The 45,488-nt window shown below is 40.4% G+C and carries 41 protein-coding genes, 1 pseudogene and 1 other annotated feature; of the genes and pseudogenes, 8 read left to right on the top strand and 34 right to left on the bottom strand.

The window, feature by feature from the left end:
• Window positions 1-163: 163 nt before the first annotated feature.
• Window positions 164-2,101: a GbpC/Spa domain-containing protein gene (locus H7T99_RS07335; RefSeq protein WP_037601900.1), complete on the bottom strand. Its 1,938-nt coding sequence runs from the start codon at window positions 2,099-2,101 to the stop codon at window positions 164-166.
• A gap of 410 nt (window positions 2,102-2,511) precedes the next feature.
• Here H7T99_RS07335 and H7T99_RS07330 point away from each other — a divergent pair, with 410 nt between their 5' ends.
• The 3 genes from H7T99_RS07330 to H7T99_RS07320 all read left to right on the top strand — a co-directional run bounded on the left by H7T99_RS07330 (window position 2,512) and on the right by H7T99_RS07320 (window position 5,244).
• Window positions 2,512-3,252, top strand: coding sequence for a CPBP family intramembrane glutamic endopeptidase (locus tag H7T99_RS07330; RefSeq protein WP_037601898.1), 741 nt, complete (start codon window positions 2,512-2,514; stop codon window positions 3,250-3,252).
• Between the two features lie 239 nt (window positions 3,253-3,491).
• Window positions 3,492-4,388: a LysR family transcriptional regulator gene (locus H7T99_RS07325; RefSeq protein ID WP_002885507.1), complete on the top strand. Its 897-nt coding sequence runs from the start codon at window positions 3,492-3,494 to the stop codon at window positions 4,386-4,388.
• 10 nt (window positions 4,389-4,398) lie between these two features.
• Window positions 4,399-5,244 (top strand): aldo/keto reductase, encoded by an 846-nt coding sequence (locus H7T99_RS07320; protein ID WP_037601896.1) that lies wholly within the window; start codon window positions 4,399-4,401, stop codon window positions 5,242-5,244.
• 234 nt (window positions 5,245-5,478) lie between these two features.
• On the opposite strand, the gene metG is transcribed toward H7T99_RS07320, so the two are convergent.
• The 20 genes from metG to gdhA form a co-directional block, all read right to left on the bottom strand.
• Window positions 5,479-7,482 (bottom strand): methionine--tRNA ligase, encoded by a 2,004-nt coding sequence (gene metG / locus H7T99_RS07315; protein WP_037601895.1) that lies wholly within the window; start codon window positions 7,480-7,482, stop codon window positions 5,479-5,481.
• A 109-nt stretch (window positions 7,483-7,591) separates the two neighbouring features.
• Window positions 7,592-8,470: a hypothetical protein gene (locus H7T99_RS07310; protein ID WP_037601893.1), complete on the bottom strand. Its 879-nt coding sequence runs from the start codon at window positions 8,468-8,470 to the stop codon at window positions 7,592-7,594.
• 130 nt (window positions 8,471-8,600) lie between these two features.
• The gene (locus tag H7T99_RS07305; protein WP_037601891.1) at window positions 8,601-9,647 is read right to left on the bottom strand and encodes a hypothetical protein; all 1,047 of its coding nucleotides are present in this window, start codon (window positions 9,645-9,647) and stop codon (window positions 8,601-8,603) included.
• A 152-nt stretch (window positions 9,648-9,799) separates the two neighbouring features.
• The gene (locus tag H7T99_RS07300; protein ID WP_037601889.1) at window positions 9,800-10,498 is read right to left on the bottom strand and encodes a hypothetical protein; all 699 of its coding nucleotides are present in this window, start codon (window positions 10,496-10,498) and stop codon (window positions 9,800-9,802) included.
• A 126-nt stretch (window positions 10,499-10,624) separates the two neighbouring features.
• Window positions 10,625-11,689 (bottom strand): PhoH family protein, encoded by a 1,065-nt coding sequence (locus tag H7T99_RS07295; RefSeq protein WP_037601886.1) that lies wholly within the window; start codon window positions 11,687-11,689, stop codon window positions 10,625-10,627.
• Window positions 11,690-11,768: 79 nt separating this feature from the next.
• Window positions 11,769-13,037, bottom strand: a complete 1,269-nt coding sequence (locus H7T99_RS07290) for a LysM peptidoglycan-binding domain-containing protein (RefSeq protein ID WP_037601884.1) — start codon at window positions 13,035-13,037, stop codon at window positions 11,769-11,771.
• A 239-nt stretch (window positions 13,038-13,276) separates the two neighbouring features.
• Window positions 13,277-13,492, bottom strand: a complete 216-nt coding sequence (locus tag H7T99_RS07285; protein ID WP_002885591.1) for a YozE family protein — start codon at window positions 13,490-13,492, stop codon at window positions 13,277-13,279.
• An 8-nt stretch (window positions 13,493-13,500) separates the two neighbouring features.
• On the bottom strand, window positions 13,501-14,358 hold the full coding sequence (gene cvfB / locus H7T99_RS07280; RefSeq protein ID WP_037601882.1) for an RNA-binding virulence regulatory protein CvfB: 858 nt from the start codon (window positions 14,356-14,358) through the stop codon (window positions 13,501-13,503).
• A gap of 90 nt (window positions 14,359-14,448) precedes the next feature.
• On the bottom strand, window positions 14,449-15,006 hold the full coding sequence (frr, locus tag H7T99_RS07275; protein WP_002885567.1) for a ribosome recycling factor: 558 nt from the start codon (window positions 15,004-15,006) through the stop codon (window positions 14,449-14,451).
• A 14-nt stretch (window positions 15,007-15,020) separates the two neighbouring features.
• The gene (pyrH, locus tag H7T99_RS07270; protein ID WP_002885551.1) at window positions 15,021-15,758 is read right to left on the bottom strand and encodes a UMP kinase; all 738 of its coding nucleotides are present in this window, start codon (window positions 15,756-15,758) and stop codon (window positions 15,021-15,023) included.
• A gap of 236 nt (window positions 15,759-15,994) precedes the next feature.
• Window positions 15,995-17,218: a sensor histidine kinase gene (locus tag H7T99_RS07265; RefSeq protein WP_037601880.1), complete on the bottom strand. Its 1,224-nt coding sequence runs from the start codon at window positions 17,216-17,218 to the stop codon at window positions 15,995-15,997.
• A 13-nt stretch (window positions 17,219-17,231) separates the two neighbouring features.
• Entirely contained in the window at window positions 17,232-17,909 is a 678-nt protein-coding gene (locus H7T99_RS07260) for a response regulator transcription factor (protein WP_037601879.1), read from the bottom strand.
• A gap of 1 nt (window position 17,910) precedes the next feature.
• A complete protein-coding gene (locus H7T99_RS07255; RefSeq protein WP_037601877.1) occupies window positions 17,911-18,534 on the bottom strand; it encodes a GTP pyrophosphokinase family protein in 624 nt (207 codons plus the stop codon).
• A gap of 149 nt (window positions 18,535-18,683) precedes the next feature.
• Complete coding sequence (locus H7T99_RS07250) at window positions 18,684-19,307, bottom strand: GNAT family N-acetyltransferase (protein ID WP_037601875.1); 624 nt, start codon at window positions 19,305-19,307, stop codon at window positions 18,684-18,686.
• Between the two features lie 107 nt (window positions 19,308-19,414).
• Entirely contained in the window at window positions 19,415-21,193 is a 1,779-nt protein-coding gene (locus H7T99_RS07245; RefSeq protein ID WP_037601873.1) for an ABC transporter ATP-binding protein, read from the bottom strand.
• Complete coding sequence (locus tag H7T99_RS07240) at window positions 21,183-22,997, bottom strand: ABC transporter ATP-binding protein (protein WP_037601871.1); 1,815 nt, start codon at window positions 22,995-22,997, stop codon at window positions 21,183-21,185. Before H7T99_RS07240 ends, H7T99_RS07245 begins: the two co-directional genes overlap by 11 nt.
• 3 nt (window positions 22,998-23,000) lie before the next feature.
• Window positions 23,001-23,444 carry a MarR family winged helix-turn-helix transcriptional regulator gene (locus H7T99_RS07235; protein WP_037601869.1) on the bottom strand — a complete coding sequence of 148 codons (444 nt, stop codon included), beginning with the start codon at window positions 23,442-23,444 and terminating at the stop codon, window positions 23,001-23,003.
• Between the two features lie 188 nt (window positions 23,445-23,632).
• On the bottom strand, window positions 23,633-24,043 hold the full coding sequence (locus tag H7T99_RS07230) for a peptide deformylase (RefSeq protein WP_037601867.1): 411 nt from the start codon (window positions 24,041-24,043) through the stop codon (window positions 23,633-23,635).
• Window positions 24,044-24,201: 158 nt separating this feature from the next.
• Window positions 24,202-25,743, bottom strand: coding sequence for a hypothetical protein (locus tag H7T99_RS07225; protein ID WP_080702577.1), 1,542 nt, complete (start codon window positions 25,741-25,743; stop codon window positions 24,202-24,204).
• A gap of 286 nt (window positions 25,744-26,029) precedes the next feature.
• A complete protein-coding gene (gene gdhA / locus H7T99_RS07220; RefSeq protein ID WP_037597452.1) occupies window positions 26,030-27,382 on the bottom strand; it encodes an NADP-specific glutamate dehydrogenase in 1,353 nt (450 codons plus the stop codon).
• A 358-nt stretch (window positions 27,383-27,740) separates the two neighbouring features.
• On the opposite strand from gdhA, the gene H7T99_RS07215 reads away from it, so the two are divergent.
• The 3 genes from H7T99_RS07215 (at window position 27,741) to H7T99_RS07205 (ending at window position 30,239) form a co-directional block, all read left to right on the top strand.
• Window positions 27,741-28,847: an AAA family ATPase gene (locus tag H7T99_RS07215; protein ID WP_037601863.1), complete on the top strand. Its 1,107-nt coding sequence runs from the start codon at window positions 27,741-27,743 to the stop codon at window positions 28,845-28,847.
• Window positions 28,848-28,905: 58 nt separating this feature from the next.
• Complete coding sequence (locus H7T99_RS07210; protein ID WP_037601861.1) at window positions 28,906-29,667, top strand: NUDIX domain-containing protein; 762 nt, start codon at window positions 28,906-28,908, stop codon at window positions 29,665-29,667.
• Between the two features lie 68 nt (window positions 29,668-29,735).
• Entirely contained in the window at window positions 29,736-30,239 is a 504-nt protein-coding gene (locus H7T99_RS07205; protein ID WP_002886681.1) for an HdeD family acid-resistance protein, read from the top strand.
• 85 nt (window positions 30,240-30,324) lie between these two features.
• On the opposite strand, the gene H7T99_RS07200 is transcribed toward H7T99_RS07205, so the two are convergent.
• The 13 genes and pseudogenes from H7T99_RS07200 to H7T99_RS07140 all read right to left on the bottom strand — a co-directional run bounded on the left by H7T99_RS07200 (window position 30,325) and on the right by H7T99_RS07140 (window position 43,248).
• Complete coding sequence (locus H7T99_RS07200; protein ID WP_037601859.1) at window positions 30,325-32,205, bottom strand: ABC-F family ATP-binding cassette domain-containing protein; 1,881 nt, start codon at window positions 32,203-32,205, stop codon at window positions 30,325-30,327.
• Window positions 32,206-32,288: 83 nt separating this feature from the next.
• Complete coding sequence (locus H7T99_RS07195) at window positions 32,289-33,491, bottom strand: CCA tRNA nucleotidyltransferase (protein WP_037601857.1); 1,203 nt, start codon at window positions 33,489-33,491, stop codon at window positions 32,289-32,291.
• Window positions 33,488-34,255, bottom strand: a complete 768-nt coding sequence (dapB, locus tag H7T99_RS07190; RefSeq protein ID WP_037601855.1) for a 4-hydroxy-tetrahydrodipicolinate reductase — start codon at window positions 34,253-34,255, stop codon at window positions 33,488-33,490. The genes H7T99_RS07195 and dapB overlap by 4 nt, the downstream gene beginning before the upstream one ends.
• Before the next feature lie 60 nt (window positions 34,256-34,315).
• A pseudogene (locus H7T99_RS07185) lies at window positions 34,316-35,158 on the bottom strand (DegV family protein).
• 1 nt (window position 35,159) lies between these two features.
• The gene (locus tag H7T99_RS07180) at window positions 35,160-35,534 is read right to left on the bottom strand and encodes a DUF1149 family protein (RefSeq protein WP_002885550.1); all 375 of its coding nucleotides are present in this window, start codon (window positions 35,532-35,534) and stop codon (window positions 35,160-35,162) included.
• 199 nt (window positions 35,535-35,733) lie between these two features.
• On the bottom strand, window positions 35,734-36,429 hold the full coding sequence (locus tag H7T99_RS07175) for a GNAT family N-acetyltransferase (protein WP_021144638.1): 696 nt from the start codon (window positions 36,427-36,429) through the stop codon (window positions 35,734-35,736).
• A 57-nt stretch (window positions 36,430-36,486) separates the two neighbouring features.
• The gene (rpmA, locus tag H7T99_RS07170; RefSeq protein ID WP_002885483.1) at window positions 36,487-36,777 is read right to left on the bottom strand and encodes a 50S ribosomal protein L27; all 291 of its coding nucleotides are present in this window, start codon (window positions 36,775-36,777) and stop codon (window positions 36,487-36,489) included.
• Between the two features lie 35 nt (window positions 36,778-36,812).
• Window positions 36,813-37,127: a 50S ribosomal protein L21 gene (rplU, locus tag H7T99_RS07165; protein WP_002885597.1), complete on the bottom strand. Its 315-nt coding sequence runs from the start codon at window positions 37,125-37,127 to the stop codon at window positions 36,813-36,815.
• A 40-nt stretch (window positions 37,128-37,167) separates the two neighbouring features.
• Window positions 37,168-37,242: a sequence feature (ribosomal protein L21 leader region), on the bottom strand.
• 112 nt (window positions 37,243-37,354) lie between these two features.
• The gene (locus H7T99_RS07160) at window positions 37,355-37,891 is read right to left on the bottom strand and encodes a GNAT family N-acetyltransferase (RefSeq protein WP_037601905.1); all 537 of its coding nucleotides are present in this window, start codon (window positions 37,889-37,891) and stop codon (window positions 37,355-37,357) included.
• Between the two features lie 4 nt (window positions 37,892-37,895).
• Window positions 37,896-39,215, bottom strand: a complete 1,320-nt coding sequence (gtfB, locus tag H7T99_RS07155; RefSeq protein ID WP_002890082.1) for an accessory Sec system glycosylation chaperone GtfB — start codon at window positions 39,213-39,215, stop codon at window positions 37,896-37,898.
• A complete protein-coding gene (gene gtfA, locus H7T99_RS07150; protein ID WP_037601853.1) occupies window positions 39,208-40,719 on the bottom strand; it encodes an accessory Sec system glycosyltransferase GtfA in 1,512 nt (503 codons plus the stop codon). Before gtfA ends, gtfB begins: the two co-directional genes overlap by 8 nt.
• A gap of 105 nt (window positions 40,720-40,824) precedes the next feature.
• A complete protein-coding gene (gene thiI, locus H7T99_RS07145; RefSeq protein WP_037601851.1) occupies window positions 40,825-42,048 on the bottom strand; it encodes a tRNA uracil 4-sulfurtransferase ThiI in 1,224 nt (407 codons plus the stop codon).
• Between the two features lie 54 nt (window positions 42,049-42,102).
• Window positions 42,103-43,248 (bottom strand): cysteine desulfurase family protein, encoded by a 1,146-nt coding sequence (locus H7T99_RS07140; RefSeq protein ID WP_037601849.1) that lies wholly within the window; start codon window positions 43,246-43,248, stop codon window positions 42,103-42,105.
• Window positions 43,249-43,356: 108 nt separating this feature from the next.
• Here H7T99_RS07140 and H7T99_RS07135 point away from each other — a divergent pair, with 108 nt between their 5' ends.
• Window positions 43,357-43,818, top strand: a complete 462-nt coding sequence (locus H7T99_RS07135; RefSeq protein WP_002890074.1) for a DUF6556 family protein — start codon at window positions 43,357-43,359, stop codon at window positions 43,816-43,818.
• 44 nt (window positions 43,819-43,862) lie between these two features.
• Window positions 43,863-45,119, top strand: a complete 1,257-nt coding sequence (locus tag H7T99_RS07130) for a bifunctional folylpolyglutamate synthase/dihydrofolate synthase (protein ID WP_037601847.1) — start codon at window positions 43,863-43,865, stop codon at window positions 45,117-45,119.
• The last annotated feature ends 369 nt before the right edge of the window (window positions 45,120-45,488 follow it).

Here is a 45,488-nt window from a genome sequence, read left to right as displayed (position 1 = left end):
TATATTGTAACTCGTTTGGAGTTTTTTTGTTATGACGGTATAACCTTCGATGCGCACCCGCATAGCGGGTGGTTTATCTGTTTCGCACCTTCGGAGCGAAACGGACTTAAAGTCACATAACTAAAAAAGCTAGGAAAATTTCCTAGCTTTTTTATGTATTATCTTAGTGTTTACGTTTGTAAGTTGAGATACCGAACAAGGCCAAAGCTGATGTCACCATAGCTGCACCTGCTGCTGCAGAAGCTGCTGTTGATTTTTCACCAGTAGCTGGGAGAGCTGGAACTTCTTCTTTTACAGGTACTGATGTTGGTGTTACAGGTTTACCTGGTGTAGGTTCTGTTGGAGTTGTTGGTACTTGAGGTTTTGGTTTCTCAGTTGTTTCTTCAACAGACACAAAGTTTTTGTGGTAAGTAACTGATGCTGAAACAGTATTTGGAAGAACTGGTTTATTTGGTTCTTCTGGCAATTCAGGAACAACTACTGTTGAGTTAGTTGCGAACCAGTAAGCAGTTGGAACGTTAAGGTTATTTCCGCTTACGATGAAGTCCATTGGTTCACCCTTGAAGATTGTTGCAGCAGCACCATAGTAGGCATTCTTCGTACGAGGTGTTCCATCTGGGTTAATCGCATCCCAACCTTCATCTGTGACTTCACCAGTTGTTGGGTCTACTGTTGAGTCACTGTTAAAGCGTGAACCGTTAGCCACAAATTCGTTATCGTTTGTTGCATAAGCATAACCATCCTCATGCAAAGTGATAGATGAACCAGGAATTTGAACGTATTCATTACCATTCAAACCAACTTTTTCAATGTGGTTCCCAAGCTCAGTATTCCAGTGGTTAAGTGATGAGATACTCAAAACTGATCCATTCTTAGACAAATCAAGTGGTGTCACTGATGATTCAGTTTCAAAGAAATTCAAGTTCATCTTAACATGAAGTTTTTTGTTAGTGTCGTCAGTTTGTGAACCAATGAAAAGTGTCTTCGTTGGATCGTGGTACAACTTAACAATGGCTGAACCATCTGTACTTGGTGTTTCTACCAAAGTGTAAGTTGCAACGATTTTCTTAACTGGAGTACCATTGAATGATGTTCCGTTTAGATTGTTGTATGTTACAGTCAACGTTTGACCTGTAGCCATCTTCAACCATACATCTTCAGTATATTCACCATCAGCATTGATAGTGTACTGTGTACCGTTAGCTGCACTGAAGTCACTTGGAATGTAACGAGATGTGTTGAATTGTTCAAGGATTTCATCTACTGAGTGACCTGATTGGATTGTTTTATCCAAGTAGTCAACTGAACCTGCTGAGTTTTCAACAGTCATAGTAGCATTAGATTCTGTTTTATAAATCAAGCCAGTGGCATTTTCAGCCAAGCCCTTTGTCAAAAGACGAGCTGTTGTTCCACCAGTATATTCCTTGTATGATTTTTCCCAAGCAGCATAAGCAAGAACGTCTTGGTAGTATTTGTCCAATTGTGTTTTGTAATCTGCAAGTTTTTGATTATATTCTGAAACCGCAGTTGTCAAAGCTGTTGTTTGAACTTTGTTGTCATTGTTAGCAGCTTCGACGCTAGTGTGTTTCACACCTGCTTCTTCTGTAGCTGTGAATCCTCCTGTTGCAACAACATTTGCTTTAGCAGATGTAAGAGCTGCATCAGCTTCTTCACGAGTCAATTTATTTTCAGAAACAACTGTATTTGAAGCTTCTTGAGCATCTTTAGCTGCTTGATCTTGAACAGCTTTAACATCAGCAGAATCTTTTGATGCTGCTGCAGTCGTTGTTGCAGCTTCAACAGCGTTATCGAAGTCAGGATTTGAAACTTCAGCAATAGCTTTAGTTGTTGTTTTTACAGTAGTATCTGTTTCAGTAGTAGTTTTTTCTTCTGTTCCAGGTACTGTAGTGACAACCGCTGCATCACCTGTTGTTTTAACAAGATTAGCACTTGATTCTGCAGTCGTATTTGATACGGTTGCATCAGTATCAGTAGTTGCTGTTACATCTTTAGCTTCATCCGCAGCTGCTACGCTTGTAGCCGCGAGTCCTGCAAGCAATACGCTTGAATACAATGTTGTTTTAAATGGATTGACTTTCATTTACACTTTCTCCTTCTTGGTTAACATTTTATTAACCTATTTTCTTCACCGTTTAATATACTACCGTGATTTTCAAAATTTGGCAATAGTTTTCTGAAAAAAATATTATATATTTGCTACATGTTTTTAAAATTTGACACACTTTTGTTATAATTCAATCATTTCTTTACAATTAATTGTAATTCGTAAGGGAATCACAGAGTTTTCACTTATTACTTTCTTATAGCCGTTCATTTTTTTCTCATAAAGGACTGTTTCTAAGATAACATATGTTTTCTACTATATTCGGGTTATCATGAAGTGACCTCTTCATTACTAAAAACACATAAAAAACACCTTCAAGACCTTGACTTTAAGCGTTTTTCGTAGTACGCTTGAAAAAAATGTTAAGAAAGTTGGGGGACTTTTCAATGACAAAAAAAGAAATGAGATTGCTGATTCTTCTTGGGGTTAGTTTTATATTAGCAAACCTTGTACTTCGTTTGCTTCTTAAGCCTTTGCCTGAGAATATAGCTTATCTCATTAAAACGCTTGGCCTTATGTGTCTATACTATTTCCTCGTACAGAGACGCCTTGGATTAAAGATCAAATCGACTAAAAAGATAAGTTGGTCTGAAACCTTAGGGGTTTGTTGGTTTCTTCTTTTGGCAGATTTCTTCTATGTTTCTGCGGTTGCTTTTGGGATCAGTAAAGCACCTCACATGATAGGAACTGCCTTGGTTATTGCCTTAGGAGCCGGTTTTTTTGAGGAATATTTTTTTCGTGGACTTTTCCTTAAACTCGCCTTCCAAGCTGGTATTAGATCTTCAAAACAGGTTTTAGGAGTCGTTTTCTTATCTGCCATAATTTTTGGACTAGCCCATCTTGGAAACCTCACTCACCAGCCCTTGAACGCTACCTTGTTCCAGGTTTATTATGCGACAGCTATAGGCATATTCTTTGCTGCTATTTACCTACGTACTGGTAGCCTCTGGTGGACTATTATTCTGCACTGTTTGGTTGATTTTGCCAGTGTCCTTCTCTCGCAATCAACACAGGCTGCACCAGCTACAAGTATCTGGCATTTCATTTTCTGGCTACCTTTAATTGCCTTAGGACTCTTCCTTATTCGTCCTAAAAAATTGAAAGCCATTAGATATCTTAATGACTAATATTTCAAACTGCATCCCACAAGTTAGATTTTTGGTGTCTAACCTGGGGATGCAGTTTTTCATTTATCAGCACCACATTCTTACAACTTATCTCAATTTCCATTATTACTCCTAAAACGATTTAATCATAGAAATTTCATATCAGGTCTTCATCTATTCCTATCAGAATTTTGCTGATTTTAGACTTCTCATTTTGTTATAATATGACCTACAATCATATTTTTTTAAAGGGGATGCTTATGAATTTTCAACAATGTCGCTATGTTCAGACTATCGCTGAAACAGGGTCTTTTAGTAAGGCTGCTAAAAAACTCTTTTTGACTCAACCTAATCTCTCAGCATCCATCCGTGATTTAGAAGAAGAACTTGGAGTCCAACTCTTTGAACGTTCCAATACAGGAGCTAAACTAACTGATGACGGTCATGATTTTCTCAAATACGCCAAACGTATTCTTGGAGAGCTAGATCTACTAGAAGGACGCTATCGAAAATCCTTTAAGAAATCATTCACTGTTGCCAGTCACCACTACGATTTCTTGTCACTTCCCATGGCTCACATTGCCCAACGTTTTCGTAGTGATTATCAAGAATTTCAACTGATTGAAACAACAACTAGGAAGATTCTCAAAAGCGTTGAAAGCTTCGAAAGTGATCTGGGGATTATTTATCTAGATGAAGATAACGACCATATCTTAGAACGCAGTTTCCAACACATGGATCTGACTTTCACCCCACTCGGAGAGTTTGAAACCAAGATTTTCTTAGGTCGCCAACATCCCCTAGCTCACAAAAAATCCCTCAATCTCAAAGATTTAGAGGGATACCCACAGGTCCGCTTTCGTCAAGAAAGCTCTGGAATTCATTTTGACGAAGATCCTCTCGAGGTTCTGCCTGACCAACAAGTGATTTACAGTAATGACCGAGGCAGTGTCATGAATTTGCTCTGTGCCTCAGATAGTTACGCTTCTGGCCTCGGTATTGTTAATAGTTTCATTAAAGACCAAATTGTTTTACTTCCACTGAAGAACAGTCCAAAGCATACCTTGGGGTTTGTGACAAATAATAAACAGAAACAATCCGCAATTATTCAAGCATTTATCGAGGAAATTCAGGATAGCTTACTACCCCACCACTAAGGAGAAGAAAATGGAATTTCAAACACTTAACAATGGCATCAAAATACCCGTGCTTGGTTTTGGTGTCTGGCAAATTTTCGATCAAAAGGAATGTCAAAAAGCCGTTGAAGACGCTCTTTCTGTAGGCTATCGATTAATTGATACTGCTAGTCTTTATCGAAATGAGGAAGCCGTGGGACGTGCTATTAAGGCATCTGGTATCCCTCGCGAGGATATTTTCTTGACTAGTAAAGCCTGGATTAGCCAGCTCGGCTACGAAGATACCAAATTAGCCCTAAAAGAAACACTTCGCAAACTAGATACTGACTATCTTGATTTATATTTGATTCATCAACCTTTTGGCGACTTACATGGTGCCTGGCGTGCTATGATTGAGCTTCAGCATGAAGGACTTATTAGAGCCATTGGGGTTTCTAACTTCTCAACAGGACGTTTGGCAGATTTTGCCTTGCAAACACCTGTTATTCCAGCAGTCAATCAAATCGAGTTGCATCCCTATAAACAACACAAACTTATCCAGAAAGCTGATAAGGAATTTGGTACCCTAACACAAGCCTGGGCTCCTTTTCACAGAGGAGAGGATGGTATTTTTCAGGACTCAACTCTGACTGCTATCGCTGAAAAACATGGCAAGACAGTCGCTCAGGTCATCCTCAGATGGCAAACCCAACAAGGCATTCTGACCATTCCTAAAAGTACCCATATCAAACGAATGAAGGAAAACTTTGATAGCTTTGACTTCCACCTAGACCAAGCAGACCTTGATGCTATCAGTAAACTAGACCGATACCCAAATGCTTATGGTCCTGATGAAAGTGTAGAACGCATTAAGCATTTAGTGAAATATAGTGTATAAGAAAAACGAGTTCAACTGAACTCGTTTTTCTTATACACCAGCTCCTCTTGGGACTTTCTTTAAGTAGTTACAGACCTTAGAGGATATTCTTCAATAGATAATTTTCAGTTTTAAGGAATCAGAACTCCTAAGTGCTAGACTTAGATGTCTTTCAAGCGCTTTACTCACAACCGAAGTTTAGTAAAAAACAGTTTAGCAATTCTATGAATTGGAAAACTGTTTTTATATGATATTTTACCCAATCACACTTCCGTTTGGAACAGATGAATCTACTGTCAAGACAGTGAGTTTGCCGTCATGTTCTGCGGAAAGAATCATACCTTGGCTGACATATTTTTTCATCATCTTACGTGGTTTGAGATTAGCCACGACTTGAAGTTTCTTACCGACCAATTCTTGTTCATCTGGATAGAATTTAGCGATACCTGAGAGAATTTGGCGGTCTTCCCCATCGCCAGCGTCAAGACGGAAGCGAAGCAATTTGTCTGAACCTTCGACTTTTTCCACTTCTTTAACTTCAGCGACACGGATTTCAACCTTGTCAAAGTCGTCAAATTTGATTTGGTCTTTTTCAGACTTAAGTTCGACCTCTTCTGGGTTCCATTCCTTCTCTTGAGGTTTGCCTGCATTCATTTGAGATTGGATGTAGGCAATTTCTTCGTCCATGTCAAGACGTGGGAAGATTGGAGTTCCTTTTGAAACGACTGTCACATTTTCTGGGAAGCCTGAAAGTTCAAGATTTTCAAGGTCAAATGCTACTGGCAATCCAAGTTGTTCCATAATGGCATTTGAAGTTGTCATCATGAATGGTTGGATGAGGTGGGCTACCACACGAAGGCTAGCCGCCAAGTGAGCCATAACCGCTGCCAATTGTTCCTTGTCACCATCCTCTTTGGCAAGTACCCAAGGAGCTGTTTCATCAATATACTTATTGGTACGTGAAATGATGTTCCAAACGGCGTCCAAGGCACGTGGGAAATCTACAGCATTCATTTGTTTATGGAATTCTTCAATATTTTCAGCCACAACCTTAGCCAAATCAGCATCAAAGTCTGTAACGTTCTCAGCATAGGCAGGCACTTGACCACCGAAATACTTGTTAATCATAGCAACTGTACGGTTGAGGAGGTTCCCCAGGTCATTAGCCAACTCGTAGTTGATACGGGCCACATAGTCTTCTGGTGTGAAGGTACCATCTGAACCGACTGGCAAACTACGCATGAGGTAGTAACGGAGTGGATCAAGACCAAAACGCTCTACCAACATTTCTGGATAGATCACGTTTCCTTTAGACTTAGACATCTTACCGTCTTTCATGACGAACCAACCGTGGGCAACAAGACGTGTAGGCAATGGCAAATCAAGAGCCATAAGGATGATTGGCCAGTAGATTGAGTGGAAACGAAGAATATCCTTACCAATCATGTGAATAATTTCGTGGTTTTCATCATTTTGCCAGAACAAATCAAAGTTACCATGCTCATCCTGACCATAACCAAGGGCAGTAATATAGTTGATAAGAGCATCAATCCACACATAAACCACGTGTTTTGGATCTGACGGTACTTTTACTCCCCAAGTGAAGGTTGTACGTGACACAGCCAAATCTTCCAAGCCTGGCTCGATGAAGTTTTTAAGCATTTCATTCATACGACCATCAGGTTGGATAAATTCTGGGTGTTCTTTAAAGAAGGCAGTCAAACGGTCTGCGTAGTTGCTGAGTTTAAAGAAATATGATTCTTCAGAAACCAACTCTACTTCATGCCCTGATGGGGCTACCCCACCAATGACATTACCTTGCTCATCACGGTAAACTTCTTCCAACTGACTTTCAGTGAAGAATTCTTCGTCTGAAACTGAGTACCAACCTGAGTATTCACCAAGATAGATATCTCCTTGTTCCAAGAGACGCTCGAAAACTTGAGCAACAACTTTTTCATGGTAATCATCAGTCGTACGGATGAATTTATCGTATGAGATATCCAAAAGTTGCCAGAGGTCCTTAACACCAACAGCCATACCATCCACATACTCTTGTGGTGTGATTCCTGCTTCTTCAGCCTTTTGTTGAATCTTTTGGCCGTGTTCATCAAGCCCAGTAAGGTAGAAGACATCGTAGTTCATCATACGTTTGTAACGTGCCAAAACGTCACAAGCAATGGTTGTATAGGCAGAACCAATATGTAATTTACCAGATGGGTAGTAGATAGGTGTTGTGATGTAGAATGTTTTTGTCATTTTAATTTCCTTTCATGTGTTAACAAATGGGCTAACACTGATGATATAACATCTTATTATAGCACGTTTTGGACACTAAAAAAACCAGACTAGCTGGTTTTAAACATTACTAGTTTTGAAAGCGCTTTTTATCAGCTCTAACATCACGTTCATAGTCATAATCTAATTTCTTCACGTCATCCTCTGATAGGCGTTTGAAGCTTCTTTCTTCTGTAAGTTTACCTTTCTTATTATAAGTTGTGACGATTAATTTATCACCCTTAACCTTGTATCGAACGGTTTCTTCGAGAGATTCTTTGTAGGATTTAACGTAAATCTTTTTACTTTCATCGTTATCAGCCTTAGTTCGATATTCACTTATTTTGTATTGATTATCTACTGCCTGGTCAATGACTTTCGTATATTCAGATAGTGACATGTTTGGTTTAAGCGTTCTAGACCAAGCATCTGGACGGTATGCTTCGTCAGTATCATAGTCTGTAAAGTCAACCAGATTGTTCCCGCCAGCTAAGGTATAAAAATAAAATTTAACATTGTTCCCTTTGACTTTAACAAAATCATGAGCCTCTAGGCCACTTTCCTTGAAAGATTCCATACCATCAACCATTTTCTTCTTATCTTTATGGTAAAAGCGATAAGTTTCAAGTAGATAGGTTCCTTCAGGTATTTTACCACCTTGCAGGTGCATAAACGCATAGCCACCAAATGAAAGTGCCACTAGGACAATCGCTCCCACCACAGAAGCAATAATAATTTTAGCTTTCTTAGACAAGCCTGTCTTAGCAGGAGCAACTTGTGAAACGGCTTGTGTCACTTGATCACTCAACTGAGATTGTTGAGGATTAACACCCTCGTCCTTAGACTCTTGAGAAATAAATTCCCCATTAGCTTTTGCTTGTTGGATTTCTTCCTCTGTCGGCTTACGATTATTGATTGTTTCGAAATAATCTAACCACTCTTTTTCGTTCATAAAAGTCCCCTTTTTCATTGATATTTCCATTCTACCAGAAAAAAGACTCCAAAGCTATTTGACTATTTTCATAAAAAGAAAAGCGGTACCAAGATGGAGTTTTAGCTCTCCTTCTTGTACCACTTTGCTCATTTACATCATTGGCTGATTAAATTTTATCAATGCCTCTTTTGCTGCTTTTACTATCGTCAGAGCCTGATTTAGAACCACTACCATAGTCATCGCTGTAACCATAACCGTAGTCACCTCCATAACCATAATTAAAGTAATCCTTATACTCGTCGTACTGATCACTATAAGTCTTCAATTCTTTCTTATAATCTTTAATTGCATCCTTATAATCATCCCAACGCTCTTCAGCATCCCCCTTACTCATACGCTTAAAAGTAACACGGGATTGAAGCTCTCCATCCTTGTCATAAGTAGATAGCGTATACTCGTTACCTTTTTTGACGTAAGTTCGTTTTTCTTTGAGAGATTTCTTGTAAGATTTTACAGATTCTTTAACGGCTTCTTTTGTAGCGTCTTTAGTGTAAAAAGAATAATCCTTAGACATATCTTTCATGAAGTCTTTGACTGTAGATTCAAGCTCTTCAACTGTTAAAACTTCTGTCTGAGTTTTATTCCATGGATCGAACTGCTGAGGGATTTCATGTTCATACTCTAACAAGCTAACATAAGGTGATTTATTGTCCTCGAGATAAGAATAGTATCTAGATCTATTATTTTTTACTTCTACAAAGGAGTAGACATCATCAAATTCATCGAAAGCATTTACCATCTTATCTTTATCTTCATCACGATAAGAATAGGCCACTACCTCATATGTTCCATCCGCAATCTTACCTGATTGGTAGCGCCATAGTGAATAGCCTCCAACGATAAGTAAAATCGCTGCCAAGGAACCTAAGACTGATGCCAAAATAATCTTAGTTTTCTTAGACATACCTTTTTTAGGGGGTACTACTTGTTGGAAGGTTGCTGTTGCTTGGGCAAACTGAGGCTGTTGCGTCATAGCAATTACAGGTTCAGCTGGTTTAATCGGTCTTTGCTCCGTCACTTGTCCATTTGAGCTAAAAATATTAGGTCGTTCAAGGATAAACTCGCCTGCTGCTTGAGCTTGAGATAACTCTTCGGGAGTTGGTTTACGACCGTTGACTAATTCAAAGTACTCAATCCACTCTTGCTGGTTCATAATAATCTCCTTTTTTATTGGTCTACTGTTCTATTGTACCAAAATAAATGGTGAAATAGTATTTGACAATTATCATAAAGACTGTAAGTTTTTTTAATAAAACATTTGGCTATGATTCTCGATAGTAAAGAGGTACTTGGTCGGTAAGTAGTTCAACGCCAGATGAGATAATCCCCATCATGCCTTGAATAATTATAATACTTCAAGGAATACTCATAATCCCAATCATAACCACTTTTGACCTCTTTGGCTTCCTCTGAGCTCAATCGTTTAAAAGTTCTACGCGACTCAATATGTCCATCATCAGCATAAACAGTCAGAACGAGACCATTAGGTCGCTTTTCATAAGTTCTTTTTTGCTTCAACATTTTTTTATAATCGTCTACACACCTTTGGACAGATACTTCTTTTACTCTTGAATACTCCTCTCCCTTTTTAGAAATCTTATCTATATGAGAAATCACTAGAGCTTCATATTCAGAGACTGTTAGATCCTGTTTCAAAGTCCCTGTACGTGGGTCAAAAGTCTGTGGGAGCTTTTCATCATGCTCAAATGGTGAGACAAAAGGTTCCCCATCCCCCACAAAAACATAATAAAATTGAGATTTCATATTCTCAACAACTATAAAATCCTCATATAAGCTATCATTATTCTCTCCTCGCTCAGTCCAATTTATCAATTCATTGGAATATGCCGATTTAGCCTCGTATTTTAGCATCTGATAAGTGCCGTCTGGAATATAGTTCTGTTGATACTTCCAAAATCTTCCCTCTCCTATGGCTATCAAGACTGTCGCAACAAGTCCAAGCAATACAATGATAGCAATCTTCCATTTTTTTGCTTTAGTCATGGCTCTCCCCTCCATATCAGCCTATTATTCAATACTATTTTACCAGAAATAGGGGAAAAGCTAATGACATGACTGTAAAGGAAAAAGAGGTTGAGAACACATACTCTCAAACCTCTTTTCATCAATTTACTTTTTTACATCCTCAGCACCAATTACTGGGTATTCAGTCAATCCTGATGCTGTTTCTTCTTCAAGCTTGTTTGTTTCCTCTGATTTTTCCTCAAAGTCAACCTTAGGTGCATCTTTTTCATAAGCATTAATGATATCAGCTACAACTGGGTGACGTACGACATCGCTAGCAGAGAAGTGAACAAAATCAATAGCCTTAATTCCCTTCAATTTCTCCATAGCATCGACAAGGCCTGATTTAACACGACGTGGCAAGTCGATCTGACTCATGTCCCCATTGACAATCATCTTAGAATTAAAACCAAGACGGGTCAAGAACATCTTCATTTGCATGATGGTTGTATTTTGTGCCTCATCAAGGATAACAAAGGCATCCTCTAGGGTACGACCACGCATATAAGCGAGGGGTGCAATCTCAATAATTTCACGTTCCATGAGGCGGGTCGTTTGCTCCTTACCAAGAATTTGATAAAGGGCATCATAGACAGGGCGAAGGTAAGGATCCACCTTTTCCTTGAGATCACCAGGCAAGAAACCAAGGCTTTCACCCGCCTCAACTGCTGGACGTGTCAAAACTATACGTTTAACTTGACCACGTTTAAGAGCTGTAACCGCAAGGGTAACCGCCAAAAAGGTCTTCCCTGTACCAGCTGGACCAATCCCAAAGACCACATCATGGTTTTTAATGCTATCAACATAAACCTTTTGCCCCAAGGTCTTCACTCGGATTGGTTTGCCACTATTGTCCTTAATAATTTCTTCTTCGTAAAGGGCAACAAATTTGTCAATCGAACCATCTTGAGCCATGGTTAAGGCTGCAACAACATCTGAGGTGTTGACTAGCATCCCACGCTCCACTAAAACAAGGAGTGCTTGAATGGTCAAACGGGCCAATTCAACACTTTCCTCGTCATCTCCAAGGATCTGCACACGCTCTGTTCGAGCATGAATAATAACATTTAGGTTTTCCTCGATAAGTTTTAAATGGCGCTCATTGGTCCCAAAAAGTGACAAGACATCATCTGGGTGATTTAGGGTAATTTCAACAGAATACTCTTGCAAATAGAGTTCCTCTTTCTTTCGTATTTTTCTCCATTATATCAAAAAAATCACGCCAGGCGTGACTTTTTATTATTCTGACTTATTCATTAAATGACACGTGAACGTGGTCATAGTGGTTTTCAGTAACGCTACCACGGTCTGGCATTTGGTTCCATGTGTTAGCTGGTCCGTAGATATTATCTACTGGTGCGTAGAATTGTTGTCTGTAGATAACATATGAGATACCTGCATTTGAGATATTGTCTACAGCATATTGAGCGACTTGATTACCAACTTCTGAACCAACTGGTACCATAACGTCAACGGCAAGTCCTTTACCATGGTCTTGTGGGTCACCTTCACGGTAACCACCGATGTCAGTAAGACCGAATTGTGCTGCTACATCTTGACGGAAAGCTTCAGCTTGTGGTTGAAGGTGTGGATCCGTTGGAAGTGTATTTGTTGATGCAGGTTGTGCTGCTGGTGCCTCTGAAGCTACTGGTGCTTCTGAGGCCACTTCTGATGTTGCTGCTGGTTCTACCGCTGGTTGTTCTGCTGGAGCTTCTGAAGCAGCTGGTGCCTCTGAAACAGCTTCTGATGTTGCTGCTGGTTGCTCTGCTGGCGCTTCAGAAGTCGCTGGTGCTTCTGAAGACGCTTCTGATGTTGCTGCTGGTTGCTCTGCCGCTGGAGCTTTTTCTTTTACTTCAGGCTGTGCTGGTGTTTCAGCAGCTGGAGTAGTTTCTGCTTCAGGTGTAGCTTCTGCTGACGCAGTGACATGATCAATAGCATCAGCAACTGGTTGTTCAGTTTCTGCGTATGCTGGTGCTTCTGATGCTGATGCGATAGCTTCTGTTACTTCTGAAACAGCTTGAGTTGATTCTTCTGTAGCAGGTGCTTGAGTAGCTGTTGTGCTTACTGTTTCAACTGGAGCTGTCAAGTCCGCTGCAACTACAGATTGACCATTTACAGTCACTTCGTTAGTTGTCAAATTAGCTTCTGCAACTACAGGTGTAGTTGATGTTTCTGAAGCTGGAGTTCCAACTTTAACAGAGATAGCTTGATTATCAGCATTGTAAGTTGCTGTCAAGACTGTTCCAGGGGAAATCAAATCAATGTTTGTGATTTGATTGATGTTAGCCAAAACATTCACATCGATACCCATTGCTTCAGCGATACTTCCCAAAGTATCACCGTATTGAACTGTATAAGTTTGTTGGTTATCACTTACAGCGATATCTGCTTTGATTTGATCTACTGAACGTGCTGCCCAGTTTGAAGTTTCATCGGCATGTACGTGACTTGCAGCAAAAAGTGAAAGTGCTGCGGTCGAGTAAAGAAGTGCCTTTGTTGTTTTAGATTTTGATAACATGTATAATTCATTCCTTTTTTAACAATTTTAACATCTACAATAATACCACACTTTTTGTCAAAAAAGGGGTGATTTACTGCACTTTAAAGCAATTACTAACTAGTTGTAACAAGCCTAATTTATTGAAAAACAGCTGAGATATTTGTAAAAAATTGTAACAATTCATACCAATTCAAATGGTAATTACTTTTTAAAGAAAATGCTAAAAGTCATTATGCTTATCGTAGACTTAGTCGCTATTAATGAGCCAGATAATCTTCCCAAATCTGGTCAAACTGCCCCAGATTAAAGGAAAAACTAGCTTGATCTTCCAAATAACGACTGACTTCTTCGAAGTCATCAGTATGCTTCGGGAAGGTTGAATCTTCAAAAGCCAAATCAGCCAAGATTGCTACTGGTTCATTGGATTTGGGATTACGCTGGGCCATCAGCCAAGTATAAAAGGATTTTCTCATGCCTTCTCCTAACCGATTAATTCTGTTCCAAACTGATCTTGTTTGATTTTTTTGGCCTTCATCAGACCACCTAGAGACTTCTTAAATTGACCCTTAGAAATACCGAAGGTAGCCTTGATATCTGCTGGTGATGACTTGTCATTAAGTGTCATAAAACCACCATTGCTCTCTAAATAGGTCAAAATCATCTGAGCATCATTTTCGAGCATTTCAAAAGAACGTGGCTTAAGAGAAAGATTAAGGGTCCGGTCAACTTCTCTGAACCCAATCACACGTGCTTCAAGGACCTGACCTAAACGTGGCTCCGAATAACGTTCTGATGGATGGATGAAACCAAGCATGTTATTCTCTGGCAAATAAACAAAAGTTCCTGACAATTTGAGACGGTAGGCAATGGCTGGCCATTTTTGGTTTTGCATATTATCGTAAGCAGGTCCAGCCATACGTTGAAAGACCTCAGGTTCGGCAGGAAGTCCCCAAATACGGTCTTTTTTGTCAACATCGAGTTTGATGTAGAGTTTATCCCCCTTCTTAGGCCAAAGCTCTTTGAGTTCTGGCAAAACATCGAGAGAGACAACAATCTCCTTATCTGGAATTCCTACGTCTACAAAGACACCCAAATCCTTACGAACTTCAGTGACCTCTCCCCAATCATAAGAATCGCGAGTTGCCTTGATTTCCTTTTGAGTCAGACGTGATTTTTGCTTGCTATCTGTATAGGCGAAGCCTGTCACCATGTCACCAATAGCGTATTTCCCTTCTTCTTTAGACAAGGCAAAAGTCACACCGTCCTTTTGTACAAAGTAAAATTTATCATTTTCATCAGTTACTAGGGCAGTAATGATCGTTCCAAGTAATGTATTCATCTTTTTTCCTCTAAAAAGAGAGTCGGACAAGGAAGCTAACATAGTCCATGCTCTTTTGCTTCTGTCCCACTCTCCTTATTTTTCTATTGATTAAACAGTAAGGAGTTCTTTTTCCTTTTCTGCTGTCATGCTGTCAATCTTCTTAACAGCGTCATCAGTTGCTTTTTGGATATCTTTTTCCAAAGCTTTCAATTGATCTTCTGTGATTTCTTTGTCTTTTTCTTGCTTCTTAGCTTCATCCATAGCATCACGACGGATGTTACGGATAGCGATTTTAGCATTTTCGCCGACTTTTTTCACTTCTTTAGCCAACTCTTTACGTGTTTCTTCTGTAAGTGCTGGGATAACCAAGCGCACCACAGAACCATCATTAGCTGGGTTGATTCCAAGGTCAGATTCATTGATAGCACGTTCGATATCAGCAATTGAACCTTTATCAAATGGTGAAATCAAAAGGACACGTGCTTCAGGAACCGTGATTGAAGCCAATTGGTTAAGTGGTGTTGGAGCACCATAGTATTCTACAGTGATGCGGTCAAGAAGTGAGGCATTGGCACGGCCTGCACGGATAGAGCCAAATTCACGGGCCAATGACTCGTGTGAGTGGGCGAAACGTTCTTTTGCTTTTTCAATAATTGCGTTTGTCATAAATTCTCTCTTTCTTACTTGTGTGATTCTGCTTTGTTAGATACAGTTGTCCCAATTTGCTCACCAAAGATAACACGTTTGATGTTTCCTGGTTCGTTCATGTTGAAGACAACAAGGTCAATGTCATTATCCATTGAAAGGGTAGAAGCTGTGGCATCCATAATTTTCAAACCACGTTTGATAACTTCCACGTGTGTCAATTCATCAAATTTTACAGCATCAGCGTTTTTACGAGGGTCGTCATTGTAGACACCATCAACGCCGTTTTTGGCCATAAGAATAGCATCAGCTTCAATTTCAGCTGCACGGAGAGCCGCTGTTGTATCTGTTGAGAAGTACGGTGAACCAATACCTGCTGCAAAGATAACAATACGACCTTTTTCAAGGTGACGAAGGGCACGACCACGGATATAAGGCTCTGCCACAGATTTCATATCAATCGCTGTCTGAACACGTGTATCAACACCGAGTTGTTTCAAACTATCTGCCATAACAAGGGCATTCATAGTTGTTCCAAGCATTCCAGTATAGTCCGCTTGAACACGATCCATTCCTGCTTCAGCTGCAGGTTCCCCACGCCAAAGGTTACCACCACCGATAACTAGAGCAATTTGAATACCTGAATCCGCTACCTCAGCAATTTCTTTAGCCATAGCTTGGACAGTTGGAAGATCAATCCCAACACCTCGTTCACCGGCTAGAGCTTCACCTGAAAGCTTAATGAGGACACGTTTGTATTTTGGTTCTGCCATGATTTCTCCCTATTAACTATTTTGTTTTATGATTTAATTCTTAGCTGAGATTCATCTTTCCTAAGTCGTCAATTACCATCCTTTTAAGGTGGTTAAGGGGCTTATTCGAGCAACTCCTTTTTATGATTAGGATAGGAAAATGTTTTCTTTTTTTGCAAAGAAAACACTAAATCTTCATCCTTACTATTTTATCATAAATTAGGGTTTTCACCTAGTCAAATATTTAAAAAATATCCTTACAAGATAACTGTAAAGGTGATGGTGTCATTTTTATAAGAGGCAAAGATACGCCCCTTAAATAATTTGACCATACTTTGAGCCATGGACAGGCCAATGCCAAAACCTTTATGTTCTTTGTTATTATGGGATTCTTCAATACGATAAAAACGCTCAAAAAACTTGCTATAGTCAACAGCCTTACCTTCTTTATAGGTGTTTGACACTTCTAAACGAGCCCGTTTTCGCGTTCTTCCAATCTGACGAAGTCTTACCGTAACTGTCCCTTCTGGATCACAATACTTGTTAGCATTATCCACAAGGAGAGTCACAAGTTCAAAGAGAGACTTCTCCTCTGCCTTTACATGAATATCCGGTGTGATGTCCATGACAAAAGATTTACCGTCTCGAACGACAGGTCCCTTAAAGTCCTCTGCTGCATCCTCAGTAATATAGGAAAAATCGACATCTTGAAGAACAATATCCGGCTGCTCCTCCAGACGAGATAGGGCTACCAGAGAATTGATTAGAGTGGTCAAGCGTGCCACCTGGTCATTCGTTGACTTGGTCCATTCGTTCTCTCCAGTCATGAGTTCCTGTAGCTCCGTATTGGCAGAAATAATGGCCAATGGTGTCTTTAATTCATGACCTGCATTGGTAATAAAACGTCGCTGCTTTTCGTAGTTTCGAATGAAGGGACGAATGACAATTCCTGATAAGGCACTAACAATGACAACAAAAAAGATAAAGCCAAACATTGATAAAAGGATAGAAAGATTTAACAAGGCTTGGGAAGAATTATAATAAGAGGTCGTGTCCAGAAAGACCACAAGGATCTTATTTTTGCTAACTTTACTAACCTGATAACTGAGATTAATATTTTTTTCTCTAATGGTTCCAAGAGTACTCGTCATTCGGCTAGCTGCTCGGGCATAAGTAGCGGCCTCTTCATCATTTATCAAGGAAGTATGACTGGTGTCCTGACTGACCACTTCATCACCAGACAAGGTCACGCTGAAAAAACGAAAACTATCTGATGGAATTTCACGCCCTTGATTGGTCTCAATTTTTTTCGTTTTTCCGAAACTACCATTATTTTCTGTAAGTGTGTTGAGAACCTTACTAATTTCCTGCTCCGTCTGAAAGGACCTCACAGTATTGATGATTCCCACAGTAGAGACCAAGATAAAGAGGATAGCCAAGGAAGCAATCGTAATAAATTGAAGTCGTAAACGTCTAAACATGAGCTACTCCTCTCTAATTGGCGAGAAGGCAAAAGTCGCCTCCTTTTTCACCAAGAATGCTGATGTCAGCCTGGATGGCTTGCAATTTCTGACGCAGATAGGAAATATAGACCCAGACAATAGACTCGTCCACATCTTCCTCATCCTCCCAGATAGTCTTGAAAAGGTGCTCAGTCGTTAATTTCTTGGCAGGATTGAGCATGAAGTGGGCCAGTAACTTGGTCTCTCTGCTTGAAAGTCGAATGGCGTTCCCAGCTACCAACTCCTGCTCTTCTTGGTCCAAACGAACAGAACCAAGAGTCAAAATTTTGGCAGTGAAGCTCTCACTCACACGACGTTCTAATGAACGCAGACGAGCCAAAAGTTCTTTAAGGGAGATTGGCTTGGTCAAGTAATCGTCTGCCCCAGCATCAAGCCCGGTCACGCGATCATCAATTTCAGCCATAGCTGTCAACATAATGACATGCGTCCTGTCCCCAGAGGAGCGAATCTCTTTTAGGGCCTCAATACCTGTTTTAATGGGCATCATAATATCCATAATCATCACTTGATAGGCATTCTGTGCAGCTAAGTCTACTGCCTCTTGCCCATTGAATGCTTGATCCACCTCATAACCCTGATGCTCTAGGGCTGCCTTGTAGACTCGAGATAAGGCCTCCTCATCCTCAGCTAGTAGAATTTTCAAAGCCATTCTAGTCCCCTCCTTCTTGAATTAAGTTACGGATGGTCTGCATGGTCAAATCGCATGAAGCTAATTCATCCGCACAGCGCTTAAGCTCACGGGTAATCATTTCTGGATTCTTGATATCGTGCTTGTACTTCATCTGATGCTCCAAACTGGCCCACGAATCCTGAGCGATGGTCCGAAGCTGAACCTCGACAAAATAGGTTCCCTTCTCATTTCCTAAGACATCTGGAAACTCGGTTTCTATTTCCAAAATGAGATGGTAAGAACGATAGCCATTGGGCTTAGCATTTAAAATGTAATCTTTCTCGTTGTAGATAGAAACGCCAGGGATAGCCTTAATGACATCGATAGTCTTGTAAATATCATCGACAAAGCCACAAACAATTCGAATCCCTATACTATCACGGATTTCCTTGAGTGCAGACTGGCTGGTTTCAGGTAAATTTTTCCGACGACACTTTTCACGCATAGAATCGCTCTCTTTGATTCGTGAAATGAAATGCTCATAGAGTTTGAAGCCTGTTTCTTTTTTGCTAGTAATATTAGCCGCAATAATTGGGTCTGTTATTTCTTGTAAAATCTTGGGAAGATACTGTGCATATTCCCCATAAATACTTGGAGTTGACATATAAACCTCCTCTAATAGCGTTTCTTAATTATAGCATAGATAGGCTTAAAAATAAGGAATGAGCCAGCTATGAGAGTCTCTTAAAGAATAAGAAAAAATCCAGCCGAAGCCAGATTCAATTTGCTTATCTAAGTTCAATTAACACAAGGCTATGCATCAAGTGGTTTGACAAAAGGCCAGTTGCCTAGTTTGTGTGTTTCATAGGTCAAGACCTTGTAACCACATTGCTTGTAGCCATTTTTCTCATAGAAAGGCACATTGTAATCGCGATTGGTAATCAAGCCAAGACTACGACCTCCTGTACTACGTACAAAAGGTTCAACCCCTTCAAGCAAGAAACGACTTCCTATACCTTTTCTTTGATAATCTGGAGTTACTGCTAACATCATCAGGTACCAATCGTATTCTGCAGAATCCTCCAGATGTCTTTCAGACTCTTCAACAAAATTAAAGTACTTAAACAACTTAGTGATGCTTATGAAACGGAAAAGCTTGGTCGCTCCGTTCTGGAGATAGTTAAGCATAGAAATCGTCTGATGCTGTAAAATAGCTGCCGCAACAATGCGACCATCCTTTTCAGCCACCAAACACGAATCCATCTTTATAGCTAAACGCACCAACATTTCCTGCAAGGCTAAGACAAATTCCTCATACTGTTCAGGATTCTTTAAATTAGTGGCAATCATTGAAAGATAGGGATAATCTTCAAAGGCATCTGCACATACTTGTGCCACTTCCTGAACTTCGTCTAGTCTTGCTTTGCGATATTGCATCTTAATCTCCTAATCTGTCTGTTTTTTTCAGTATAACACAAAACGCATGACTGACAGTCATACGTTCTATGGTTTTTTGTAAAATCTTATAATTTTATAAGAAAAGTTTAGGCAACTTCTTCTGTAAATTGACTATTATAAAGATCAGCATAGAAACCATCTGCTGCCATGAGCTCATCATGATTTCCTTGTTCAATAATATTCCCATCTTTCATCACAAGGATTAGATCAGCATTTCGAATGGTTGATAAGCGGTGAGCAATGACAAAGGAAGTCCGACCTTCCATAAGTTTGTCCATGGCTTTTTGAATCAATTCTTCTGTTCTGGTGTCAACAGATGATGTCGCTTCATCCAAGATAAGAAGAGGGGCATCCTTCAGAAGGGCACGTGCAATGGTCAAGAGCTGTTTCTGACCAACTGATAATGTCACAGAGTCATCCAAATAAGTGTCATAACCTTTTGGAAGTGTGGTGATAAAGTGGTGAACACCGACAGCCTTGGCAGCAGCAATAACTTGCTCGTCAGAGATATTTTCTTGGTTGTAAATTAAATTATCACGAATAGTACCTTCAAAGAGCCAAGTGTCCTGAAGCACCATAGAGAATTGGTCATGGACAGTTTCACGTTTCATGTCGCCAGTATCCACACCGTCAATGGTGATATGGCCTTGATTGATGTTATAAAACTTCATAAGCAAGTTAACAATAGTCGTCTTACCAGCACCTGTTGGACCAACAATCGCAATCTTTTGACCTGGCTTAGCAAGAGCTGAAAAATCATGAATAATAGTCTTTTCAGGAGTATAACCAAAGGAAACATGATCAAAGACAACTTGACCTTTAGTATCTGTCAATTCAGCTGTCTTAGCTGACTCGTCGTCCATATCTTTTTCTTCCAAAAATTCAAAGATACGACCAATGGCTGCAGTTGCTGATTGGAGTTGTGTAATCCCTTGTGCAATTTGAGAAAGAGGTTGTGAGAAGATGCGAACATAGGTCATAAAGGCTACCACATCACCGATAGTCAAGCTACCGTCGATTACCTTAACCGCACCTACCAAGCAGACCATGACGTAACCAAAGTTCCCAATGAAAATCATGAGTGGCATCATAATACCTGAGATAAATTGTGATTGCCACATCGATTTATAGAGTTTATCATTAAGCCCCTTGAAAGCTTGACTGCTTTCTTGAGCGGCATTGTAACTCGTTACAACTGCTTGACCTGTGTAGATTTCTTCAATATAACCATTAATATTAGCCAAATTTTCTTGTTGGCGTTTGAAAAGGGGTTGTGAGAAGCCCATGATGAAGGCTACTAGAACAAACCCTATCAAGACAGAACCAATCGCAGTGAAAGCCATAGTGACATTTGAGTAGAACATCATAATAATGGCTGCCACCAAGAGAACACTTGAAGTAATCAAGGTACCTAAGCCTTGGCTAAGCGATTGTCCCAAAAGGTCAACGTCATTGGTCACACGAGAGAGGGTGTCCCCTTGAGAATGACTGTCGAAATAATTAAGGGGGACACTGTTGATTTTCTTTTGGATAGCTGTACGGAAACGTTGTGAAAAGCGTTGTGTAACCGTCGCAACCGTAAAGCTTTGTAAGTAACCCACAATCGCTGAAATGGCATAGAGAACAGCCAAGGTCATAGCAATACTTGCCACCTTATCCAAATCAATACCTGGAATCGTCCCCATTTTGGTAGGTGTAATCCCTTCAGTAATAGTATTGGTAATTTCTTTAAGCTTATCTGGTCCAATAACTGTAATGACTGCTGAAATAATTGCTCCAACAATCGCAAGGACAAAGGGAATTGGGAAACCTTTAATATAGGGTTTTAAGCGTTTATAGGACGATGTTTTTGGCTTATTTTCCATTTTCTAACTCCTCCTTAGACAATTGTGAATAAGCAATTTCTTGGTAAACCTCATTGTTAGCCAAGAGTTCCCTGTGGGTTCCTTGCCCAACAACCTTACCTTGATCAAGTACCAAGATTTGATCAGCATTCATAATAGTAGAGATACGTTGAGCAACAATCAACTTGGTCATATCTTGTGTTTTTTCAGACAATTCTTGACGCAGTTTACGATCGGTCTTATAGTCCAAAGCTGAGAAGGAATCGTCAAAAATCAAGATTTCAGGCTTACGGGCAAGTGCACGCGCAATAGCCAAACGTTGCTTCTGGCCACCTGAGAAGTTAGACCCAGCTTGAGCAACCTCTGCCTTAAGTTGACCTTCTTTATTTTCAACAAAGTCTTTTCCTTGAGCCAATTCAAGAGCTTCCCAAATCTTAGCGTCATCTAGAGGACTATTATTGCTCGTTCCCATTGTCATATTTGACGTGATATTACCTGAGAAAAGCACAGCCTTTTGTGGAATATAACCGACTATATTGTGCAAGGTTTCGTGGTCAAAATGTCGTACATCCACACCGTCAACCTTGATAGTTCCTTGCGTGGCATCATAAAATCGTGGGATAAGGTTGACAAGCGTTGATTTACCAGATCCAGTCGAACCAATAAAGGCAACCGTGTCACCCTTTTTAGCTTTGAAGCTAACATGCTCCAAAACAGGCTCTGAAGTTTCAGAATAACGGAAAGAAACATCATCGAATTCGACAGTGCCCACGTCTTTAGGTTTTTCAGAACTATTTTCAGGGTAAGAGACTGAAGATTGGGTATCTAGAACTTCATTGATACGGCCAGCTGCTACAACGGCACGTGGAAGAAGGAAGAAAACGACAATCATCATCATGAATCCCATAACAACCTGCATGGCATAAGACGAATAAACCACCATATCTGAGAAGAGATGGACCTTGTCTTCCATGGCACCAGCAATTTTCGTTGGATTAGTTGGAATCTTAACATCTTCAATCAGATGCGCACCAATCCAATAAATAGCCAGTGTCAAACCGCTGGATACAGCAGTCATTACCGGTGTCAGTAAAGCAAAAGAACGACCGATAAAGAGGTTGTTTTGGGTCAAATCAGTATTGGCCTTTTCAAATTTATCCTCTTGATAACTTTCAGCGTTATAGGCACGCACCACACGAATTCCTGTAAGAGATTCACGCGTTACGCTGTTCAGTTTATCGGTCAGAGTTTGAATCAAGCGTTGCTTAGGCATAACCATAATCAAGAGGAAGAGCATGAGAATGGCAATCACTGCCACAGCGACAAGCAAGGCAAGGAGCCAATTTCCATTTTTATCGGCAATCTTTGTAATCGCCCAAATGGCCATGATAGGCCCCTGTGTAATGACCTGCAATCCCATGGTAAGTACCATCTGCAATTGGGTAATATCATTTGTCGTACGGGTCAAAAGACTAGGAATTGAGAATTTCTTAATCTCTGCATCCGAAAAACCTAGAACCTGATGGAAGATATCATCACGAAGACGGGTGGTAAAACTTGCCGCTGTTCTAGCAGCTAAGAAACCAACCACTACAGAGGCCATAAAGCCTGCAAATGACATTAAAAGCATTCGCATCCCTGGGGCATCTGTATTCCAGGCAAAAATATCCGACGCCTTAGTTCCCTTAGTTGATAAGAGTGTCGTAATATCAGACATATAGTCTGGAATTTTCAAGTTTAGATAGACGTTCAAACAAACAAATATCACAGCTAAGATAATCATGCTTAACTCTTTTGTCGTCAAACGTTTAAAAATTTTAAACATAAGTTACTCCTTATTTTTTTCTAAATTCTTATGAATTTGGTGAAAGACCCGAAAAGCTGTTTCAGCATCCTCTTTCGAAATGCCTTCTAATAACTGTTCATGGATAGCCTCTCGGAAATGTCCAACATCTTGGGCCTTCTTTTTACCCAAGTCTGTCAGATGAACATACTTGTAGCGTTTGTCCTTGTCCGATGTCACCAATTCAACGAAACCGTTTTTCTCCATACGTTTGACCAAATTACTAGCCACTGATTTAGATATAGATAGCCTTTTCTCGATATCTTTGATAAAGATTTCTTTATCTTGGTTCTCAAACAAGTACCTGACGGCAAACCCTTGTGGACCAGCTAAATGCTCAACGCCGTAAGCTTTGCCTAGCTCTTGCACGCGAGATTCCATAGCATTGATGATTTCTCTGAAGTCACTAAAAGGATCTTTTCCATGCATCGCAAGTTCCTCCTTAAATAATTCTCATGGAAATTATTTTAGTTCTTATGAGAACTATTGTCAAGAAGAAAAGTTCTTATGAGAACTAAAAAAGAGTGAAAAAGAATATTGCTTTCCACTCTCACTCCCGTAACTGTGATTATTAAGGCTTTGGACTCTAAAACCTAACAACGCTTGAGCTAGGCTATCTAAATAATAATACCCTCCAAATGGTCCAATTCATGTTGAATAATTTGGGCTGGCATGCCAGAAAAACTTAACTGTTTAGGCATCCATTGTTCATCTAAATAAGCTACCTCAATCAACTCATAACGTCTGGTTGGACGACTTCCTTCTAAAGATAAACAAGACTCCTCTGTTTGAAAAGGCGAGGACTTGCTGACTAAAACAGGATTAAACATGACTAGATTAACAAAACCGATATTGACGATAATGACACGCTTTTTAACTCCAATCATATTGGCAGCCATACCCACACAGGCATCCTTATGGAACTCCAATGTATCACGCAAATCTTTAGCCAAATAGAGGTCTTCTTTAGTCGCTTCTGTCGATTTTTGTCCAAGGAAAAAGACATCCTTTACGATAGTTTTTATCATCTATTTACTCCCTTTTCTTATCTAAACTATGAAATGATATATCCTTCTTTTATCGGAACCAAAGGTCTTCATTCCAAATAAATCACCTTGACCTATTATATCAAAAGGCCCACCCTCTAGTAAAACAGACAAAAAAAAAGAAACCCGCAGGCTCCTTTTTAGTTATCTTTCTTCACTCTATACAAATAACCAATAAAAACCAAAAGACTAATAGTTGAAACACTCATTGCCATTTTAGCAACTGTAGTATAGCTATAGGTCAAAACAACACCATGTTTACCTGTTGGTAAGACTAGATTAGTTGGATTCTTTTCCTTAGCTAAGTAAGTGGTTACTCGCTTCCCATCAATCCTTGCTTCTTGTCCTTTGTAGTAGAAAACTGGCAACGACAAGACCTTAGATTCTTTAGACTCGTTGGTCACCGTAAGTACTAGCTCGTTGGGAGAACGGCTGATGAATGGCTTGATTTCCTGATTATCCAAGAAAAGGTGTTTGTCAAAGACAAAGCCAAAAGGCACTTCTTTATTGGTATAATCCCCATTTATATTTTTATAAGTTCCCTTGGCCAGCATTTCTCTCGTGACTTTTGTATGACTTGGCAATATATTCTTTGCTTTAGTCATCTTATCTTGAACAGTAACAATCTGAAACATATTTAGACAAAGACCTAACAAGACAAGTATTGTCGATGCCTTTATAGAAATATTTTCTAAGATATTCGCCAAAGCTAAACTGAAGAAAAGCAGAGCAAAACTCCATAATCTCCAAGGAAATTGAAGGTTGGACACTGGACTTGACTGTAAGAACTGCCAAGGAAAACTTTTCAAGGTTAAAAAAGCTAAAATAAGAGAAATAAAAAGGTAAATTCTAGCTTCCCTAACCTTAACAAAACGCTTAGTAAAAATCAGGCTTAGCACTAGGCCCAGGAGGTAGAGAAGATTAACTGATGGAGTCCTTAAATCACTTTTTAGAATCAACTCCCAGTTGTCTGCCAGACTTAAAGCAGTCTTTGATAGGAGCGGTTTAAAAGTCGTTCGTAGAGTGACATACTTGAATTGCTCTATCATAGGAACAAAGAAAGCTAGAGACATACTAAGAGTGACAAGGGTAGCCTTAAGAAATCCTAGGACACGTTCTTTTTTATTATCCCAAATCCAAAAACTAGTTACCACCGCAAAGAAAATCCCAACAGAAGCCAAAAGGACCGATAAGACATGGGAATAAACTAAACCAAGCATCCCAAGAGTCAAGATCCACCATTTCTTGTAATCTCCAAAAGTTATCAAACGAACGCCAACGAAAACTAGAGGTAGAAAAATCATCGCTAACGTTTCGCCAACGGCTGCCCTGTAATAAGAATTGTGCAAGAAATACCCCGAAAAGAGATAAAAGGTAGAAAATATCATCACCTGTTTATCAGAATATTTCAATAAACGTAATCCGTAAAAACTAAGCAAACAAGTTACAAAGCGAACAAGAAACTGAAAACTCATCCAGGCTACAAAGACCGACTGAGTCAGCTTATAGATTATGAAAATAGGATAATAAGTTAACCAAGGATAAAAGGTATTGATTAATTGTCCGGTCCCTCCGTTAGTCGTAAAATTGATAGGACTCTTCCAGACAGTATCCAAGGATAAGAGTCGGTTAATGTGAAAGACAATATCATCACCATAAAGCTTGTCCCTAAAAAAGAACATAGGCAGTATTGACACTACGCTGATCAAAAAACTTATTAGAATGACTGTCTGATTAGTATACTTCTTCTTTTTTACCCAACAGGGACCCTTGCCAACACTCAAAATTATTCCTCTTGTATTCTAATTCATAAAAATCTGCTCTAGAAAGAGATTTCTTACAAGGTATTATACCAAAAAAAGCACGGAACACCTCTTCCTCCTAAGTCTGTCTAAACAAAAAAAAGAAACCCGCAGGCTTCTTTTTTTATTTTATCGAGAGGCTTATTAATCAGGTCAAGGCTGTTAATTAAACAATACCTTGAGCTGACATAGCGTCTGCAACTTTAAGGAATCCAGCGATGTTGGCACCCACAACAAGGTTACCTTCATGACCAAATTCTTTAGCAGCTGCTGCAGCATTTTCGTAGATACCTTTCATGATATCGTAAAGTTTAGCATCAACTTCTTCGAATGTCCATTGTGTACGTCCGCTGTTTTGTGCCATTTCAAGAGCTGATACAGCAACACCACCAGCGTTAGCAGCTTTGGCAGGACCAAATGATACACCAGCTTTAAGGAAGACATCAATAGCTCCCAAAGTTGAAGGCATGTTAGCACCTTCTGAAACAGCCAACACACCATTTGCTACAAGTGTTTCTGCATCTGTTTCATCCAATTCATTTTGAGTTGCACATGGGAATGCCAAGTCAGCTTTGATAGACCAAACTGTCTTTTCACCACCAGCAGGTGTGAAGGTTGCATTTGGACGAGCTTCTGCATATTTAACGATACGTTCACGTTTAACTTCTTTGATTTCTTTCAACAAGTCAACGTCAATTCCGTCTGGATCATAAACAAAACCAGATGAGTCAGAACATGTTACAGCTTTAGCACCTAGGCTTTGCAATTTTTCAATAGCGTAGATGGCAACGTTACCAGCACCTGAAACAACTGCTGTTTTACCGTTAAAGTTTTCACCACGTGCATTAAGCATTTGTTCTGCAAAGTAAACAGCACCGTAACCAGTTGCTTCTGTACGAGCAAGTGATCCACCCCAGTTCAAACCTTTACCAGTAAGAACACCTGTGTACTCATTACGAAGACGTTTGTATTGGCCATAGAGGTAACCAATTTCACGTCCACCAACACCGATATCACCTGCAGGTACGTCTGTATCTGCACCAATGTGTTTGCTCAATTCAGTCATGAAGCTTTGGCAGAAACGCATGATTTCGTTATCTGATTTACCTTTAGGATCGAAGTTTGATCCACCTTTACCACCACCGATTGGTTGACCAGTCAATGAGTTTTTAAAGATTTGTTCGAAACCAAGGAATTTAATGATTGATTGGTTTACTGATGGGTGGAAACGAAGACCACCTTTGTAAGGACCAATAGCTGATGAGAATTGTACACGGAAACCACGGTTTACTTGTACTTGTCCTTTATCGTCAACCCATGGCACACGGAATGAAACGATACGTTCTGGTTCAACCAAACGTTCCAAAAGGTTTTCTTCAATATATTTAGGATATTTATCGAAGACAGGAACAAGTGAATCGAAAACTTCTTCAACTGCTTGAAGGAACTCAGCCTCATGGCCATTTTGAGCTTTCACTTTTTCAAAAACGCTAGCAACGTACTCTTTACCTGTTGTCATATCAATGTTTCCTTTCAAATAATTACCTTAGTAATTTAATTACATGAATAGTATAAATTTTCAGAATCTTCTTGTCAAGTATTTTCTGCTATTTTTTTGATTTTTATGTTAGCTTTTATGACATAGCAAGTGATCTATCTTTTTTTAAGATACTCCTAAAAAGTTGTCAATTCAACAATGTAAACGGATTCTATTTTTCTAGTTTTTCTCCAAAATTTTTTAAACTTTTTTTCAACTTTAAAGCTAAAATAGCCTAAAAACAATTTAGTAAATTTACTATTTTTACATTTACAAAGATCTCCAACTATGTTATTATGAATTTAGTAATTTTACTAAATCTTGAAAAGGATCATTTTTTATGAAAAGAAAGCAATTATCAGGAAAGCACATCGGCATTGTTTTTGGAACTTTCGCTCCAATGCATGTTGGGCACGTTGACCTTATTACCAAGGCAAAACGCGCTAATGACAATGTGCTCGTCATCGTAAGTGGCAGCAACACACAAGAAGATCGGGGGACACGCGCAGGCCTATCACTCAACCGCCGTTTCCGTTATGTTCGAGAAGTTTTCTATGATGATGAATTAGTCGTTGTGGATAAACTGGATGAGGCTGGGATGCCAGCCTATCCCGAGGGATGGGTACCTTGGGTTAATCGTGTCAAAGAGCTTATCTCTAAAAATACGGATAATCCTGAAAAGATTACCTTTTATGTTGGAGAGCCAGAGTACGTGACCGAGCTCAATCGCTATTATCCTCAAGCTCAGGTAGAACTCATCGAACGCTCTATTATCAACATCTCTGCTACCGAGATTCGCGACAATCCTATGGAAAATTGGCGTTTTATCACCAAGCCTTTCCGCCGTCACTTTACTCGTAAGGTCCTTGTCGTGGGCTCTGCTAGTGGTGGAAAAACTACTCTTGTTAAAGATTTGGCCCGAACTTACAACGCTCCCTGCTCTCTTGAATATGCTAGGGAGTATCAAGAAAAGTATAATGTACGAGATGACGAGTTAGATACTAACGATTATATTCACCTCCTGACAGATCAATATGCCCAGACCTCTGATATCATTGATAAAGGGCAGCACTCAGGACTTATCTTTGCCGATACCAACTCAACAGTCACAAAAGTTTATATCGACTACTATTTGAAAGAAAATATTTCTAAAGAAGAATTTGATATGCTGGATCGGCTCTATCAGGTAACTCAAGCCCGTGAAAAATGGGATTTGATTTTTGTAATTCTGCCAAAATCAAACTATGTGGATGATGGCTTCCGTGACATGACTATGGCTGATAGCCAAACACGTGACTGGTTTACCAAGCATCTCTTAGACCTCCTATCACCATTCAAAGATAAAATCGTTATTTTAGGGGAAAATAGTAATAGTGACAGCTTCTTTACAGACAACTACCACAATGCCAAAAAAGCAATCAAAGAACGTCTACACATCGAGATTTAAAAGACCAATCCAACGTAATCATCACTTAAAACTTACAATACAAACATGGAGGAAACATATGACTAGAACCTTCGAAAACTCTGGTAGCGAAAAGGAATTTTTGGACATCTATCAGCGAGAGGAAATGGATAAGTACGTTAAGCCCTCAATGACCGTTGACTCGGTCATCTTCCGCTATTATAAAGGAAGAGTCCAAACCTTACTTATCAAGCGAAAAAACCATCCCTTCATGGGGAAATACGCCTTCAGTGGTGGCTTCGTTCAGGAGCAAGAAGATCTCAATCTAGCTGTCTGTCGCGAAGTACAGGAGGAAACATCCATTACACTCAATCCTGATCATATTGAGCAACTCATTACTGTGGGAACACCTTATCGGGATCCTCGAATGTGGACTATTACAGTGGCTTATCTCTGCTTCATGACCTTCAATGATATTCAAGTGGAAAAGGCTGCCGACGATGCAGCGTCTACGCATTGGTTAGACATTGCCATGGTAGACGGTCAACTGCAACTTGTTGATGGTGACAAGACGCTGTCACATGATGACCTTGCCTTTGACCATTGGGAAATTCTCTTAACAGCTATGGAACGTATCAAGGGACGACTCGAATACTATCCAACTATCCTCTCCATTATGCCCGAGGAAAACACCTTGACCACCTACCGCCAACTTTTTGGTACCTTCAATGAAGACTACCTCAAGATGGATTCCACAAATTTCTTGCGTCGCTTTAAACACCTCTTCCAAAAAACAGGTCGTCAGGTAGCCACTAGAACCAGAAAGGCTGCCACCTACACTTATCATATCAAACCACTCTAAAGTAAGGTCTTTGTTTGACAATTTGATACTTACATAGTAGTATTAAGAAAATTAATAAGAGGTATCCTATGAAAAGTTTTACATTGATTAGTGGAATTCTCATTACACTCTTGGGTGTCTTTTTCTTCGCTAATCCTACAAATCTTCTTGCCATCGTTGGTTGGCTATTTGCCCTAGTGATGCTGGTATCTGGTGTTTCAAGTCTCATGGTTTATTTTAAACGAGATAACGAAAACCGCTCCTTCTTCCAACTGCTTCAGAGTATCATTTCCATCGTTTTTGGTATTATCCTGCTATCAACATCAGCATGGGTGCTCTCGGGCGTAGCTGTAACCATTATCGCTTGGTGGCTTCTTGTCTCAGCATTTACGCAAGGCTTTCAAGCTTATCGCCAACGTCAATTCGGCTTCTCAGGTCAACCTGCCCTATCAATCGCCTTGATTTGTCTAGTCTTTGGACTCCTGCTCTTTAGTGCTCCGTTTTTCTCAGCCTTTCTTATTGGGCGCTTGGTAGCTTCCTTAATTATCTTCGCGGGGGTCTCTGTCCTCTCCTTTTCGTTCCGCTTGTGGTAGGAAGAAAATAGTCACTACATAAACATAAAAAAGCCTTGCAATTCACATTTGCAGGGCTTTTGTCATACTTTGATTACTAAAGAGCTTATCCTTCTAGCTCACTCAAATACTCATAACGTTCATACTTTTCAAGTAGTGTTTCGTTAGCAGCATCCAAATCACGTTGAAGGGTAGCTAACTGTCCATAATCGCTAGCATTTTCAAGCATGGCTGCTTCAATCTCTTCGATTTTAGCTTCAAGGTCAGCAATCTCATCCTCGATGGTCGCCCACTCTTGTTTTTCAAAGTAGCTCATGCGTTTTTTGTCTTCTTTGACTTTCTCAACTTTAACGCTAGCTTGCTCTTTTTCCTTCTCTAAGAGGGCTGCTTGCTCTTGTAAGAAGGCTTTTTCATCAAGGTAGTCAGTGTAGTTCCCAAAAAACTCTCGCACACCACCCTCTTCAAAGGCTAGAATCTTGTTAGCCACCTTGTCCAAGAAATAGCGGTCGTGACTTACGGTAACGACAGGGCCGCCAAAACCATTAAGGAAGTTTTCCAAAACCGTCAAAGTTGCAATGTCCAAATCATTTGTCGGCTCATCCAAGAGCAGAACGTTGGGCTTTTCAATCAGAATCTTAAGTAGATAAAGACGTTTCTTTTCCCCACCAGAGAGCTTGGTAATCTGTGTCCCATGGGTAGAACGAGGGAAAAGGAATTGCTCTAAGAGCTCTGTGATACTAGTTGTTCCAACCGTTGTCTTAACTTCATCTGCAACTTCTTGCAAGTAGTTAATGACACGCTTACTCTCATCCATATCTTTAATTTGCTGTGAGAAATAACCAATACGTACCGTCTCACCAATATCTAGGACACCAGCTGTGGGCACAAGGTCGCCATTAATCAGATTGAGCAAGGTCGATTTCCCGACACCATTATCCCCAACAATACCGATACGATCACGATTTTGCATGATAAGATTGAAATCACTGAGAATTTGCTTGCCATCTTCATAAGCAAAATCGACATGCTCAAAGTTAACCACCTTCTTACCAATACGGCTAGTCTCAAAGTTAATTTCAAGATCGTCATTATTAACCGTTTGGTGAACCTCACCCTTAAGCTCCTTAAAACGATTGATACGAGCTTGTTGCTTGGTCGCGCGTGCCTGTGGTTGCGTTCGCATCCATGCCAACTCCTGCTTATAGAGTTGCTTTTTCTTGTGAAGAGCCGCTGCATCTCGTTCATCTTGTTCAGCCTTTAGACGCACATAGTCTTGATAATTTCCCTGGTATTCAATCAGATTAGCCTGGTCTAGCTCAAAGATACGTGTGGCCACATTGTCCAAGAAATAACGGTCGTGGGTAATAAAGAGGACCGTTTTTTTAGAAGACTTGAGAAAATTAGTCAACCAAGCAATAGTATCAATATCCAAATGGTTAGTTGGCTCATCCAAGAGCAAGAGATCTGCATCATTCAAGAGAACCTGAGCCAACTGCACACGGCGACGAAGACCACCTGAGAGGTCCCCGACCTTTTGCGAGAGGTCTGACAATCCCAACTTAGACAAGACTGTCTTAACCTCGCTCTCAATGGACCAAGCATCTAGACTATCCATCTCTGCCATAACCTTCTCCAAGCGAGCCTGATTCTCCTCAGAATATTCTGCCATAAGGGTTTCATATTCTCGAATCAAAGCCATCTCACGAAGGTCTGATGACAAGACCGTATCAAGCACTGTCTTGCTATCATCAAATTCTGGCTCCTGAGTCAAATAAGCAATCTTATAGCCATTAGCCTTAGTGAAAGGTGACACATCACCATCAAAACCAATACGCTCAGAGACAACATCTAGCAAGGTTGTCTTACCTGTCCCATTAACACCAATAATCCCAATACGATCCAAATCATGGATAATGAATGAAATCTCTTTAAAAACCGTCTTATCCCCAACGGACTTGGTTAATTTTTCAACAATAAAATCTGACATCTTACTTCCTTCTTACAAATAACACCGCTACGGATCCTACGCATGCTCTGTAGCGGTGTGTCATTTTTATAACGTCCGTAGACTTATTTCATCGCTTGAACAAAGGCCATAATGGCTTCCTTGTTATTAGCTAGTTTCCCATCAACGATGGCATTTTCGATGGCTTTAAGTGCACGACCAAGGTCCGGACCAGGTTTGAATCCTAGCTCCTTCATCAGCGTGCCACCATTCACAACGATTTCGTGCTTATCATGGATGAGCAACTGACCATCCAAATCGGCAATACGCTCATAATCGACGTCCAAGCCCTGAGCCTGTCTCAAAGTCTCAGCCTCCTCTAAGAGAACCTTACCATACTGATAAACATCTTGTTTAGTCACCGCTCTCTCCAAACGGAAATTGAAAATCTCAATCAAGGACTGAACTGTCTTTTGGAAATTAACAGACGTCTTCCATTTTTTAAGGAAAGAGCGTGGATTATCATGCTTGAGAGCCAAAAGAGTTGCCGCCCAAGCCTGTTCAGAACTTGTAAATCTAAAATCCTCCACATAGTCTGCCACAAAAGACTGCCATTCTTCAGCAGTTTCTTGAAAATCTGGAAGATACTGATAAGCCTTTGTCGCTAGAAGTGCCTTGATTCCTTTTTTCCAATGTGGGGCCAAAAGCAACTTATCAAACTCGATGAAACTTCGCTCAATCGAAATCTTTTCCAGAAGGGGGGCATGGCTGGTCATAGCCTGAAAAGTCTTTTCTTCGATATCAAAGTCTAAACTCGCTGCAAAACGTAGCCCTCGCATGATACGAAGGGCATCCTCGTTAAAGCGTTCCTCAGCCTTACCAACAGCCCTCAAAACACGGTTGTCCAAATCAGCAAGACCATCGAACTTGTCGATAACCTCAGCATTTTCATTAAGAGCAAAAGCATTGACTGTAAAATCACGACGCTTGAGGTCTTCTTCCAATGAACGCACAAAGGACACGCTAGACGGACGACGGTAATCTACATAGACGTCCTCTGTTCGGAAGGTCGTCACCTCATACTCACCGCCATTTTCCAAAACCAAAACGGTCCCATGCTCAATACCGATATCCACCGTACGCTCGAAAATCTGCTTGGTCTCTTCAGGATATGAAGATGAGGCAATGTCTACATCATGAATGGGACGGTTAAGAAGGGCATCTCGTACCGAACCACCAACAAAGTAAGCCTCAAAACCCGCAGCCTTAATCTTCTCTAATATTGGTAAAGCCTTCTGAAACTCAGAAGGCAAATAACTTAATCTCATAGTAAATGTTCCAAACCATAAACAAGCTGATCACGTTTAACCACTTCTTTAATACCGAGGTTAACCCCACCCATAAAGGATATACGGTCATAAGAATCATGACGCAAGGTCAAGCCTTCTCCTTGGGCACCAAAGATAACCTCTTGGTGAGCCACAAGTCCTGGCAAACGCACACTGTGAATACGGAAACCATCAAACTCAGCACCACGTGCTCCAGCAAGTGTTTCCACCTCATCCTCAGCACCTTGACGTTTTGTTTCGCGAACCTCACGGATAAGTTCAGCTGTTTTCACCGCTGTACCTGAAGGAGCATCTTTTTTCTTGTCATGGTGAAGCTCAATGATTTCAAGATCTGGGAAATATTTGCTAGCTTCTGCCGCAAACTTCATAAGAAGGATAGCACCAATAGCAAAGTTAGGTGCAATCAAACCACCAATAGACTTGTCTTTAGAAAGGTCTGTCAATTCCTGAATTTGTGCTTCAGTAAATCCTGTGGTACCCACAACTGGTGCAAAACCATTCTCCAAAGCAAAACGAGTATTTTCATAGGCAACAGCTGGCATAGTGAAATCTACCCAGACATCTGCGTCAAAGCCAACCAAATCCGCTTTATCTGTGAAGACAGGAACACCGTCCACTTCTTTTTCTGTCGCAAATGGGTCAAGCAAGGCAGCCAAAGTCAATTCGTCATCTCCCTTGACCATTTCAACCGCAGTTGAACCCATTCTTCCTTTAAATCCAGCAACAATAACTTTAATAGACATGTCATTTTTCCTCTCTATTGATCTTAATCATAGACAAGCCCCATCCCAGATGGATAGTACTTATTTGGTAAATTTAGGTGTTAGACCTAACACTAGTGCTCCTTCACCCAAGTGTGTCGCAATTACGGCACATAAGGATACCACTGTTGAAACGCTAATTCCCTGTGCTTCTAGCTGTCTTTTAAAATCTTCAGCTTTTTCAGGAGCATTCGTGTGAAGGATACTAAGTTCCATTTCACGATTTTCCTCAGCTAGGGCAACCAAACGTTTCACAGCTTTCTTCTCTGTACGTACCTTTTCAAAAACAACGATTTTTCCTTCGTCATTAAAATTCAAAATAGGTTTGATAGACAAAAGATTTCCTAAAATCGCCGACCCATTCTACAAACGGCCACCCTTAACCAGATGATTAAGATCATCCACAAGAATATAAGCCGTCGTTTGGTCAACTTGCTCCTCAAGCTTCTTCAAAATGTTCTCAAAAGACATCCCTTGAGCTGACCAATGCAGAACGTTTCTCACCATGACTCCCATAGGAGCTGCTGTGATTTTTGTATCAGGAAAAGCAATCTTCAACTTGGCATGGTCCTCAATCAAAAACTGACTATTAGCCCAAAAACCAGAGATTCCTGAAGAAAGGAAAAGCCCAATGACATGGGTATAACCTTTCTCCTCCAACTCCATAAGCAAGTTATCCAAGTCAGCTAGATTAGGTTGCGACGTCTTGAGCAGTTCCTCAGAGTTTGCCATTTGCTCATAAAAATGATTGACATCCAAATTTTTTCCTTCAACAAAAGGCTGCCCCTCAATGATGACCGGAATATCTAAAACATAAACATCAGCATGGCCCTGAATTTCAGCAGGGAGATTAACCGATGAATCCGTAATAACTGCAAGAGACATCTTAGAACTCCAAATTGATACCTGGGCGATCCAAGGCAATTTCAGTTACTTCATAAGTCAAACGTTGAAGCGTATCCAAGAGCGGTGCAGCCAAGGCTTCTGCTTCTTCTTGTGAGAAGTCTTTTGGTTCATTGACGATACGGTTTTGAATGTGGTCCATTTGAGAAACAATCCCTGAGATGACAAACTCATCACGGACAATCATAAATTGCAAAACAGCTACAACAGACGTATTGTTAGCTTCTTCATCTTTATTGTGCAACTGGAAAGTTACTTCAACATTTGTTTTAGGAACACCATTCTCTTTTTCCCACTCATGGTTACGAACATCATAGTGGTAACGGTTAACAAATACTTTTTCGCGAATTAAATCCATTAGTCATATTCTCCTTGATACAATTACTCTTTATTATAGCATAAATATGCTTTATTATGGGAATATTATTGACAGAAAAATGAGTATTTAGACTGATTTTGACAGCAACAATAATCACTAGAAAAGTAGGATCTTTGATTTAGGACTAAGACTACTAAAATAAGGCTCCTTCATCAGAAGAGAGCCCTTATATTGCCAGCTAACAGTCTCTTAAAGAATGTTTCTGCTGTCCCTTTTCATCAAAATTCTCAGGATCTAGCCAATTCTCAAATCGTTTCTTAAGTGCTGGCCACTCACTCTCAATAATCGAGAACCAGTCCGTATCACGGCTACGCCCCTTATAGATAGCATGGTTACGAAAACGCCCCTCATAGGTGAACCCTAAACGCATGGCAGCATTGGCAGAAGGACGGTTGAGACTATCACATTTCCACTCATAACGACGATAGTTAAGATCTTCAAAGACATATTTCATAAGCAGGTATTGAGCTTCTGTGGCTGCTCTAGTCTTTTGTAAGGCAGGTGCCAAAATCACTCGCCCCATCTCAACACTGCGATTTTTGGGTGTAATAGCCATAAGTGAAAAGGTTCCCAGAACCTTACCTGAAGCCTTATCCCTGATGGCAAAGAAATAAGGATTTTGGGATTGCTCATAATCCTCCAAACACTGACGTACAGCTTCTTCAGATTCAAAAGGATCCGCATACATATAGGTCCAATCAGAAAGAATCTGATTCGTAAAGTAAAAGTCTAAAATGTCTTCATAATGCTCTGCCACCGTCAAATGTTCAACGCTACAATAACGACCTTCTAATAGAGCAACATCTGGCATCTTACCTGGACTAGCATCCGCTAGACTTGGCCCCACTTCTTGTTGGTAGTGATTTAAAGGCATGGAATTCTCCTTTTTTCATAAAGAAAAGCCTACACAAAAGTGCAGACTTTAGCTTAATTATTTAGCAACTGGGTATACAGATACTTGTTTTTTGTCGCGACCTTTACGTTCGAAACGTACAACACCTTCAACTTTAGCGAAGAGTGTATCATCACCACCACGGCCTACGTTTACACCTGGGTAGATGTGTGTACCGCGTTGACGGTAAAGGATTGATCCACCTGATACAGTTTGTCCATCAGCTGCTTTAGCACCAAGACGTTTAGCTTGTGAATCACGACCATTGGAAGTAGAACCCCCACCTTTTTTGTGGGCGAAAAGTTGCAAGTTTTCAAGAGTTTTCAACATAAGATTGTGTCCTTTCTTAGTGATTAGTCGCTAACTTACGCGTTGATAGCGTTGATAACAACTTTTGTATAAGGTTGACGGTGACCTTGTTTACGGTGGCTACCTTTTTTAGGTTTGTATTTGAAAGTAACAACTTTCTTTTGTTTACCTTGTTTTTCGATAGTTCCGACAACAGTAGCTCCCTCAACAACTGGAGTACCTACTACAGTTTTATCACCACCGACAAGAACAACTTCGTTAAAAGTTACTTCTGATCCAGCTTCAGCGTTGATTTTTTCAACGTAGATCGCTTGACCTACTTCAACTTTAACTTGTTTTCCACCAGTTTTGATGATTGCGTATGTGCTCATGATGCACCTCCTATTAAAATTTTTAATGTGTCTGAGGTTTCCCTCTGTGAAGACTCGCCTAGTACTGCGGGGCCGAACCCACTTGTAAACAGTAGTCGTGCGGTTGCACAGGACGTGCATTTAGTCAACGTTACAATTCTATCATTTTTTCCCTCTAATGACAAGAGAAAAAGTTATTTTGATTATTCTTATTCTGCTCATTGAAATTTATCAAAGTAGCGATTACCCTAATCAACTCTTATTCCATATCTTCCTAGGAAAGTCTTAGCTAGAGCCCGCTCCAGATCAACTAAGGAAAGGCTCTTATCCGTTGTCAAAATTTGATAGCGTTCACTTCCTTCAAAATAGAAGTGATTCAATGCCTGATAGCCATTTCGTTCATAAAATGCTAAACGTTTTAGACGTTGAGCCCGATTAGAGACTTGCTCCTCATCCATGGGTTCAATCGTAAGCACACACGGTCGTTCTCCTGCTTCTTCCCTAACTTGTGCCAAAATTTGACTACCGTAACCCTGCGACTGTTTACTTTCCTCAACCGCAAGAAAGAGAAGGTAGACCAGGTTATCAGTACAGATTGCATAGGTAAAACCAATAAAAACTCCCTGATCAAAATAAGCCAAGAAAGATTGTCCATTTTTCAAATTATTCCAAGACAATTGCCAAAGTGGGAGTCTCTCCTCCACAGGAAAAGCCGCTTCATAAAGCGAAGCGACCATCTTGAATGTTGATGTCAGAGGATAAATGTTACGAATCTCTAGTGTCATTTCCCTAACCAATAACCTTCTTATAATCTTCTGGTGTCGCCACATGAGCATGCTCACGTTGACGATCAAGCAAGTGACTAAGGAAGTCACGGTTGCCCAAGGCTTCTTTAAGGGTTTGTTTAAATTGCCCAGCATTCATAGCTGAGAAAATATTGCTTGGTGCAGTATAATCTGGACCATGGCTTGTGTTCGTGAAAGCCAGGATAAGCAGGTTATTTTCAAAGGCAGCACGTGTCGCTGACAGGATTTCATTTTGGTGGTTAATATCTAAATAGAAATCAGCCTCTTGATAGAGACGTTTAACCTGTTCTGTTGTAATATTCGGATAAAGGCTAACATTACTATATTTAGCTAAATCCATCAAACGACTTGACATTTCAGTGATTGCACCAATATGGTAGTGCATGGTAGGCACTTCACTAACAATGTTTTCCAAGTGTTCAATCTGATCTGAGTTGGTCAAGATCAGTGCTTGATTTTGGAAATTATTCTGACGAGCAAATGGATACATGAATCCGAGAAAGGCCACGCGAGAAGCCTGCTCTGGACTAACCAACTTTAGAAGATTCGTATATGCCGTGTATTCTTGCACTACAATCTTAGTTTGACGGTGATTGCTATCAAGAAGGAGGCGCATATTCCCAGGGACTGAATCAGTGATAGGCTCTTGCCAGAAGAGGACATCTTGACCAGAATTCGGAAGATTCATAGCTGTCAAGAAAGGCGTTGACAAGGAGTTATAAAGGATACGTCGCAAATCATAGCCAGCTTCTTTAAGATAAAAGACTACAAACTCCGATTTGTTTTTGAAAATGTAGACCTTGTCTTTCCAATTCAAGATAACGTCTTTGGTCAAATGGTTAATGACGATAACTTCCTTGTTGTCTGGAGTGAAATAACTAGTAATGGTCGCTTCTTGCTTAACATTGTAAGTTGTTTGTGAGAAACGATACCCCTTATTATTGTAGCGATCAGTCACACGCAGGCGACCTGACTCATCATACCAATCCACAGCTTTAACTAGACGCTGATGAGCAGGGTGCGCATAGTGAATATGACCACGTTTCTTATCAAAACGGAAGATTTCCGCGTTGCTATTTGTTCCTAAAATTTCCCAGTAGTCAGGCACAGGAACCTGATTAAAGTAAAGTGCAGAACCTTGAACCTTGTCAAAACCAGTGAAATAAAGGTAAGGTGAGGTCACGTCACTAGGCAGAAAGCCATCATCTGAAAGACAAACTGTTGTATTTACATAGCCAGCGACAATCAGCGAGTAATGGAGATCCCAACTACCTTGACTATAGTTCTCAAATAAATTAATCATGATTAGTCATCTCCTTTACTAAGTTAAGCCACTTCTGCTCGATTTCCTCTGTCAAAAAGCCTTTGGCGATATCATAAGAGACTTGATGAACATAATCTAAATCTGAACGATTGAAGAAAGCTACAATTTTCTCTGCCAAGGCAGCTACGATAGCAGGCTCATCATCTTTTTCAAAACGAGGAATGAGGTACCCATTCTCATTATCCTTGATAAAAGTTTGGTTCCCATAACGGACATCAAAACCAATCATACCAAGGCCCGATCCAACAGCTTCTAGAAGTGTCAAGCCAAAACCTTCACTCTTAGAACCTGATAGGTAAAGTTCGTAATCCTTGTAGACTTCTGTTAAATCTTGGTGCCCCTTAAGATGGATGTAATCCTGAGCGTGATTTTCCTCAATAATTGCCTTAAGCTTAGCTTCTTCAGCACCTGTACCAAAGATATCAAAGTTCACTTGTGGCAGACTTTCTTTAGCCTTAACAACAGCCTTAGCCAACCAATCCACGTGCTTTTCATTGGCCAAACGTGAAGCTGTGATGATTGAGAATGGTTTACGCTCTCCCTCAGGCTCTCTCAGTTTATCCAAACTTCCCACAGGAATCGTTACAATGTTAGGTGTAAATGGTGTATATTTGTTGAACTGGTCTAGCATAATGCTGCGTTGACGTTCTGTCGCTGTGATGAAGAAATCAACCTTATCTGCATTACTGAATTGATACTCGTAGAAGTTATTCCAAAGAATAGTCTTGTCTGTCACAGCATTTTCACTAAAGTGCTCTGCATGGACCACAACTCCAAGCTTAGCAGGTTTGGTATTACGGAAAACAGCCTGTCCCGTACCAGTGGCACGGTCCAAGATAACGATATCTTGATCAGTTAGACCAAGTTGCGACATAAAGTAGGCAATAAACTCATGCTTAGAAGACAAAATCTTATCTGGGAAACGGAAGACACTATCCTTACCATCAACAATTTCATCATAGGCAACACTACCATCTTCATTGAAGAAACGACGTTGATAGAGGTGTGCCTTGTTATCTACAGGGGTGTAGTACTCCGTGAACATCTTAGTGTAAGAGTAAAAGTCTTTACGGATTAAGCAACCACGCGATACTTTTTCCACACGGTGAACGATATCTTCACCCTCTTTACGCAAGTAGGCTGCATAAAATATATCTTCCTTGGCACAAAAGAGCTTAACCACTTTACCATTAATCTCACGACGCGTGATGTCATAAGGAATTTCCTTTTCCAAATCTTTGACAGTATAGGTCGTTGGAGCAATTTTTAGGTCTGTAAAATAGCTGTAGAGCCAGATGATGTCTTCATCCGCAAACCCCATGTTACGGGTCAAATCAGAAAGATTGTCCTGCAAGAACATATCCATAAAGACAAATTTGGCCTTAATACCTGTGTTTTTGAAAATTGTAGAACGATAGGCCTGGGCGTACTCGACACCACTTGATGCCCAACCGATTCCTAAATTGATGTTATAAACAGTCATGTATTTTCCTTTCTGGGTAAAAGTTCAACATCGACATTTCTTTTTCGACATACCTAACCCTAGTAGCACCTAAGCACTACTAAGTTAGTACTATATCCTCCTAGACTAGAGCAAGTCCTCAATAAGTGTATCCACTTCGTCTTGCGTCTCTTCAATAGGTGTAATTTCAGTCACCATGATTCCTGCAACCGCACGTTCAACCAAGGCGTCAACATCCATACGACGTTCATATTGTTCGACATTTTTGATTTTTGGATTAGTTTTTGGACGGTCAGGTGCAAAGATAGTACAGCAATCCTCAAAAGGTTGGATGGAAATGTCAAAGGTATCAATTTTTTGTGCCAAATCAATGATTTCCAACTTGTCCATAGTGACAACCGGGCGAATCACTGGCGTACATGTAACAGCATTAATCGCCTGCATAGACTCCATGGTCTGACTAGCAACCTGACCAAGACTCTCACCATTGATAATCACAAGACCTCGACGTTCTTCTCGAATGCGGTCAGTAATACGCATCATAAAACGACGCGTCAAGGTCATCAAATAAGCCTCAGGCGCTTTTTCTTTGATTTCCTCTTGGATTTCAGTAAATGGTACTTCGATGAACTGGATATTACCACCAAACTTGGTCAACTTACGGGTCAAATCTTGAGCCTTTTTCAGTGCACCAGGACTGGTATAAGGAGGGCTTGCAAAGTGGACAGCTTCAATATCCACACCACGTTTAAGTGCAAGATAACCTGCCACTGGCGAATCAATCCCACCTGAAAGCATGAGCATTCCTTTACCGGCAGTCCCTACAGGTAGTCCACCTGCTCCTTTGATTTCCTCGTGAGAAATATAAGCCGCCTCGGCACGAATTTCTACCTTAAGGTTGACATCTGGGCCCTTCATCTGAGCCTTGATGTCAGGCAATACATCAAAAACTGCATTTCCTAAAGTAAGATTGAGCTCACGACTATCGAGAACAAAATCATGGTCACTACGTTTAGCAGTCACTTTAAAGGTAAGACCGTCACGATAGAGCCCAGTCATAATGTCTTGAACAGCCTTTTTCAAGACCTCGACATCTTTTTCAAACTTGTAAACAGGACTAAAGGCTTGAATACCAAAAATTTGCTTCAAAGACTCTGCTACTGGCTCATAGTCTGTACCGTTGAGGTAGATGTGACCACGGTCTCGGTCAAAAGTCACTTTAACATCTGGATAGATGGATAGAACATCCTTGATGTTATTTCTAAGTTTATTGATAAAGCGCATACGGTTTTTGCCCTTGGTAGACAATTCACCATAGCGAACCATAATTTCTGAATATGTTAGTGTCATTCCTTTTCCTTTTAAATTTGAATTTAGTTTTATTGTTTAATTGCTTAAATCTTACTATCTCACTTTTTGTGTCTTGGCGTAGACCTGCTTGAAAATTGTGAGAAACTGTTCTACCTGTCCCATATCATTGTCATCATCAAGACTGATACGTACAGCCGTTTGAGCTAATTTAGTCGGAACACCCATAGAAATGAGAGTCCCTGCTGGTTTTCCCGCCTTAGATGAACATGCAGATGTCGTTGAAATATAGATTTGATGCTCTTCAAAAGCATGGACAATAACTTCACCACGAACACCCTTGATTCCAAAGGTCAAAATATTGGGCGCAAAGTCTTCACCCTCACCTGAGAAAATAGTAATGTCCTCATACTTAGCCAATTCGTCAAAGATAATTTTTTTCATCTTGACAATTTTCGGAAGAGAAAACGCCTCTTTGTCAGTAACTAAGCGCAAGGCCTTAGCCATACTCGCAATGCCAGCAACATTCTCAGTCGTTGAACGAAAGTCTTTTTCTTGACCACCACCTGTTAAGAGCGGCGTAATCTTTTTCCCTGCCTTTTTGTAGACAAAACCGACACCTCGAACAGCATGGAACTTATGACCAGAAAAAGTTGCAAAGTCAACACGGTCTGTTAAATAAGCTGATACAGGAATCTTCCCAATGGCCTGAACAGCATCCACATGGAAAGATATCGTCGGCTCATCAGCCAATATATCCGAGATAGCTTGAATAGGTTGGATTGATCCGATTTCGTTATTAACGGCCATAACCGAAACCAAAATCGTGTCGGGGCGTAATAATCCAGCAAGAGCTTCAACATCCACAAATCCTTGCTCATTAACTGGTGCATAGGACACTTCGAAACCATGCTCTGAAAGCCATTTGGCAGACTCTTTCACCGCAGGGTGCTCAATATCAGAAACAATAATGTGTTTGCCGTAAGGCTCTTTTTCAAAAGCAACTCCTTTAATGACCCAGTTGTCTCCTTCGGTTCCTCCAGACGTAAAGAAAATCTCATCGGCTGATTTTCCAATGAGGTCCGCAACTTGCTTACGAGAAGCCTCCAAAATACGTGTCGCAGATGTTCCTAATTGGTGCAGGCTGGATGGGTTCCCAAAAATTTTAGTAGCCACTTCTTGATAGGTTCTAAGTGCCTCTGGATAAGGCACCGTAGTGGCTGAATTATCAAAATAAATCATGATTTTTCCTCGATTTTTATTTACTATTTATTATAGCATAATTTTTTTAGCAATTTTTGCGAGAAAATCATATAATAGAAAGTACGAAATATTTTTAAGGAGAGCATCATGTCTGAAAATTACTCACGCCGTAATCATTCATCAAAAGAAGAAAAAAAATCTGCCCCAAAGGTGACTGAACACGTTACAAAAGGCTTCACTGCCTTCCAAAAAGTCCTTACTGCCGTCGGGACAATTTTGTCAATCATCGTGGCTTCAATCACCATCATGAATTTCACAGCCTCTAAAAATAAGGACACTTCTGATTCATCAGCCAATCAATCAACTGTAGTCATCAAAGAAGGCAATAATAAGACTCAAGAATCAAGCGCCGCTTCATCTAGTTATGGCAATGCGACTGATTCAGAAACACAAACAAGTAGCCAAGCAGGAACTAACACCTATTCGTCATCTGCAGACACAACAACGGGTGGCAATACAACTACTTCTTCATCAGCAGCTACTGCAGACACAACATCTGGCAATGCGACTACTGGTGGTGCAACAACTGGTGACGCCGCTTCTAACTAAGACATGTAAAAGGCTAGGAAACCCTGCCTTTTTTCTATAATCCTATGAACTATACAGAAACTCTAAATTTTATCCATTCTTTCAAGGGCAATGGCCGTCGCCCTCAACTCGAACGTATGCGTTGGCTCTTGAAACAAGCCGGAAATCCTCAGACTCACTTTCCAACGGTGCATATTGTCGGGACCAACGGTAAGGGATCAACAACAAGCTACCTACAAAATATCCTAACAAAGTCAGGTTATCAGGTCGGGACCTTCACCTCCCCTTATATTACTCGTTTCAACGAACGTATTAGTATTAACGGCACAGAAATTCCTGATAAGGATTTGATTAGCCTTGTTGCGAAAGCTCAGGTTCTTCTCGATGATTTAGAAGAGCACACTGCTTTTGACCGACCAACGGAATTCGAGTTGGTCACCTTACTCATGTTCCTCTACTTCGACCTTAAACAGGTTGATATGGCTATCATTGAAGCAGGTATTGGTGGACGCCTTGATTCGACCAATGTCCTTTCGCCAGAGCTTGTCATCTGTACTTCGATTGGATTTGATCACACTGAGACCTTGGGCGATAGCCTTTTGGACATTGCCAATCATAAAGCAGGCGTCATGCGAGAAAACACACCTATCTTACTTGGTCGTGTCTCTACAGAAGTTGAACATTTTTTCAACCAAAAATCACATGACCTACAAGCTCCTTTAGCCGTCATTGATAGAGAAATTCAGCTGCTTCCGCAAGACAATCAAACGATCCAAGTTTCTTATGACCATTGGGAAAGTCCAGATCTTAAGCTACCAATGCTAGGACGACATCAAGAAAACAATGCTGGGTTAGCTGTCACTGCTGCCCATCTCTTGACTCCAACATTTCCTAAGATTACTAATAAGAGCATTCAAGATGGTATTTGTGACACACACTGGCCTGGTCGTAGTGAGTGGATAGGAAATAACATTTATCTAGATGGTGCTCATAACCCTCAAGGAATTGTCAGCTTAAAGCAGGTACTAAAAGATAACTTCGCTAATCGTAGGGTCCACATCCTCTTTGCAGGACTTAGACGAAAGCCATTGGCAGACTTACTAGAAGAACTGAAAGATTACGATATTACGGTAACCAGCTTTGACTTTTTTGAAGCACTGCCCTTGGATGACTACCCCAAAGACTTCAAACGTGTAGCCGACTATAGAGACTGGCTAGCACAAGCTGAATCAGCAAATTCTGATGACCTATTTGTTGTCACTGGATCTCTTTATTTTATCTCAGAAGTAAGAAACTACTTAATTAACGAAAGAAAGGCCTGAAGGCCTTTTTTATTGAGACAATATACAGTTACACACAAAATATAGGTTGTTATTTGAACACAAAGAAAAGTCTATCTATTTGGCTAGACAGACTTCACCTTTTTATCTCATCGTTACAAATTCTTCTGAGCCGGTTGGATGAATGGTTTCCATAGCCAAAAAGGCTATGGAAATTCGCAAGGGACTTCCTTGCGATCACTTTCAATTGAGGCCATTCAGACACAAAGAAAAGTCTATCCATTTAGGTAGACAGACTTCACCTTTTTATCTCATCGTTACAAATTCTTCTGAACCGGTTGGATGAATGGTTTCCATAGCCAAAAAGGCTATGGAAATTCGCAAGGGACTTCCTTGCGATCACTTTCAATT

This window comes from Streptococcus sp. 17.1, assembly GCF_016648655.1.
Classification (GTDB): domain Bacteria; phylum Bacillota; class Bacilli; order Lactobacillales; family Streptococcaceae; genus Streptococcus; species Streptococcus salivarius_E.
This window is presented reverse-complemented; position numbering and strand designations above follow the sequence as displayed.

Bases quoted from the DNA above. Each gene is read 5' to 3' on its own strand.
- H7T99_RS07335 (WP_037601900.1), bottom strand. From the start codon at position 2,101: ATGAAAGTCAATCCATTTAAAACAACATTGTATTCAAGCGTATTGCTT.
- H7T99_RS07330 (WP_037601898.1), top strand. From the start codon at position 2,512: ATGACAAAAAAAGAAATGAGATTGCTGATTCTTCTTGGGGTTAGTTTT.
- H7T99_RS07325 (WP_002885507.1), top strand. From the start codon at position 3,492: ATGAATTTTCAACAATGTCGCTATGTTCAGACTATCGCTGAAACAGGG.
- H7T99_RS07320 (WP_037601896.1), top strand. From the start codon at position 4,399: ATGGAATTTCAAACACTTAACAATGGCATCAAAATACCCGTGCTTGGT.
- metG (WP_037601895.1), bottom strand. From the start codon at position 7,482: ATGACAAAAACATTCTACATCACAACACCTATCTACTACCCATCTGGT.
- H7T99_RS07310 (WP_037601893.1), bottom strand. From the start codon at position 8,470: ATGAAAAAGGGGACTTTTATGAACGAAAAAGAGTGGTTAGATTATTTC.
- H7T99_RS07305 (WP_037601891.1), bottom strand. From the start codon at position 9,647: ATGAACCAGCAAGAGTGGATTGAGTACTTTGAATTAGTCAACGGTCGT.
- H7T99_RS07300 (WP_037601889.1), bottom strand. From the start codon at position 10,498: ATGACTAAAGCAAAAAAATGGAAGATTGCTATCATTGTATTGCTTGGA.
- H7T99_RS07290 (WP_037601884.1), bottom strand. From the start codon at position 13,037: ATGTTATCAAAATCTAAAACAACAAAGGCACTTCTTTACTCGACCGCA.
- H7T99_RS07285 (WP_002885591.1), bottom strand. From the start codon at position 13,492: ATGAGAAAATCCTTTTATACTTGGCTGATGGCCCAGCGTAATCCCAAA.
- cvfB (WP_037601882.1), bottom strand. From the start codon at position 14,358: ATGAATACATTACTTGGAACGATCATTACTGCCCTAGTAACTGATGAA.
- frr (WP_002885567.1), bottom strand. From the start codon at position 15,006: ATGACAAACGCAATTATTGAAAAAGCAAAAGAACGTTTCGCCCACTCA.
- pyrH (WP_002885551.1), bottom strand. From the start codon at position 15,758: ATGGCAGAACCAAAATACAAACGTGTCCTCATTAAGCTTTCAGGTGAA.
- H7T99_RS07265 (WP_037601880.1), bottom strand. From the start codon at position 17,218: ATGTTTAGACGTTTACGACTTCAATTTATTACGATTGCTTCCTTGGCT.
- H7T99_RS07260 (WP_037601879.1), bottom strand. From the start codon at position 17,909: ATGGCTTTGAAAATTCTACTAGCTGAGGATGAGGAGGCCTTATCTCGA.
- H7T99_RS07255 (WP_037601877.1), bottom strand. From the start codon at position 18,534: ATGTCAACTCCAAGTATTTATGGGGAATATGCACAGTATCTTCCCAAG.
- H7T99_RS07250 (WP_037601875.1), bottom strand. From the start codon at position 19,307: ATGCAATATCGCAAAGCAAGACTAGACGAAGTTCAGGAAGTGGCACAA.
- H7T99_RS07245 (WP_037601873.1), bottom strand. From the start codon at position 21,193: ATGGAAAATAAGCCAAAAACATCGTCCTATAAACGCTTAAAACCCTAT.
- H7T99_RS07240 (WP_037601871.1), bottom strand. From the start codon at position 22,997: ATGTTTAAAATTTTTAAACGTTTGACGACAAAAGAGTTAAGCATGATT.
- H7T99_RS07235 (WP_037601869.1), bottom strand. From the start codon at position 23,444: ATGCATGGAAAAGATCCTTTTAGTGACTTCAGAGAAATCATCAATGCT.
- H7T99_RS07230 (WP_037601867.1), bottom strand. From the start codon at position 24,043: ATGATAAAAACTATCGTAAAGGATGTCTTTTTCCTTGGACAAAAATCG.
- H7T99_RS07225 (WP_080702577.1), bottom strand. From the start codon at position 25,743: ATGTTCTTTTTTAGGGACAAGCTTTATGGTGATGATATTGTCTTTCAC.
- gdhA (WP_037597452.1), bottom strand. From the start codon at position 27,382: ATGACAACAGGTAAAGAGTACGTTGCTAGCGTTTTTGAAAAAGTGAAA.
- H7T99_RS07215 (WP_037601863.1), top strand. From the start codon at position 27,741: ATGAAAAGAAAGCAATTATCAGGAAAGCACATCGGCATTGTTTTTGGA.
- H7T99_RS07210 (WP_037601861.1), top strand. From the start codon at position 28,906: ATGACTAGAACCTTCGAAAACTCTGGTAGCGAAAAGGAATTTTTGGAC.
- H7T99_RS07205 (WP_002886681.1), top strand. From the start codon at position 29,736: ATGAAAAGTTTTACATTGATTAGTGGAATTCTCATTACACTCTTGGGT.
- H7T99_RS07200 (WP_037601859.1), bottom strand. From the start codon at position 32,205: ATGTCAGATTTTATTGTTGAAAAATTAACCAAGTCCGTTGGGGATAAG.
- H7T99_RS07195 (WP_037601857.1), bottom strand. From the start codon at position 33,491: ATGAGATTAAGTTATTTGCCTTCTGAGTTTCAGAAGGCTTTACCAATA.
- dapB (WP_037601855.1), bottom strand. From the start codon at position 34,255: ATGTCTATTAAAGTTATTGTTGCTGGATTTAAAGGAAGAATGGGTTCA.
- H7T99_RS07180 (WP_002885550.1), bottom strand. From the start codon at position 35,534: ATGGATTTAATTCGCGAAAAAGTATTTGTTAACCGTTACCACTATGAT.
- H7T99_RS07175 (WP_021144638.1), bottom strand. From the start codon at position 36,429: ATGCCTTTAAATCACTACCAACAAGAAGTGGGGCCAAGTCTAGCGGAT.
- rpmA (WP_002885483.1), bottom strand. From the start codon at position 36,777: ATGTTGAAAACTCTTGAAAACTTGCAACTTTTCGCCCACAAAAAAGGT.
- rplU (WP_002885597.1), bottom strand. From the start codon at position 37,127: ATGAGCACATACGCAATCATCAAAACTGGTGGAAAACAAGTTAAAGTT.
- H7T99_RS07160 (WP_037601905.1), bottom strand. From the start codon at position 37,891: ATGACACTAGAGATTCGTAACATTTATCCTCTGACATCAACATTCAAG.
- gtfB (WP_002890082.1), bottom strand. From the start codon at position 39,215: ATGATTAATTTATTTGAGAACTATAGTCAAGGTAGTTGGGATCTCCAT.
- gtfA (WP_037601853.1), bottom strand. From the start codon at position 40,719: ATGACTGTTTATAACATCAATTTAGGAATCGGTTGGGCATCAAGTGGT.
- thiI (WP_037601851.1), bottom strand. From the start codon at position 42,048: ATGACACTAACATATTCAGAAATTATGGTTCGCTATGGTGAATTGTCT.
- H7T99_RS07140 (WP_037601849.1), bottom strand. From the start codon at position 43,248: ATGATTTATTTTGATAATTCAGCCACTACGGTGCCTTATCCAGAGGCA.
- H7T99_RS07135 (WP_002890074.1), top strand. From the start codon at position 43,357: ATGTCTGAAAATTACTCACGCCGTAATCATTCATCAAAAGAAGAAAAA.
- H7T99_RS07130 (WP_037601847.1), top strand. From the start codon at position 43,863: ATGAACTATACAGAAACTCTAAATTTTATCCATTCTTTCAAGGGCAAT.